At 45.8% G+C, this 57671-nt stretch carries 60 protein-coding genes (1 of these 60 running past the window's edge); 37 read left to right on the plus strand and 23 right to left on the minus strand.

The window, feature by feature from the left end; genetic code table 11:
• Positions 1-78: 78 nt before the first annotated feature.
• From EDC63_RS19000 to EDC63_RS15125, 14 genes are all read right to left on the minus strand, one after another.
• Entirely contained in the window at positions 79-306 is a 228-nt protein-coding gene (locus tag EDC63_RS19000) for an ABC transporter permease (protein ID WP_262982220.1), read from the minus strand.
• A gap of 171 nt (positions 307-477) precedes the next feature.
• Positions 478-684, minus strand: a complete 207-nt coding sequence (locus EDC63_RS18870) for a HepT-like ribonuclease domain-containing protein (protein ID WP_223248152.1) — start codon at positions 682-684, stop codon at positions 478-480.
• Between the two features lie 110 nt (positions 685-794).
• Positions 795-1085 carry a nucleotidyltransferase family protein gene (locus tag EDC63_RS15075; protein ID WP_124944992.1) on the minus strand — a complete coding sequence of 97 codons (291 nt, stop codon included), beginning with the start codon at positions 1083-1085 and terminating at the stop codon, positions 795-797.
• Between the two features lie 94 nt (positions 1086-1179).
• Positions 1180-2403 (minus strand): ABC transporter permease, encoded by a 1224-nt coding sequence (locus EDC63_RS15080; protein WP_124944993.1) that lies wholly within the window; start codon positions 2401-2403, stop codon positions 1180-1182.
• A 93-nt stretch (positions 2404-2496) separates the two neighbouring features.
• Complete coding sequence (locus EDC63_RS15085; RefSeq protein ID WP_124944994.1) at positions 2497-4095, minus strand: glycosyltransferase family 39 protein; 1599 nt, start codon at positions 4093-4095, stop codon at positions 2497-2499.
• Positions 4085-4216 carry a hypothetical protein gene (locus EDC63_RS19005; protein ID WP_262982221.1) on the minus strand — a complete coding sequence of 44 codons (132 nt, stop codon included), beginning with the start codon at positions 4214-4216 and terminating at the stop codon, positions 4085-4087. The genes EDC63_RS15085 and EDC63_RS19005 overlap by 11 nt, the downstream gene beginning before the upstream one ends.
• A complete protein-coding gene (locus EDC63_RS15090; protein WP_124944995.1) occupies positions 4213-4914 on the minus strand; it encodes an ABC transporter ATP-binding protein in 702 nt (233 codons plus the stop codon). Before EDC63_RS15090 ends, EDC63_RS19005 begins: the two co-directional genes overlap by 4 nt.
• On the minus strand, positions 4914-6062 hold the full coding sequence (locus EDC63_RS15095) for an efflux RND transporter periplasmic adaptor subunit (RefSeq protein ID WP_124944996.1): 1149 nt from the start codon (positions 6060-6062) through the stop codon (positions 4914-4916). The genes EDC63_RS15090 and EDC63_RS15095 overlap by 1 nt, the downstream gene beginning before the upstream one ends.
• Positions 6063-6228: 166 nt before the next feature.
• A complete protein-coding gene (gene soxB / locus EDC63_RS15100; protein WP_124944997.1) occupies positions 6229-7941 on the minus strand; it encodes a thiosulfohydrolase SoxB in 1713 nt (570 codons plus the stop codon).
• Positions 7942-8225: 284 nt separating this feature from the next.
• Positions 8226-9056 (minus strand): sulfur oxidation c-type cytochrome SoxA, encoded by an 831-nt coding sequence (soxA, locus tag EDC63_RS15105; protein WP_124944998.1) that lies wholly within the window; start codon positions 9054-9056, stop codon positions 8226-8228.
• Between the two features lie 66 nt (positions 9057-9122).
• Positions 9123-9437: a thiosulfate oxidation carrier complex protein SoxZ gene (gene soxZ / locus EDC63_RS15110; protein ID WP_124944999.1), complete on the minus strand. Its 315-nt coding sequence runs from the start codon at positions 9435-9437 to the stop codon at positions 9123-9125.
• Positions 9438-9471: 34 nt separating this feature from the next.
• Positions 9472-9942 (minus strand): thiosulfate oxidation carrier protein SoxY, encoded by a 471-nt coding sequence (soxY, locus tag EDC63_RS15115; RefSeq protein WP_124945000.1) that lies wholly within the window; start codon positions 9940-9942, stop codon positions 9472-9474.
• 21 nt (positions 9943-9963) lie between these two features.
• Positions 9964-10338 carry a sulfur oxidation c-type cytochrome SoxX gene (soxX, locus tag EDC63_RS15120; protein ID WP_124945001.1) on the minus strand — a complete coding sequence of 125 codons (375 nt, stop codon included), beginning with the start codon at positions 10336-10338 and terminating at the stop codon, positions 9964-9966.
• Positions 10339-10677: 339 nt separating this feature from the next.
• Positions 10678-12102, minus strand: a complete 1425-nt coding sequence (locus EDC63_RS15125) for a M48 family metalloprotease (protein ID WP_124945002.1) — start codon at positions 12100-12102, stop codon at positions 10678-10680.
• A gap of 54 nt (positions 12103-12156) precedes the next feature.
• Between EDC63_RS15125 and moaC the strand changes: the two genes are divergently transcribed.
• On the plus strand, positions 12157-12633 hold the full coding sequence (gene moaC, locus EDC63_RS15130; RefSeq protein WP_124945003.1) for a cyclic pyranopterin monophosphate synthase MoaC: 477 nt from the start codon (positions 12157-12159) through the stop codon (positions 12631-12633).
• A gap of 75 nt (positions 12634-12708) precedes the next feature.
• Here moaC and EDC63_RS15135 read toward each other — a convergent pair whose 3' ends face one another.
• The 4 genes from EDC63_RS15135 to EDC63_RS15150 are packed head-to-tail and all read right to left on the minus strand — an operon-like array spanning position 12709 to position 15877.
• A complete protein-coding gene (locus tag EDC63_RS15135) occupies positions 12709-13161 on the minus strand; it encodes a chromate resistance protein ChrB domain-containing protein (RefSeq protein WP_124945004.1) in 453 nt (150 codons plus the stop codon).
• 39 nt (positions 13162-13200) lie between these two features.
• A complete protein-coding gene (locus tag EDC63_RS15140) occupies positions 13201-13521 on the minus strand; it encodes a rhodanese-like domain-containing protein (protein ID WP_124945005.1) in 321 nt (106 codons plus the stop codon).
• Positions 13522-13533: 12 nt separating this feature from the next.
• Positions 13534-14919 (minus strand): chromate efflux transporter, encoded by a 1386-nt coding sequence (gene chrA, locus EDC63_RS15145; RefSeq protein WP_124945006.1) that lies wholly within the window; start codon positions 14917-14919, stop codon positions 13534-13536.
• Positions 14909-15877 carry a chromate resistance protein ChrB domain-containing protein gene (locus EDC63_RS15150; protein ID WP_124945007.1) on the minus strand — a complete coding sequence of 323 codons (969 nt, stop codon included), beginning with the start codon at positions 15875-15877 and terminating at the stop codon, positions 14909-14911. The genes chrA and EDC63_RS15150 overlap by 11 nt, the downstream gene beginning before the upstream one ends.
• Positions 15878-16014: 137 nt before the next feature.
• Between EDC63_RS15150 and EDC63_RS15155 the strand changes: the two genes are divergently transcribed.
• The 8 genes from EDC63_RS15155 (at position 16015) to EDC63_RS15190 (ending at position 24800) form a co-directional block, all read left to right on the plus strand.
• Positions 16015-16941, plus strand: coding sequence for an MBL fold metallo-hydrolase (locus tag EDC63_RS15155; protein WP_124945008.1), 927 nt, complete (start codon positions 16015-16017; stop codon positions 16939-16941).
• Positions 16942-17170: 229 nt separating this feature from the next.
• The gene (locus EDC63_RS15160; protein WP_124945009.1) at positions 17171-17770 is read left to right on the plus strand and encodes a histidine phosphatase family protein; all 600 of its coding nucleotides are present in this window, start codon (positions 17171-17173) and stop codon (positions 17768-17770) included.
• A gap of 277 nt (positions 17771-18047) precedes the next feature.
• Positions 18048-19010, plus strand: a complete 963-nt coding sequence (locus EDC63_RS15165; RefSeq protein WP_124945010.1) for an AAA family ATPase — start codon at positions 18048-18050, stop codon at positions 19008-19010.
• A gap of 26 nt (positions 19011-19036) precedes the next feature.
• A complete protein-coding gene (locus EDC63_RS15170; RefSeq protein ID WP_124945011.1) occupies positions 19037-20014 on the plus strand; it encodes a DUF58 domain-containing protein in 978 nt (325 codons plus the stop codon).
• Complete coding sequence (locus EDC63_RS15175; RefSeq protein ID WP_124945012.1) at positions 20007-20456, plus strand: DUF4381 domain-containing protein; 450 nt, start codon at positions 20007-20009, stop codon at positions 20454-20456. Before EDC63_RS15170 ends, EDC63_RS15175 begins: the two co-directional genes overlap by 8 nt.
• A complete protein-coding gene (locus EDC63_RS15180; RefSeq protein ID WP_124945013.1) occupies positions 20453-21442 on the plus strand; it encodes a vWA domain-containing protein in 990 nt (329 codons plus the stop codon). The genes EDC63_RS15175 and EDC63_RS15180 overlap by 4 nt, the downstream gene beginning before the upstream one ends.
• Positions 21439-23262 carry a vWA domain-containing protein gene (locus tag EDC63_RS15185; protein ID WP_165923015.1) on the plus strand — a complete coding sequence of 608 codons (1824 nt, stop codon included), beginning with the start codon at positions 21439-21441 and terminating at the stop codon, positions 23260-23262. Before EDC63_RS15180 ends, EDC63_RS15185 begins: the two co-directional genes overlap by 4 nt.
• The gene (locus EDC63_RS15190) at positions 23256-24800 is read left to right on the plus strand and encodes a BatD family protein (RefSeq protein WP_124945015.1); all 1545 of its coding nucleotides are present in this window, start codon (positions 23256-23258) and stop codon (positions 24798-24800) included. Before EDC63_RS15185 ends, EDC63_RS15190 begins: the two co-directional genes overlap by 7 nt.
• Before the next feature lie 51 nt (positions 24801-24851).
• On the opposite strand, the gene EDC63_RS15195 is transcribed toward EDC63_RS15190, so the two are convergent.
• Positions 24852-25157: a hypothetical protein gene (locus tag EDC63_RS15195; protein ID WP_124945016.1), complete on the minus strand. Its 306-nt coding sequence runs from the start codon at positions 25155-25157 to the stop codon at positions 24852-24854.
• 489 nt (positions 25158-25646) lie between these two features.
• Here EDC63_RS15195 and EDC63_RS15200 point away from each other — a divergent pair, with 489 nt between their 5' ends.
• From EDC63_RS15200 to EDC63_RS15330, 27 genes are all read left to right on the plus strand, one after another.
• Positions 25647-28514: a molybdopterin oxidoreductase family protein gene (locus EDC63_RS15200; RefSeq protein ID WP_124945017.1), complete on the plus strand. Its 2868-nt coding sequence runs from the start codon at positions 25647-25649 to the stop codon at positions 28512-28514.
• Between the two features lie 55 nt (positions 28515-28569).
• Positions 28570-29265, plus strand: coding sequence for a 4Fe-4S dicluster domain-containing protein (locus EDC63_RS15205; protein ID WP_124945018.1), 696 nt, complete (start codon positions 28570-28572; stop codon positions 29263-29265).
• 85 nt (positions 29266-29350) lie between these two features.
• The gene (locus tag EDC63_RS15210) at positions 29351-30292 is read left to right on the plus strand and encodes a dimethyl sulfoxide reductase anchor subunit family protein (protein WP_124945019.1); all 942 of its coding nucleotides are present in this window, start codon (positions 29351-29353) and stop codon (positions 30290-30292) included.
• Positions 30293-30372: 80 nt separating this feature from the next.
• Entirely contained in the window at positions 30373-30696 is a 324-nt protein-coding gene (locus tag EDC63_RS15215; RefSeq protein ID WP_124945020.1) for a rhodanese-like domain-containing protein, read from the plus strand.
• Positions 30697-30808: 112 nt separating this feature from the next.
• Entirely contained in the window at positions 30809-31036 is a 228-nt protein-coding gene (locus EDC63_RS15220; protein WP_124945021.1) for a sulfurtransferase TusA family protein, read from the plus strand.
• A gap of 63 nt (positions 31037-31099) precedes the next feature.
• The gene (dsrE2, locus tag EDC63_RS15225) at positions 31100-31609 is read left to right on the plus strand and encodes a sulfur carrier protein DsrE2 (RefSeq protein ID WP_124945022.1); all 510 of its coding nucleotides are present in this window, start codon (positions 31100-31102) and stop codon (positions 31607-31609) included.
• Between the two features lie 307 nt (positions 31610-31916).
• The gene (locus tag EDC63_RS15230) at positions 31917-32597 is read left to right on the plus strand and encodes a 4Fe-4S dicluster domain-containing protein (RefSeq protein WP_223248153.1); all 681 of its coding nucleotides are present in this window, start codon (positions 31917-31919) and stop codon (positions 32595-32597) included.
• Between the two features lie 69 nt (positions 32598-32666).
• The gene (locus EDC63_RS15235; protein WP_124945023.1) at positions 32667-34010 is read left to right on the plus strand and encodes a heterodisulfide reductase-related iron-sulfur binding cluster; all 1344 of its coding nucleotides are present in this window, start codon (positions 32667-32669) and stop codon (positions 34008-34010) included.
• Positions 34010-35059, plus strand: a complete 1050-nt coding sequence (locus EDC63_RS15240; RefSeq protein WP_223248154.1) for a CoB--CoM heterodisulfide reductase iron-sulfur subunit A family protein — start codon at positions 34010-34012, stop codon at positions 35057-35059. The genes EDC63_RS15235 and EDC63_RS15240 overlap by 1 nt, the downstream gene beginning before the upstream one ends.
• Entirely contained in the window at positions 35034-35915 is an 882-nt protein-coding gene (locus EDC63_RS15245; protein ID WP_124945024.1) for a hypothetical protein, read from the plus strand. Before EDC63_RS15240 ends, EDC63_RS15245 begins: the two co-directional genes overlap by 26 nt.
• Before the next feature lie 58 nt (positions 35916-35973).
• Positions 35974-36744, plus strand: coding sequence for a 4Fe-4S dicluster domain-containing protein (locus tag EDC63_RS15250; RefSeq protein ID WP_124945025.1), 771 nt, complete (start codon positions 35974-35976; stop codon positions 36742-36744).
• Positions 36737-37648, plus strand: coding sequence for a CoB--CoM heterodisulfide reductase iron-sulfur subunit B family protein (locus tag EDC63_RS15255; protein ID WP_124945026.1), 912 nt, complete (start codon positions 36737-36739; stop codon positions 37646-37648). The genes EDC63_RS15250 and EDC63_RS15255 overlap by 8 nt, the downstream gene beginning before the upstream one ends.
• A gap of 87 nt (positions 37649-37735) precedes the next feature.
• Positions 37736-38182 (plus strand): glycine cleavage system protein H, encoded by a 447-nt coding sequence (locus tag EDC63_RS15260; protein WP_124945027.1) that lies wholly within the window; start codon positions 37736-37738, stop codon positions 38180-38182.
• Positions 38182-38577 (plus strand): DsrE family protein, encoded by a 396-nt coding sequence (locus EDC63_RS15265; protein ID WP_124945028.1) that lies wholly within the window; start codon positions 38182-38184, stop codon positions 38575-38577. The genes EDC63_RS15260 and EDC63_RS15265 overlap by 1 nt, the downstream gene beginning before the upstream one ends.
• Before the next feature lie 68 nt (positions 38578-38645).
• Positions 38646-39083, plus strand: a complete 438-nt coding sequence (locus EDC63_RS15270; RefSeq protein ID WP_124945029.1) for a glycine cleavage system protein H — start codon at positions 38646-38648, stop codon at positions 39081-39083.
• Positions 39084-39215: 132 nt separating this feature from the next.
• Entirely contained in the window at positions 39216-40394 is a 1179-nt protein-coding gene (locus EDC63_RS15275) for a radical SAM protein (RefSeq protein WP_124945030.1), read from the plus strand.
• A gap of 130 nt (positions 40395-40524) precedes the next feature.
• Positions 40525-41619, plus strand: coding sequence for a lipoate--protein ligase family protein (locus tag EDC63_RS15280; RefSeq protein WP_124945031.1), 1095 nt, complete (start codon positions 40525-40527; stop codon positions 41617-41619).
• Positions 41620-41682: 63 nt separating this feature from the next.
• On the plus strand, positions 41683-42750 hold the full coding sequence (locus EDC63_RS15285) for an NAD(P)/FAD-dependent oxidoreductase (RefSeq protein ID WP_124945032.1): 1068 nt from the start codon (positions 41683-41685) through the stop codon (positions 42748-42750).
• Positions 42751-42915: 165 nt separating this feature from the next.
• Complete coding sequence (locus EDC63_RS15290) at positions 42916-44058, plus strand: radical SAM protein (RefSeq protein WP_124945033.1); 1143 nt, start codon at positions 42916-42918, stop codon at positions 44056-44058.
• A 157-nt stretch (positions 44059-44215) separates the two neighbouring features.
• Entirely contained in the window at positions 44216-45448 is a 1233-nt protein-coding gene (locus EDC63_RS15295) for an OmpP1/FadL family transporter (RefSeq protein WP_124945034.1), read from the plus strand.
• Between the two features lie 249 nt (positions 45449-45697).
• Complete coding sequence (locus EDC63_RS15300) at positions 45698-46894, plus strand: OmpP1/FadL family transporter (RefSeq protein WP_124945035.1); 1197 nt, start codon at positions 45698-45700, stop codon at positions 46892-46894.
• Between the two features lie 211 nt (positions 46895-47105).
• Entirely contained in the window at positions 47106-48020 is a 915-nt protein-coding gene (locus EDC63_RS15305; RefSeq protein WP_124945036.1) for a hypothetical protein, read from the plus strand.
• Between the two features lie 72 nt (positions 48021-48092).
• A complete protein-coding gene (locus EDC63_RS15310) occupies positions 48093-48986 on the plus strand; it encodes a hypothetical protein (RefSeq protein WP_124945037.1) in 894 nt (297 codons plus the stop codon).
• A 216-nt stretch (positions 48987-49202) separates the two neighbouring features.
• Positions 49203-49598 (plus strand): hypothetical protein, encoded by a 396-nt coding sequence (locus EDC63_RS15315; protein ID WP_124945038.1) that lies wholly within the window; start codon positions 49203-49205, stop codon positions 49596-49598.
• Between the two features lie 46 nt (positions 49599-49644).
• A complete protein-coding gene (locus EDC63_RS15320) occupies positions 49645-50646 on the plus strand; it encodes a lipoate--protein ligase family protein (protein ID WP_124945039.1) in 1002 nt (333 codons plus the stop codon).
• Between the two features lie 41 nt (positions 50647-50687).
• Positions 50688-51071: a hypothetical protein gene (locus EDC63_RS15325; protein ID WP_124945040.1), complete on the plus strand. Its 384-nt coding sequence runs from the start codon at positions 50688-50690 to the stop codon at positions 51069-51071.
• Positions 51072-51078: 7 nt separating this feature from the next.
• Positions 51079-51342, plus strand: a complete 264-nt coding sequence (locus tag EDC63_RS15330) for a hypothetical protein (protein WP_124945041.1) — start codon at positions 51079-51081, stop codon at positions 51340-51342.
• 80 nt (positions 51343-51422) lie between these two features.
• Here the strand turns inward: EDC63_RS15330 and EDC63_RS15335 are convergent, their stop codons facing one another.
• From EDC63_RS15335 to EDC63_RS15350, 4 genes are read right to left on the minus strand one after another with little or no spacing between them, the layout of a single operon-like run.
• On the minus strand, positions 51423-54164 hold the full coding sequence (locus EDC63_RS15335; RefSeq protein WP_124945042.1) for a valine--tRNA ligase: 2742 nt from the start codon (positions 54162-54164) through the stop codon (positions 51423-51425).
• Between the two features lie 30 nt (positions 54165-54194).
• Positions 54195-55085: a hypothetical protein gene (locus tag EDC63_RS15340; protein WP_124945043.1), complete on the minus strand. Its 891-nt coding sequence runs from the start codon at positions 55083-55085 to the stop codon at positions 54195-54197.
• A gap of 7 nt (positions 55086-55092) precedes the next feature.
• On the minus strand, positions 55093-55521 hold the full coding sequence (locus tag EDC63_RS15345) for a DNA polymerase III subunit chi (RefSeq protein WP_124945044.1): 429 nt from the start codon (positions 55519-55521) through the stop codon (positions 55093-55095).
• Positions 55522-55570: 49 nt separating this feature from the next.
• A complete protein-coding gene (locus tag EDC63_RS15350; protein WP_124945045.1) occupies positions 55571-57061 on the minus strand; it encodes a leucyl aminopeptidase in 1491 nt (496 codons plus the stop codon).
• A gap of 102 nt (positions 57062-57163) precedes the next feature.
• On the opposite strand from EDC63_RS15350, the gene lptF reads away from it, so the two are divergent.
• A protein-coding gene (gene lptF, locus EDC63_RS15355) for an LPS export ABC transporter permease LptF (RefSeq protein ID WP_124945046.1) crosses the window boundary here: on the plus strand, positions 57164-57671 show its 5' portion. The gene runs 569 nt beyond the window's last position; only the first 508 of its 1077 coding nucleotides appear in the window; it begins with the start codon at positions 57164-57166; the stop codon falls past the right edge of the window.

Here is a 57671-nt window from a genome sequence, read left to right on the forward strand (position 1 = left end):
AATTTCGACTGGCTGGTCAAAAAGGCTCGGATGCTACCGCATCTCGCCCTCTTAACCAACATTACTCAAAATTGCACTTCATCCTTGAATCCGCCTTTTTAAATAAGCAGCTTTACGTGCAGGATAAAATCCAAAGAAAATACCCGTTGCAGCAGCAAACAAAAATGAAATGCCTATTGAGTTCAATGTCACTACCACGGTTATTTCTGCAAACTGGCTCACCAACCAGGCACCCATCACACCCAGTAGAACACCTGCCAACCCCCCCATGACACAAATCATGACGGCTTCCAGCAGGAATTGCAACAGGATGTCTCTCTGGTGTGGCCGATAGCTATGCGTATGACGATTTCGTGTGGGAGTTTGGCGTAGAAGATGAGTATGATATTTGCAGGTATTAAGGTTTGAAAAAGTTGTCTTTGGAATTAATATCTGATTGGCCAACAAGTTTCTGTAGCACAACTTTAGTTTGTTGCTCTAAACTTGGTAGGTCGTACTGAATAGTCTTCCAGACAATTTCCATATCCACTTTAAATACCCATGGGCAACTGCATTGCGCATCTGGTATGCAAATGCCAGTGGCAATTCTGGGTGTTGTTCTGAAAATTCAGGAAAGCGTTCTTCGATGTTGTGGCTGGCTTCGCCAATAATTTCAATGTTACGTATTACCGCGTCCTGTACCATTCAGTTTTGAAGGAATACAACCTCGTCCATATCTTCTGTGTAGTGTTGAATTCTTATTATGGCCTCAATGATATGAGCAAGGTAGTCAGGCAGTCGTTGTGTGTCACGATTCATACCGGAATGGCCTCGGATAGTATTCTGCTGCGGAAATTATCTGGAAGTGCCTTTGGTGTCAGCACATCAACTGGCACCCCGAGCAGTTTGCGAAGTTCATGTCGAATCGCGCCGATGTCCATCAGGGTGGTTTTTTCTGTGGGATCAACAAGGAGATCGAGATCACTTGCCTCAGTGTCTTCGCCATGGATAACCGAACCAAATACGCGGGCATTTCGGGCGTTGTGCGATGCCACTACCTTGCGGATTGCATCACGGTGGAATCGAAGAGCTTCGGAGGGTTTCATAACGATATATTCTGTAAAAGTTAGTGAAAAAATTTAATACTTCCAATGGCAGTATCAATATTTGAGCGCATTCCACTTGTTTAAATTAAATGAATTATTCATACCTTAACGCCTCAACCGGTTTTAAATAAGCAGCTTTACGTGCGGGATAAAATCCAAAGAAAATACCCGTTGCAGCAGCAAACAAAAATGAAATGCCTATTGAGTTCAATGTTACAACCACGGTCATTTCTGCAAACTTGCTCACCAGCCAGGCACCCATCACACCTAGCAATACGCCTGCCAAACCACCCATAACACAAATCATGACGGCTTCCAGCAGGAATTGCAACAGGATATCCTTGCGGCGTGCGCCTATAGCCATGCGTATACCTATTTCACGGGTGCGTTCGGTGACGGAGACCAGCATGATGTTCATGATGCCAATACCGCCTACAAGAAGGGAAATGGATGCGATGGCGCCTAACATGAATGAAAGCACTTTGGTGGCGCTGGCGGCGGTTTCTGCCAGTGCGGCCAGGTTTCGGACGGTGAAGTCATCTTCTGCGTTTACTGAAATGCGATGGCGAAGGCGTAGTGCTTGTGCAATATCTTGCTCTGCTTCTTCCATCATATTGTCGGATATGGCTTGGGCCATGATGTAGCGCACCGTTCCTGGGAATGGGTTGCCAAATAATTTGGTTTGGGCTGTAGTAACAGGTACTAGCGCTGTGTCGTCCTGGTCGCGGCCATCCAGACTTTGGCCTTTATTGCTTAATAAGCCGATGACCAGAAATGGGCTGTTTTTGATGCGGATTGTTTTACCTACGGGGTCTTCTTCCCCGAACAGATTTTTGGCCACTGTCTGGCCGATCAAAACGACCTTGGAAGCGGCCCGAACATCACTGGCATTGAATGATTGTCCTGAATCCAGCGACCAATTACGTACTTCAAGGTACTGTTGTGTAGTGCCGCTGACGGATGTGCTCCAATTGTTTGCACCATAGGCGAGCTGGGCTGTACCTGAATAAATGGGGGCGACTGCTTTGATGGTGGTGAGCTTTGAGATGGCTTGACTGTCTTCCAGTGTGAGGGTGGGTGTCGTACCGCTACCAAAACGCAGGCCGCCGGAAGTGGTTGCACCTGACAGTATGATAAACAGGTTGGCACCCATACTGGCAATGGAATCGTTTACAGTGGATTGCGCCCCTTGGCCGATGGCCAGCATGAGTACCACTGATGCTACACCGATAATCATGCCCAGCATGGTGAGTCCCGCGCGCATGCGATTGAGGGCCATGGCACCCCATGCTTCAGCCATAAGTGCAAGTTTCTTCATGTTTAATTGATATCCCGTAGTGAGCTATTTATCATCAAAAAAACATACTTTCAGTTTGCAATTACAAGTATGTGATGAAGTTGTTTTTTACCATTACTCTTTAAGTCTTAATAAAACTCCGTAATTGTACCCGTTTGAAATTAATGAATTGATAGTTGTTTCGTCTGCTGTACTTACATCTATGATATTTGATTTTTGGCTTACCCTTGTTGTGTTTACAAGAAACTTTAATTGGTATTCTCTCTGATAAAGTTTTTTATACATACCTTGTCTCATATCAAGGTTAGGATCTATCCATGTGGCAATTAAATCTGGTTTTAATGAAAACACATATTGAGGATCATATTTATTGTGCCCAACGTGAAATGGGATTAATGAATTTTTGAGTTTTCCAATGTGTTTATCATTTAAACCAAGAATGTCAATGGTCCTTAATTCTGAATAATAAGGAATTTTACCCGCAGCACCAGTTGCAAGAGTAGTGTTGGGAAAATACTGTTTTAAAAACAATCCAAGTTCTATCCAGGCATCATATTTTTTGCTTTGGTAATTAAATCTGTGATCTTTAATTACGGGGATGCTTTGGATAAATAATATGCAAGCAAAAATAATATATATATATGGTTTTTTAAAATTGGAGGGTATATGGAGTAGAAGTAAATATATTCCAAAAGGAAAAAAGCTAATGAGGAATCTTTCGTAATATATATCCCCGCCTATATAAACTAGGTAAAGTAAAAATAACGAACTGTAAAGTAATGGGAAATTTATATTCTGGAGGCGTATTAATGGTGATTTAATGATATTGGATATGGAAAAAACGACAGCAAGAAAATATAACCATAAGCCGCCCCTGAAAGCATTTTCTTTTAGGAAATAAAATCCTGAAGAGACTCTATCTAAGATATCTCCGGAAACTTTTGCGTAATATGTGTTTCCAATAATGTCTTGATAGTAGTATAGCCGCCAAATGGTATAAATCACCATCAGTGTAGAAACAAATATTAAACTAACAATTGCTGATTTATGTTTTTCTTTTATGAAAAGGTAAATGATCCCAATTAGTGGTAATAAAAAACCATCAATCCTTACAAGAATAGAGATTGCTACAAAAAATAGCCAGTAGAAGAAATCTAGCCGTTTACCTGTTTTTATATAAGTATCAACTGATACCCAGATAAGAAGGGTAGTGACTAGAACTAGCATTGTTTCCAACCCTGTAGCAGCATTTGCCCATATGAAAGGATTGGCAGCTAACAACGTCGATCCGACAATGCTTTGTTGCTCAGAAAACTGCTTTTTCAGCTTATGATGAAATATAGCAATTGCTAGGGCGAGCAAGATAGCGTTTAAGGTAAGGCTGTATATATAAATAGGTAACTGGGGCAACCAAAATGCAGGTGTAAGTAGCAATGTATAAAGAAAATTCGAGTATCCTTCAACATACTCATTTGGATTGAAAACTAAACCATAGCCATCGAAAAGATTTTTTGCATAGCGATACGAAATATAAGCATCGTCACTTCCAAAAGCATGCACACTTACGAGATCTACGCCTGAGTAACCATAAAGACCATGAATAAAAACACCACATATTGCCAATATAATTACGGCCAAGAGTAGTCTTGGGGTTCTTGGGTTGAGGGCGGTACTCATATTAGCTTGCATGAGGTGTTGGTTTTTATTGAACATGGATACCCTTACGGTATTTGGTTGCCAAACCACTAATCATGCAACGTATAATTAGTCCTGCGCGCATGAGATTAAAAGCCATAGCACCCCATGCTTCAGCAATTAAGGCAAACTTATTCATGCTGCCTGCACTCCACCATCATGGACGATTTTACCATCCACAAATTTGACCAGTCGGTGGGCGTAGTGGGCGATATCTGCCTCGTGAGTGACGAGAATGATGGTGATGCCCTGTTCTTTGTTCAGTCGGGTAAATATGTCCATGACTTCACTGCCAGTTTGCGTGTCCAGATTTCCGGTGGGTTCGTCAGCCAAAATAAGTTTGGGTTGATTGGCAAGCGCGCGAGCAATGGCTACACGCTGCTGCTGACCGCCAGAAAGTTGATTTGGCAGAGATTGGGTAAAACGACCTAATCCTGTTTGTTCAAGTAATTCTGTGGCACGCTGATTGCGTTCGGCTTTGCCGATACCGGCATAAAGCAACGGCAAGGCAACATTATCTACTGCAGCCACCCGTTTGAGCAGATTGAATCCCTGGAATACAAAGCCAATGGTCTGGTTGCGTAACTGGGCGAGTTCATCAACGTTCATTTGGGATACATCCCGGTTGTTTAAGGTGTATTTACCATCGGTGGGCGTATCCAGACATCCCAGGATATTCATAAAGGTGGATTTGCCAGACCCTGAAGGCCCCATAATGGCAACAAATTCACCTGAATTGATGGTCAGGCTGATGTCTTTCAATACGGGCGTGGCATCAGCCGATGTTTCATAACGTTTAGTGAGATGGTCTACCTGAATGAGCGGAGTTGAGCCCATTAGAACGCCCGCATTTTAAAGCCACCATCTTTCTTTTTGTCAGATGATAATTCGCGGATAATCAGTTTATCGTCTGCTTTGATTTCGCCACCAGTAATTTCAGTATAAGTATTGTCGGTAATGCCCGTTTTTACAGCAACAGGGAGCGCTTTTCCTTCCGGGCTTAATTGGTATACAGTTGAACCGGATTCTTTTTTGCTGCGTTTAGGCTCATCCTCATCTTTTGGTTTGTAACGCAGTGCAGCATTGGGGGCGCGCAGTACATTTTCCTGTTTGGCCACGGTTATAAATACGTGGGCAGTCATGCCGGGCATAAGTCGGCCTTCAGCATTGTTGACAGCAACAATCACATTATACGTCACCACATTTTGCTGGATAGTGGGGTTGAGGCGAACCTGTTTAACGGTGCCGGCAAAATTAACATCAGGAAAAGAATCTACGGTGAAGCGGACTGACTGACCAATATGCACTGCCCCCACATCCGCCTCAGCAATGCTGGTATCAATCTGCATTTGACTTAAATCCTGAGCTATCTGGAATAAGGTAGGAGTCTGAAAACTGGCTGCAACGGTTTGGCCAAGATCGACATTGCGCGCGACGACAACGCCAGAAATGGGTGAACGGATAATGGTGTAGCGTAAATTGGTACGGTTACGTTCCAATTGGGCTTTTGCCACTGCAACTTGCGCCTGAGCGGATTCCCTTACTTGTTTGGCTGAATCCAGATCGGCGGCAGAGATGAAGTTTTTCTGTGTTAATAACTGGGTGCGCTGTTCTTTTATGCGCGCATATTTAAGTGAAGATTCGGCATTCAACAGATTGGCCTGATCCTGAGCAATTTGAGCCTGAAAAAGGGATGGATCGAGCTCTGCCAGTATCTGTCCATTGTTCACGTGGTCATTGAAATCCGCATGCAGTTTTTGCACTGTACCAGAAACCTGTGTGCCAACGTTTACAATGACGACCGGGTTGAGTGTGCCATTGGCCGAGATAGCTTGGATGATGTCGCCCCGGCTTACCGTTTTGGTTTTGTATTTATCTTTACCAGTCTCTTGTTTGTCTTTTAAGGCATAACCAATACCAGATGCAATGATGATGAACAGTAGTACGACTAGAAACTTGTTACGGCTAAAAATGGATTTTGACATGGTTTTAAATAAAAAGCGGTGAAGACCCTTATTGGAGTTGTCTGACTGTAAAAGAGTTCAGACTTTTGATGGTGAAAATAGTAGCACGAACGGGCGGTGAAGGTGAATATTCATCTGGCTTTAACAAAAAAGGGGCCAATGGCCCCTTTTTTGAGTTGTTGCGGGTTTAAGCAATACCAGGATTTTTATCCATGCCGACCAGCTTAGGCAGGTTCAGTTTGCGGGGCTTAATCACTTTCTTGTCACGCAGATAGGTTGCGACTACGTCCCAGATTGGTTCGCCCTTGACTTCACCAACAGGTGCCCAACCTGCTACTAAGTAAGTTTTGGTAGGGCTAAGCGGTTTGCCATTAAGCATCATGTTGCTGATACGGCTGCCAATTTTTTGGTTAGGATTGCAGGTATATTGCAGACCGCCCACCCTGACCATGTCACCACCTTGCTGGTAGTAAGGATCTGGATTGAACAGATTGTCACATACGTCTTCCATGATGGCTTTGACGTTTTCACCTGTCATTTCGTTCAAGGTGCTGGTCGGGTAAGTAATTGCTGTCTGATCCATCAGGCGTTCCATTGTGATGGTGTCACCTGCCAGTAATGATGTGCCCCAACGGAAGCCAGGAGAGAATGCGAGATCAGCACCTTTGACTTCCATCATGGCATCCAGAATTAACTGATCAAACGTGCCGTTGAAATTACCTCGACGATAGAGCGTGTCTTCAGTGATGGCCAGCTTTTCATTAAGCTTGGCTTCATACGGTGCGCGTACTTTCTTGATCAGGCTTTCCATTGCCTTATCTGGTTCAATCAGGTTCGAGAACACTGGCAGCAGCTTGTATTTATAACCCTGAACCTTACCACCTCGAACGTCAAAATCCAGCACGCCCAGGAACTTGCCGTTGGAACCGGCATTGGTTACGAGAGTTTGACCTTTTGCATTTTTGATAATTGAAGGGGCTGGAATACCGTCGTGGGTATGCCCGCCCATGATAGCGTCAATACCGGTTACGCGGCTTGCCATTTTCAGATCAACGTCCATGCCATTGTGGGATAGCACAATGACGACTTGCGCGCCTTTGGAGCGTGCTTCATCAACGACTTTTTGCATGTTGTCGTCCTGAATACCGAAGCTCCAGTCAGGCACCAGGTAGCGCGGATTGGCGATTGGTGTATAGGGGAAAGCCTGGCCGATAATGGCAACAGGTACACCATTCATGTGCTTCATGACATAAGGCTTGAATACCTGGTCACCAAAATCATTGGTTTTAATATTCTGTGCAACAAAATCCAGGTTGCCTTTGAAATCATTGTCGACAATGTGTTTTACACGGTCTGCACCAAAAGTGAATTCCCAGTGGCCTGTCATGACGTTAACGCCAAGCAGTTTACAGGCATCAACCATATCCTGACCATTGGTCCAGAGTGATGTGGCAGAACCTTGCCATGTATCTCCACCGTCAAGCAGCAGCGCGCCTGGGCGTTGAGCGCGAATATTTTTAACCAGGCTCGCCAGGTGGGCAAATCCACCTACTTTACCGTAGGTTTTTGAGGCCTGTTCGAAGTTGAGGTAGGTAAATGCATGTGACTCAGGTGTGTTGGGTTTGAAACCATAATGCTTGAGCAGGTTTTCGCCTACTAAATGAGGCGGTTTGCCAACGCTGGCGCCTACGCCAATGTTTACATTGGGTTCGCGAAAATAAATAGGCAGCAGTTGCGCGTGGCAGTCAGTAAAATGCATGACTGATACGTTACCGAATTTTGGCAGTTCGTAAAAATTACTTGGTATGTTGCCAGCAAGGGCTTGCTTGCTATCCAATGCAAAGCCCGACGCGGAAGCCACGGCAAGTAGTTGCATAAATTCGCGACGGTTCATGGACATATAGTCGAAACTCCTGAAGAAAATGTTGGATGCTTAAATCTTATGGATAGCATGCGCAACTAAATAGTTTTATCTGGTTTTGTTTTCATCGTTCACTCGATTAATGCGAGTGAACTTTAAATCTATGCCAAGTGTTATTTTATTTGTTATGGGCGCCAAGTAAATGGTCTATACCTACTAACCTTGTGATTATTTTGAAGATGGTTAATAAGAAATGGAATATTGTTTTATATAAAAACAAAGCTTGGATGAAATTCATCCAAGCTTTGTGATTTAACGGCTAATTACTTGCGGAAAACAGATGCTTTCATTGGTAAACCGTTGCTGACAAAGGAGTGGAAATACTCCAGATTATTATATTCTTCACTACCTTCCTTGAACGGGACTGCACGAACTTGTTTGTTGCAACCCTGATAACGATCGTGCAACGTGACAAGTTTGTCGCCACCGCGGAATACCGGCCAGTGTGTTGCTTGCCCAAGAACCGGGGATAGCATTTCTGAACGGATGCGATTTCCTGCGTTATCAACGTGGCAAGTAGCACATGAGAAGTTCAGTTGACCACGGCGTGCATAGAAGTGGTGTTTACCAGCTTCATAAGCTGCGGTAGCTGCTGGACCTTCAACTTTGACATTCATGAGCATACCATCTGACAAAGTACGCATGTATGAGGTCAATGTACCAATACCTTTCATGTCGCCTAAATCAAATGCTGCTTCGCCATTGTCGGTACGGCATTTGTTGATGGCACCTTCCAGTGTTACAACTTTACCTGTTTTGTCATCAAACATGGGGTAATTGCCAGCAATGTTTTTGCCACCATTGGGCAAGCAACTTGCATAGGTTTTGCCATTTTTGAATGGTGTTTCCCACATTTTCTGACCTTTTTCTATGTCAGTCAGGAAGGGAGGGAACTCCATGATGCTATCGTATTGCGCTTTCGAGTCCGCATCAAAAGCCAGCGCGCCATAGACATAATCGTCATAAACAACTTTTGGAAAGGCTTTTTTGAAATGATCTAGAAGTTGCTGACGATCTTGTTCTGGTGTTGCATGTGCAGCAAGTGAACCGGCTAAGAGGCCAGCACTTGCGAGAGTGAGCAGTAGTTTTTTCATACTATCCTCCTAATTATAAGTATTCGTGGCATGCGGGCTTTGCAAGCAAATCCGCATGCTGAGGGTTTAGCTGACAGTAGCTTCAACGGTGTTTTTTTCACCCTTGTTGTCTTCCCAATTGACGACTACTTTATCGCCTGCCTTAGCACCTTTAACTTTGAAGCCCAGGTAGGGGTTCTTTGAAATGGCGCCGCCCCATTGTGCATCCAGTACTTCTTTACCGTTAACGCTTGCTGACACGTTCTGGATGAAGTGCGCCGGAATAAGCTGTCCGGTTTTAGCATCTTTACGCAGTCCGGTTTCCATTACGTGATTCATCAATACTTTAATATCTGCTGAGTCACCTTGTGCTGTTGCACGGATTTTCATTGCATCTGCCATTTTTATATTCCTTTCAGTAATGAGTTTTTAACGTTTAACCGCCACATCCACCGATGGTCACTTTCACTTCTTTAGCAGCAGTGTAAGTCTTGCCGCCAGCCTTAACTACAGCGCGAACCAGTGAGGTCTGACCCATCTTGATACGGGTGGAAACGTAGCCTTCAGCTCCGTTGGAAAGATTAAAGTTGGCTACAAGCGGATTGGCATTTTTCTCTGCCATGATAGCGATGGATGTTGTGCCGGCAATTTTGCTGGTTATTTCCACTGGCACTACAGCACCGTTTTCAGCAATGTCTGGTGCTTTAATTGAAATGTCTTTGCTATCTACAGGTGCACTGGCACCCATGCTTTTTAATGCATCACTGACGCTTTTAGCGCCAAATGCGTCTTTGTTCCATTCAGCTGCAAGCACTTGTGTTGGCTTCAGCAGACCGGCAGCAATAGCGATTGCAACCGTGCCAGCAGCACCTGTGCCTTTTAGAAATGTTCTGCGAAATGAATTCATGGATTTCCTCTCCTATATCAATCAAAGACTGTGAATAAAGTCGGTGACTTTATCGATTTCTTGTTCAGTTAAAATTTTGTGTTTGCCGAATGGAGGCATGGATGTTTTTGGATTGTTATCCATTGCGTTCCAAATTTGGGCACGAAGCTTTGCACGATCAGGGAAGCGTGCTTTCATTGCAATCAGGGGTGGCGCAATATTGCCGGGTGCTTCTGCATCTGGAATATTTGGCATTGCGTGGCATGCCAGGCAATTGCCTTTAGATTTGTCAAAAGAAATGTCTTTACCTGTTACTTCCTTAGCAGGTGCATCAGCAGCATATGCGGTTGTTATCCCTGTGGCAGCAAGTATGGTGGCGATGCTTGCCGCCAGAATTAAAGATTTGCGCTTTTGCATTTTAATCCTCCTTTAATATTATGATTTTCTCTACAACGTTTGACTTACCTTTTCCAGAGAGTAGGCCAAGAGAATTGCTTCATTTGTTGCATGGATAAAAGCATACTGAATTTTTATGAGGTTGTCCAAAATTTATTTAAAAAATTAATCATATTAATCAATAGGTAGTATTATGCTACTAGAAAAATAATAATATTAATTTATGCTAATATGTATGTTCTGCATATCATTTAATGTAGATTTCAGTATGGCCTTCTTTTTAGAAGTCAAAGGGTTGTGATCTTTTTTTTAATTGTGCCTGGCGTTTTGTGAAAAAGCTGCATGGTACTTGCAGGCTTCTTATTGTTTTTTTGATTCTGCATCGAGTGCTCTTAATTCTTTCATTCTGGCCTCGATAATTGATGCCTGGTAAAAATCGCCATCTTTCGTTTTTTGTGCAATTTGAAGCTGCTCAATTGCGGCGGTTAAATTGCCTCTTCTGAAATAGGCTTCAGCCAATGACTGGTGTTGCAATAAATTTTTCCCCTGAGCAGCGTAGCCTTGTGCTTGCAGGTCATACAGTTTTGCGTCGCTTGGGTATGAGCGCAGTTGATCTTGAATTAACTGCAGCGCCTCTCTGCTGTGTTTACCTTGTAGCAAAGATTCTGCATAGCCATAGGCTATTGCACGATTACCCGGGTAATGTTTAAAGGCGGCTCTGTATAACTCTGTAGCGGATTCGGGTTGACCTACGGCTATTTTGAGCTGGGCTTCAAAATTGGCAACCATCGCGTTATTCACATTTGATTTTTTCAGGATGTTCAGTTCATTGTTTGCGCCTGCAAAATTTCTCGCGCGCATGTAAGCGTTAGCTAAACCGAAATGTGCGGAGGCTTCGTAGGTATATTTTTTGTCATTCAGGATTTCTTTAAAGGAGGCAATAGCCTGTTCGGGGTGCCCTTGAAAAGCGCGAAGTTTTGCGCGAATCAACTGGAAATCCATACTGTCAGGCACTTGCCGATAGGGTATGTTGGCGGCTCTGTTTTGCATGTCAGCTATGCGGTCATTGGTGAGTGGGTGAGTTCGCAAATATTCTGGAGCATTGTTTTCGTAGACACGATTATATTTTTGCAGGCGTTCAAAAAAATTCGACATGCCATTTGTGTCAAAACCTGATTGTTTCATTATCTGAAATCCAATGCGATCAGCTTCTTTTTCATGGTCACGGGTAAAATCCAGCTGGTTCTGGATGCTTTTTGCCTGCACTGTTGTGATAGCTGCACTGGCTAATTGGGGGTTGGATCGGGAAGCAAGAATTGCCAGAGCAAGAGCAGCCAGTGAGGGCAGCGTGCTTTGTTGCTGGCCGGCAATTAAGCGTGCAAGATGGCGCTGCGTTACGTGAGCAATTTCGTGGGCAAGTACCCCGGCGAGTTCAGATTCGTTTTGAGCAGCCAGTATCAGGCCGGTATGCACGCCAATGTAGCCGCCAGGTAAAGCAAAAGCGTTGAGTGTGCCATCTTTGATGGCGAAAAATTCAAAATCGCGCTGGTTGTCCGGGCTGTGAGAAACAAGGCGATAACCCAGATTGTTCAAGTATTCAGACACTTCAGCATCGTCCAGATAATGTGAATCTCGATAGATATCGCGCATGATGGCATCGCCAATGCGGCGTTCCTGTTGCGGTGAAAATGCGGATTGAGAGGCTTCTCCAAGGTCAGGAAGCCCGTCTGCCATTGAGGAAGGGATAAAACTGGCTAGCAGAGCCAATAGATAGAGTATTCGCATGGTGCTATGATAGCCATAGTAAGTAATAGTTCCTATAGAGGTGCAATAAAAAATATGAGTCAATTTACGCATTTTGATGCCCAGGGCCAGGCGCATATGGTGGGCATTGGCGAGAAAAATGAAACGCACCGAGTCGCCCGTGCTGTGGGTTCAATTGTGATGCAACCTGAAACCTTGCAAATGATTCTGGCTGGTGACAGCAAAAAAGGGGATGTGCTGGGTGTGGCGCGTATCGCTGCTATTCAAGGATCTAAACGTACCTCAGAGTTAATTCCCCTTTGTCATCCTATTTTTTTAACCAAGGTGGCTGTTGAATTCAATATTTCTGAGCCGACTTCTTCTATTGAGTGTGTTGTGACTGCTGAAACCGTGGGTCGCACCGGCGTGGAAATGGAAGCGCTGACTGCTGTGAGCGTTGCATTGTTAACTGTTTATGATATGTGTAAAGCAGTGGACAGGGGTATGCGCATGGAGGGGATTTGTTTAATGGAAAAGCTGGGTGGCAAGTCGGGACACTGGGTGCGGGATTAATGTTGTATTCTGTGAAGTGGTGAAAGGCGAGCTGAGAGCAGTTATGAATCCCAGCTTGTCTTTATGTTCACTGAATTAAGCTTTGGGTACCCAGTTATGCGTTTCTCCCTGAAGTGACTGGCACCACGCGTAAAGCGCATCGTACATGATCATTCCCTGTTGCAACATTTCGTGGTCATTCTGGAAATTGCGTGATAGCCCTAATGAGATGGCAAGCAAGCCTGCTGCCTGGGGAGCCAGGTCCAGACGGTCGGTATCTGCAGCGCGGACGATCATAGCCAGTTGTTGCAAGGCCAGTGTTTTCAGTTCGTATTTTTTCAGAAATGCATCAAAACTGCATAACTCACCTTCGTGCCCCATTTCTACACCGGGTATGTCATAGGGTACCGCACCGGTTTCAGAGGCTACTTTGAGTACATCTGGTGCAGGGACATACAAAAACTCGGCATTTTTGTCGATGAATCGATTAATTAACCATGGGCAAGCGATGCGATCAATTTTTGGACGTTCTCTGGTGACCCATTTCATTTTATATCTCCTTTCAATACCAGCAGTAGATTCAGGCTGTTATTTTTGAGTGACATCACCACCTGCATCTTTCCAGGCGGCAATGCCGCCCTCAATGTAGCGTGCTTTCAGACCTTTTGCCTGCAGTGTGTCAACAACCGCATTGCTGACAGATCCACCGCGAACGCAATATAAAACGATTTCCTGATCTCGGGGCAAGGTATCGCTCCAGGTGCTGATTTGTTCAGGGTCATGCCAAGTGGCGCCCTGAATGGCAGTGTCGACAGTTGATAAATCTGCTTTGCGACGAACATCGATGATTGTCAGGGATTTGTCGCCAAAAATAGATTTAAACTCCGGAATGCTGATGGTTCTGCTCATTTAATTCGCTCCTTAAACAAAGAGGGGTTTAATGTATGAAAAGATGAGACCAATGGCGGCACAAGCGCCAATTACCTGCATGATTCCGATTTTGTATCGGAACAGAGCAATAAATGCGGCTACTCCGATCAGCGCACTGAACCATTCAAAACCGGATAGCAAGGTTGAAAAGGTGAGGGGTTGTGACAATCCGTGTGGCCAAAGAACATGGTAAGCAAAAAATACAGCAAGATTTAGAATGACACCGACGACCGCTGCCGTAATGCCGGTGAGAGGTGCTGTGAATTTCAGATCGCCGTGAGTGGACTCCACTAATGGTCCACCAATAAGAATAAACAGGAAGGATGGCAAAAAGGTGAAAATGGTCGCGACTGTAGCACCCGCGGCGCCGCCTAAAAAAAGATTGTCTACGCCAAACAGCGCTTTGGTCCAGCCCCCGACAAATCCGACAAAGGCAACGACCATGATCAGCGGGCCGGGAGTGGTTTCACCCAAAGCCAAACCGTCTATCATTTGTGTGCCGGTCAGCCATTGGTAATGTTCTACGCCTCCTTGGTACACATAAGGCAGCACTGCGTACGCACCGCCAAAAGTTACCAGCGCAGCTTTGGTAAAGAACCAGCCCATCTGGGTGAGCGCACCTTGCCAGCCATAAGTTGCAGCAAGCGCGCTCATGATGGCGGTCCATATAGCCAAGCCAACTACAGCTAACACCATCAGACGTGACCATTTGAATGTGGTATGCTCGGGGGTAGGGGTGTGGTCATCTATAATGGCAGGCCCAAAACTTTTATCAGAAGCGCCATGACCGCCCCCAGCCTTGAATTTATTTGGCGCAATCCTGCTGCCGATGTAACCAATGATGCCCGCAGCAAGAACGATGACAGGGAACGGGATGTTCAGCGCAAATATTGCAACAAAAGCTGCAGCAGCGATAGCCCATAGAATCCCGTTTTTGAGAGCGCGTGAGCCAATGCGATAAGCGGCGAATACAACAATGGCAGTTACTGCGGGTTTAATCCCATATAAAATCCCGGCAACTTCAGGGACGTTACCGTAAGCCAGATAGATCCATGTGAGCGCAATCAGGATGAAAAGGGAGGGCAGGACAAATAGCACCCCAGCCATTATTCCCCCTTTAACTCCATGCATCAGCCAGCCGATGTAAGTGGCAAGTTGCTGAGCTTCTGGCCCTGGCAATACCATGCAATAGTTGAGTGCATGGAGAAAACGGTGCTCGGAAATCCAACGTCGGCGTTCTACCAGTTCCTGATGCATCATGGAGATCTGCCCTGCCGGTCCGCCGAAACTGATGAAACCCAGTTTGAGCCAGTAGAGGAACGCCTCGGTAAATGAAACGGGTGGTGGCGCGGTGGTGGGGGTGGTTTCATTGGCCATGGGGTTTCTCCTCGTTGGTATAAGCTGCATACAGATCATCGAATAGTGTTGATGCGTCATTCAGTAGCATGTCGTCGTCTAAGCAACGTTCTTTTGTGCCTTTTAAAATCATTTCCAAGCCTGCAGCTTCAGCTACAGGAATGCCGCCAACATCAAGGAAATGCACTGTCGCAGCTAAACGCGCCAAGGCCGGGTCAGTTTCCAGGCTGAAAGAATGCATGAGTACCTCAAAAGTGACCATCGAACCCACGTGGGTAAAGGTTGCGCCGTCAAAATCAAAACCCGAGGCATTTTTTGGGCAATTCCCGGGTTTATCCAGCCATAAAAATTTTGCATTCTGGTCTATAAATCGTTTGATTAACCATGCACTGGCCATGCGATCTACCCAGAGTCGCTTTCTGGTTGCCCAAATGCGGTTTTGGTGTTTTTCTTTGTTAAGTCGTTTGATCTTACCGGTAGCAGGTGTGGGTTCGTCCGGGTTGGAGAGGGCGGAGAATTCTGCTGTGGCTTGAGCAAGTGCTGTGCTGGTTTGATCTTGAGCGGGGCCTGGGAAAAAATCGATGCCAGAAAGTGCTGCGAAATCTCTGCTCAATCGTTGTAAAGATCGTCTGGAGGTTGGAATACTTTGAGATTCAAATGTTGCCCGAAGTTCGTCAATTTCCTGTTTTAATGCGGCATATTCATTGGTTCGGTCGAATAATGTACGGAAAGTGATATCTTGTTCCGGACTGGTTGAACTGAGTTTAAGCACATAGGCGCTTCCGCCAGCCTGCATTACTTCCTGTGCCTGTTTGTGCAGGATGGATCCAGCGGATTCAATTTCCGGCAACAAATAAACACCATCGCGGAGTACACCACATCCGCTGCTTTTTAGTGCGCGCCAGATGCGCATGCGGGCAGTGGCATTTTGAGTCGGGAGGCTGATAATAAGTGAAAGCCAATGCAGTGAAGTGGTCATGTAGGATATGCTACAGTACTGTTGTACTATTGACAATACTATTGTCGGGTGCGAGAGTGCTTTATCAAAACCGGTTTGAATGCTGTTGGTGGCTAATTTTTGTTGGCCCATCAGCCGGTTCGTCAATTGAGGAAGCCATGATTAAACGCATTATCTTTACTTTTCTCATTTTCTGGTCTGCGCAGATTGTTGCAGATGACCTGCTGCTTAAGCCTGTGCAAGTCTCTCCCAATATATACGCAGTGATTGGGGATATCGGTGGGCAATCGTATGAGAACGATGGCTTAAACAGTAATTTAGGTTTTGTGGTTACGCCTGAAGGTGTGGTTATCATCAATAGCGGTCCGAGTACACGCGTGGCGAAGGCGCTGCATGCTGCGATCCGGAAAATTACCCCCCAACCAGTTAAGTGGGTGATTAATGTTAATTCACAAAGTCATTACTGGCTTGGGAATGCCTATTTCCAATCTTTGAATATTCCCATTATTGCGCACAAGGAAGCAGGACGCCTCATGCATGAGATGGGCGAGATGCAACTTGCATCGCTGAAAGGTGTGCTCAAAGACAAAGCGGCGGGTACACAAATTACCTATCCTTCTGAATTGTTTCAGGACAAGCGTGAGATCAAATTGGGGAGCGTGGTTTTTCAGCTGATTTCGTTTGGTTCTGCCCATACGGCTGGCGATATGGTTGTATGGTTGCCCCAGCAAAAAGTGTTGTTCTCTGGCGATCTGGTTTTCACTGAACGGCTCTTGGCTGTAATACCTATTGGTAATAGTGGTGGTTGGGTTAAAGCGTTTGATAGTGCCATGGCACTTGGGCCAAAGCGCATTGTGCCCGGTCATGGAAAGCAGACTAACGTTCAGCAGGCAACGCGAGATACCCGGGATTATCTGGTTTTCAATCGCACGGCAATTAAAAAAATGCAGGATAAAGGTGCATCGTTGCAAGAAGCTGTTGAGAAAATTGACCAGTCAAAATTCAGATACTTGGTGAATTTTGATTTGTTGTCGCGGCGAAATGTGAATCAGATTTTCACCGAGATGGAACAAGAATCGTTTTAGCCGACTTGGTGCTCATTTATATATTAATGGGCAGTTCTGTTTATTGTGGTGGCGAATTTGGGAGTGGTAGCGGCTTCAGTGGAGGTATGGATGGATTTGCGGGATGCTTCTGATAGTGGTTTCAGGTGGCAATGGATGTGGGGGTATGCGGTGGAGGTGACTGAGTTAAATAAATTCAGTTATGTTAAATAAATAGCAGTTATAAGTACGCTTTTTTAGGGGAATAAAAATGATATCAAAACTGAATTTTCGCGTCTTATGTGTGAGTATTCTTAGCGTTACGGCATTGTTTTGCGCAAATAACACATACGCAAATAATGATGATGCGTGGCAAAAGCTTGCTGAAGGCGGGAAGGTCGTACTCATGCGTCACGCGGCTGTTGTTGCAGGGCAGGAAAACGGCAGCCTAATGCTGCGGGATTCATCCTGCAAAAAAGAGCGAAATCTTTCAGCTGAGGGCGAGAATGTAGCTAGAGCATTAGGAAAGATGTTTCGAGACCGAAATATTCAGATAGCTGAAGTTCGGCATAGCCCGTTTTGCCGCACCACCGATACGGCAAAAATCGCTTTTGGTGGCGGAACTCCGGTAGAGTATCTCTATGTACTTGAACTGCGTGCACCTGAAGATGCCGCTGCGCAGACAAAAAAATTGAATCAAATCATCGGCTCTTACTCAGGGAAGGGAAACCTTGTTTTGATTACGCATGAACCTAACATAAACGCAGTTTCATTTGAATTACTCAAGCAATCAGATTTTCTGGTTTTGCAACCTGCGGGCGGTGATAAATTTGAGGAAATCGGTGTGGTGCGATGGGAAGCATCCATTTGATTGGCTTAGTCAGTTGTGTTAAAGCTTTTCCCTAACAGGGAATCTGATTCGCACCAAGGTATTTAAGTGTGACCGGCTTGATGTATCAAGTAGCAGATAGCGGTATGAACCCGGGGAAGTAGTCAAGAAAAGGTTTGCATCTGATATCCAAATTGAGTGAATATCGTGAAAAGCGGGGCCCAAATTGGGAAAGCACAATGTGAACGCTAGTAGACGAGCTATGGCGTTTGAAACGGTACTTATAGATTCGACCTAAATTTAAATTGCAGGAAAGTTTATGCTAAATCAGCCCAGAATTCTCGAGTTGCGCAACTATCTGGAAAGTGTCATCGTCGGTCAGAAGGATTTGCTTGATAAGCTGGTGATCAGCTTGTTGACGGGGGGGCATATTCTGGTAGAAGGGTTGCCTGGCTTGGCCAAGACGACTGCAGTAAAGGCGCTGGCATCTGGTGTGCATGGCAGTTTTCGGCGCATCCAGTTCACACCTGATCTGCTTCCTGGGGATCTGACCGGTACGGATATTTATAACCCGCAAGAAGGCAGTTTCTGTTTTTCTGAAGGCCCGTTATTTCACGAAATTATTCTGGCAGATGAAATTAACCGTGCGCCTGCAAAGGTGCAATCGGCATTGCTGGAAGCCATGCAGGAACGCCAGATTACAGTGGGCGGAGTGACTCGCCCTTTACCCCCTTTATTCATGGTGATGGCAACGCAAAATCCACTGGAGCAGGCTGGCACTTATCCTTTGCCAGAAGCGCAACTGGACCGCTTTTTGTTGCATGTCGTACTTGATTACCCCAGTGCAGAGGAAGAACTGCTGATATTGCAACGCGACCGCGAACGATTGTCAGGCACGGGGGGGCAGGATGGATCTTCTGGGGTAGATGTACAGACAATATTGGCGGCCCGTGAAGAAGTGAAGCAAATCCATATAGACCCCATTCTGGAAGGATATATTGTGGCGCTGGTTGGCGCCACGCGGGATATTGGCAAGTGGTTGCCGGAATATGCAGGGTTTATTGAAGTCGGTGCCAGTCCTAGGGGTTCGCTGGCTATTGCACATGCGGCTGCAGCGGTAGCCTATCTGAATGGCAGAGGGTTTGTGACGCCTGACGATATATTTGATGTTGTGCCAGATTGTCTGCGTCACCGCATTATTCCCAGCTTCACAGCACGCATGGAAAAAATTGCCTGCGACGACATAATCCGGAAACTGCTTGCAGTGGTGCCAGTACCCTGAACGGGATAAATGAATTGCTGAAAAGGATGAAAATTCCGGGCAGTCTTTTTAAACGCCTGATTTCACCTGTTTCGCCGGCTGAGAATGATGGCATCCACTCTCCGCTATTGGGTGATGATGAACTGGCTGAAATTATCCGGCGTGTACAAGCCATGAATCTCGCTCAGGGCCAGTCGAGAGAGGTGCATTACCGGCATGCCGGTAATTATCGCTCGGCTTATCTCGGTCGTGGTCTGGATTTCGAAGAGGTGCGCCCCTACCAGCACGGTGATGAAGTTCGGGATATGGACTGGCGGACGACTGCACGTACAGGTAAACCCTATCTCAAAATTTATCGTGAAGAGCATCAACCTGCATTGCACATTGTAGTAGATCGTGGCGCCAGCATGCGCTTTGGTACGCGTGTTCAGTTGAAAGCTACCTTGGCGGCCAGAATTGCCGCTATTTTTGCATTTAGCGCCATGAGTAGCAACGCATGTATTGGCGGCACAGTCTGGCAGCCAGGCGGGTTCACTTTGCCATGCAGAAATGGTGAAGAAGGGGCAACTTGGCTAGTACGTGCTGCAATTTCACCTTGCCCGCCATTGCTTGAAGAATCTCAGGAAGAGGCTCGCACCTTCACAGCGATGTTGCGTCATCTGGATACCCTGTTAACCCGTGGTACGAGATTGTTTCTTATCAGTGATTTCAGTCAATTGCATGAACAGGATCTGCCTGTATTGCTGAGGCTGGCATCTCACCACGACCTGATAGTGGTGCAGGTGCTGGATGCAGCGGAAGAAAAGTTACCTGATGTAGGGTTAATGCGCTTCCATGATGTGGCTTCAGGAAAATTGCGATGGCTGGACACAGCAAATCATGGTGTAAGGGAAATTTTTCAGCGAGAAGCCGCAGCGTTGCACGATAAACAGCGCATGCTGTTTGAACGGATTGGTGTGCGGCTTCATCAGTGCACGACGGATAGTGATCCATTCAGTTTGATTACCAGAATCAGTTATGAATGAATCCGTTGCGAGCCTGATTGATATTATTGATCCAGTGGCCCCTTTGCAAGAATCGGCGAACAGCGTGGTCTGGCTTGCAGCAGGGATTGTCTGCTCCGTTTTGCTGGTAGCAGGAATAATATTCTGGTGGCGAAAGAAAAAGCCAGCCAGGTTGGCAGTTAAGCGGTTGAAGGCATTGCGACTGCATGTTTCTGCGGGTGAATTGAGCAGTCATGAAATGGTTTTTATGGTCGCAATGGAATTGCGGCGCGGATTATCCCTTGCACGCCTGCTTCCTGAAACCCCTCCCCTTGGTTTTCAGAGAGAGGATGTTGCACTATGGTCATCGTTTGTCCAACTACTGGACACATTGCGGTATGCGCCAGATGTTGCTTTAGATAATCAGCAACTGGAAGCAATATTTGCGCAAACGGAAATTTGGCTGAGGCGATACAGTCTGTGATTATCCTGGCACATCCTGAATGGTTGTTATTGATTCCATTACTGCTTGTGCTGGTGTGGCATGCCGGGCTGAAAGCGCAACTGGAAAAAGAGCTCGATCACGCTCAATTGGTGCTGGAACATCCTGACTTAAGCATGATCGCTGAGGGTAAAAATGTTTCAGCAGCCACTGCACGCCGACATGTCATGTTTAATGGGTTGGCGCTTGGATTGCTGGTGCTGGCATTGGCACAGCCACAGCGAATCGGCGACTGGATCCCTGAAAATCCGGAAGGGCGTGAAATCGTCATGTTGATTGATACTTCAAAAACGATGAGCATTAATGATTTTGAGATGAATGGTCAGTCTGTTGAACGTTTGAATGTATTGAAAGGGGTGGTCAGCGAATTTATTGCAGCAAGGCAGGGCGACCATTTTGGGGTGATTGCATTTGGTACGCTGGCTGCGACGTTGGTTCCGCCTACTTTTGATCGAGCGCTAGTGACTGCCATGATCAGGCAAGTGCAAGTAGGCGTGGCCGGAGACGACACTGCAATCGGTGATGCGGTGGGCCTGGCGTTAAAGCAGTTGCAAGTGCGCCCGAAATTGCGACCCGCATTGATTCTGTTTACAGATGGGGATAATACCGCAGGGGATATCAGCCCACGAGAGGCCGTTGAACTGGCCCGGCGCATGGGAGTGCCTATTTATGCCGTGCAAATCGGGGATGAACCTTTTACAATCAGCGAGAGTGCATCCGCACCTGCTAAAGCTTCAGCTGAACTCAGCCTGAAAGATATGGCTAACTTGACGGGTGGACGTTATTACAGGGTAGGCAATACCGGTGCGTTACAAAAGGTAGTGAGGGATATCGGTAATCTTGAAAAAACCGTCACCCATCCCTCAACGCGTCGCAATATACAGGAATGGTATTTGTTCCCGTTACTGCTTGCCGTTGGATTGATCAGCATTGCGCGTTTGCTCCAGATTCGCAGGTTGGCAATATGATCAGCATGGGGGAGTTATCTCAACTGGAATGGCGTAATGCCTGGTGGGGATGGCTCATGCTGCAGCCCTTGGCCATGTTAGTGCTACTGAAATTGAAACGCGCAAAAGTGCTGCATTACGCAGATAACCATTTGCACCCTTGGGTGATGCGCGGTAATTTTGGTTTAAAGCAGGGTGTGGGGCGTTCACTCATTTTTCTGTTCGCGTGGTTTTTGTTAGCCTGTGCAGCAGCTGGGCCGCGCTTACCCATTATCAATACAAGTGGGCAAAAAACGCCTTCGTACCACCAACATACAATAGACATGATGGTGGTGCTGGACGTCTCGCCTTCCATGCAGGCAAATGATATTTCGCCCAACCGGTTGCAACGCGCCAAGCTGGAATTACAGGATTTAATCCCTCAGTTGCATGGCGAGCGCATTGGTTTGATTGCCTTTTCCGGTAGTGCCGGACTTGTTATGCCACTAACGGGTGACTATTCAGCATTCCAGTATTATCTTCATTTGGCTGAACCTGGGTTATTTGAAGTGCCTGGTTCGGCGATTGCTGCATCTCTTGAATTGGCGCGTAAAAAATTGCTACAGGAAAAAGCAGGTGGTCGTGCAATATTGTTAATCACAGACGCAGAAGCTAGCGCATTTTCCGGTGCGCAGGGAGTGGCGCTTCTGGAATCTGCCAAACAATTGAAGAAAAATCGGATTCCCCTCTATATATTAGGAGTGGGAACGAAATCCGGCGCATCCATTCCGTTGGCTGACGGTGGCGTAGTGGAGCAAGATGGGGTGCCAGTAATCAGTCGGTTGGATCAGCCCGGTTTTACATCGATAGCGGAACTGACAAATGGAAAGTTCGCGCAAGTAGAAGACGGGGATGCGGATTGGCAGAAGATATACGAAAAGGGGATACTGACTATTCCGGGCAGTAAACTGCCCGCAGAAAATGTGCATGCATGGCAAGAACTTTATCCCTGGTTTTTGATTCTTTCGCTTGTATTGTTTACTTGGTACTTTTTCCCCTTCAGGCTGAATCGCCCCAAACCAGTTGCGGCAGCCGTAATGCTTGTTTTGGTGCTGTCAGTTTCGAATTACGGTACCTCCAAAGCCTATGCGGCAGAATCAGATTGGCAGGAGGCCTATAGTGCCTATCGCCAGAAAAACTATACGCTCGCACAAACGCTTTATACCCAACTCCATGGCTTTGAAGCACGTATGGGAGAAGGCGCGGCTGCGTACAGGCGCAAAGACTACCATTATGCAGTCAAGCAGTTCAGTAGCGCTTTGCTTCAAGCTAAAGACATTAAACAAAGAGAAAAAGCGTTATTTAATCTGGGGAACAGTTATTTTCAGGCGGGAAACTATCGCGCATCATCCGATGCTTATTTAGGTGTGCTGAGTTATGCGCTTGGCAATCCATCCGCCCGAGCAAATCTGGCGCTGTCAGCCGGGATGTTAGCTAAACAGGTTAAACTGGATAAATACAGCGAAGGCATTTTGGGGCGTCGCGGATCACAAACAGGGGGCGATGTGGGGCGAGATATAGGAGATGTTCCTGTATCTATGGAACCTGCAGCAGTTGAGAAAAGCCCAATAGTCCGGTCGGATAATGAGCAATTAGCCAGTTCAGAAGCCAAGCTACGGCAGGGAGGTAAGTCGGATAATCAAAGAAGTCCCAGCAATGCAGTAGAAGCCGACCGACTGTATCGTTCTGCGTTAAAAAAGCTGGAACTGGTCGCAGATAAACCGATGGACTTGCAAAAAGAACTCATGAAGCTCGAAGGGATGAAAGACGCTGCTCCGCCTGGAGAAATGTTGCCATGGTAAGGTATGTTCTGTTGAGTGCTTTGATCTTCACAATGACATGGCCGGCTATGCTCTTGGCGCAAATGGTTTTGTCAGTGCAATCTAACAAAAGTGCATTGGCGCTTGGTGAGGCATTGAACTTTGAAGTTCGTGTGCAAGCAGCGACTTCACCGATTACTGCAATCAATCTGGAGCCGCTTAAACAGGATTTTGAGATTTATGCAGTTTCAAGCCGCACACAAACAGAAATGATAAAAATGCACGAAGTGGTGACCGAAGTCATGTCGCTCACGCTCTATCCTTTACGGGCAGGCCACCTTCAATTGCCGTCACTAGTGTTTTTGGGTGAAAAAAGTAAATCGTTATCCGTGCAGGTGGCTGATTCAGGTCCGCAAACACCGCACGTAGGGATTAATGCCTTTTTTGATACAGCACACCAACGTGTAAGGCAAGCAAATACGCTATACCTTGAAATCACTGATGATGGCAGCCTGCAATGGTTGCCACCAAAAAATATTTTGGCATCAGGGATGCATGTGCGACAGTTGGGTGAAACGCAACGAGATGAGATGATTGACGGAAATAGCGTGACAGTTCACCGATACGCATGGTCAGTGATGCCGCTACGTGAAGGAATCGCTGCTGTGCGATTCCCCATGCTCGCTGCGGTAAAGTTTGGTGCAAATTTGCGTTATGCAGTTCCACCAATCAGGATAGACGTAGCTCCCGTCCCCTCTTATTTGCCAACTTTTGTGCCCATTGGAAAAATGCTTGTTTCAATAAAAGCCTTGCCTGAGAAAATGTTACTGAACCGGCCAGCAAATTTGGAAATGACTATTCAGGGAGCAGGATTAAGCGAAGAGGGAATAGCGCAATTACTATCAACCCTGCGTGGAAGCGACGCGCTTCAGCTTTATCCGCTTTCAATTCGCATTGATAAGCAAGAGAGGGCCATTTCTCCCCTGCAGACTTGGCTGATTGACATCCCGTTTAAGCCATTGCATGCAGGCAAAATACGCATGCCTGATATCGACATACCTTATTATGATCCCGCTAGTGGTCAGTTGACATCTTTTCATCATGAAGGGCAGGCGCTTGAAGTAATGAATCCCATGAGATCGTTGGTAATAAAATCAGTCGCAGTGCTATTGTTGCTTTTTATGGTTGCTATCATAGGCGCTATGTTGTGGAAGAAACTGCGCCGAAATGGCAAAAGAAATGCATCCTTGTTGCGCATCAAAGCTGCAGCAACTTTTCAGGACTTAACTCAGGCACTTCAGGTATTTGATAGTGGGGATGGCGCTATGGAAAGTGCAACCTTGCAGAATTGGCTTAAGTTGACGGAGGAACGGTTTGCCGTGACTACACGGTTGCATGACTTGGTGCAAATGCTGGAAACAGCATGCTATGGAAGCGACAAAACTGAAAAATCCTTGGCGGAACTGGCAAATGAATTGTGGGTGGAAATGAGCGCGCTACGCTCTAACCGAGGCAAAGCAAAGGTTAGTCAGCCACAACAACTGACAATCAGTTTGTTTAATCCAAAAATAAAGATATAGCTGAAACAAAAACGGGGCTCTCAGGCCCCGTTTTCATAAAGTTTTTCAGACTTACTTACCCATATGTGGGGAAGAAGAGTAACGATCCATGACAGTACGATCTTTCCAAACTTTTTCATCCAGAATAGCGGCGGGAATCATGAACTGATGTTCGTTATCAACCGCAGTTTCTTTAACGATCTTGATAATATCGGTATAAGCAATTTTGTATAACAAACCATCTTTTTCGGTCATTCGTGCAATCATGAATGTTTCATACAAACGATACACATAAATATTTGCAGGACGTAATTTACCTTCAGGCGAACGCCAGGTAATAGTGTAACGGGTGTCCTGCTTAAATGCGTTTTTGTCCACCGTAACAACTCCTTAATAACGGGTTAATTGGTTAAGTAAAGATAACCAGGCAAACTGAATAGTCGGTTGGGTAATACCCGGAGCTTTTTGTTAGCCAAAGTATAGCCCCAAGAGAATGGTTTGCATTCAAAGTACATTATAATACTCTAACATTAAAGTTTTTAACTGGCAAATAAACTAAATTAATTGCATGATTAAAAAATCGGGGTTGCTCAAATTAATAGTTTCCAGCAGAATATTAGTAGAAAGTAATACGATTGGTCGTTAGATAGCATGCCTAACATGCTGTAAAGCTTGGTTAATGCACTTACTAAGTTGCTCCGGTCAGCACAAATAATCGTATATAAACTAATACTGAGCCAGGCAAAATTTTGCCAGGAGCAGATTTTTTTGCTTTCAATTTTGCAAAAAGTTGTCTATTGAGTAATTCTGCCCTGCTTTTTTTGGCCGGATATGTAAATGATTTTTATTTAGGTAGATTGGGACGCGATGAACGCCATTGTTAAGACAGAAAATCACGACAAGCAGGAAATTAAATTTTCTACTTGTTACATGTGCGCCTGCCGCTGTGGCATTAAGGTGACCATGGAGGATAACAAGGTTCGCTTTATACAAGGCAACCGTAATCATCCAACTAACCAGGGCGTTTTGTGTGCCAAGGGTTCCGCCGGGATCATGAAACAATACTCGGCTGCCAAGCTCAGCAAACCGCTGTTGCGAAAGCCGGGTTCAGAGCGTGGTGATGGTGAGTTTGAAGAGATTGAGTGGGATCAGGCGCTGGATATGCTGACCGAGAGGTTGGAGGAAATTCGCTCCACAAATCCTTCCAAATTAGGTTTCTTCACTGGCCGTGATCAAATGCAGGCTCTCACCGGTCTTTGGGCGCAGCAGTTTGGTACGCCAAATTGGTCAGCACACGGCGGTTTCTGTTCGGTCAACATGGCGGCAGCTGGTTTGTACTCCATTGGCTTCTCGTTCTGGGAATTTGGCGCGCCTGACTGGGATTTTGCCAAATATTTCATTATGTGGGGTGTGGCTGAAGATCACTCCTCCAACCCAATCAAGATCGGACTGGAAAAGCTTAAGCGTCACGGTGGTAAATTTGTGACAGTGAATCCGGTCCGAACTGGCTATTCAGCTATTGCAGATGAATGGGTGCCAATCAAGCCAGGTATGGATGGACTGCTCGCACTGTCGATGGTACATGTGTTGCTTTCTCGCGAACTGTTTGACTATGATTTCCTGGTGCGCTATACCAATTCACCTTGGCTGGTTGTGCAAACGCCTGGACAAGTCGGTGATGGTTTGTTCCTGCGTGATGAAAACGATGTGCCGCTGGTATGGGATCTTGAGAAAGAAGTCTTTGTCAGTGGCATGGAAGTTGGTACTTCTCCTGCGCTATTCGGCGAATTCGTAGCACCTGATGGCCGTAAGGTTAAAACCGTATTGAGCATGACAGCTGAACGCTATCTGGATGATCGTTATGCACCAGAAAATGTTGCGAATGAAGTAGGTGTTCCAGCAGAAACAATTGAGAAGATTGCCCTTGAAATGGCGCACGTCGCATTCAAGGAAGAAGTGGTACTGGATATTGAATGGACAGATATCTATGGCCGCAAACACGATAAAGTCATTGGTCGCCCAGTGGCAATGTACGCGATGCGTGGTATTGCTGCTCACTCAAACGGCTTCCATGCCTGTCGCGCACTGCACCTGATTCAGATGCTGCTTGGTGCCCTGGATGGCCCGGGTAATTTCCGCGCACGTGCGCCCTATCCAAAACCCATTCCTCCACATCAGCTACCAGAAAATAACATTGATATTATCAATGCGCCAAATACCCCGTTGTCCCGTCCGCCGTTAGGCTTCCCGACACGTCCGGAAGATCTGGTGATAGATCACAACGGTAATCCGTTGCGTATCGATAAAGCTTACTCATGGGAAATCCCCATTGCGTCTCACGGTCTGATGCATATGGTCATCACCAATGCTACCAACCATGACCCCTATGCGCTGGATACGTTGATTCTGTTTATGGCAAACATGGCCTGGAATTCCACCATGAATACCAAAAACGTGCAGGAAATGTTGCGTGAGAAAGATCCGGAAGAACCGGATCAATACAAAATACCGTTCCTGGTAGTTGCAGATGCATTTCACTCTGAGATGGTTAATTTCGCTGATCTGGTGTTGCCGGATACGACTTATCTGGAGCGTTACGACACCATTTCTTTATTGGACAGACCCATTTCCGAGCCGGATTCTGCGGCTGATGCGATTCGTCACCCACTTGTAGCGCTAGATCGCGATGTCAGGCCGTGGCAAGACGTATTGGTAGAGTTGGCCTCGCGTCTGAAGTTCCCTGCTTTTACTACAAAAGAGGGTGATCGCAAGTTCAAGGACTATAAAGACTTTATTGTCAATTATGAGCGTTCACCAGGCGTAGGTTTCCTGGCGGGTTGGCGTGGCAAGAATGGAGAAAAATCACTGAAAGGTGAGCCAAATCCAAATCAGTGGGAAAAGTACATTGAGAACGAGTCGTTCTTCGCACACCACTGGCCGGATAACATGAAGTATATGCGTTACGCCAACAAGGATTATCTGGAAGTGGCGGCAGATGTCGGGTTTGTCGGTAAGGCCGAACCTATCATTATGCAGATCTATTCAGAGCCGTTACAAAAATTCCGGCTAGCTGGCCAAGGTTTGTACGATGGGCCTCAACCCAACAATCCGGTAGATCGCGAGCGTCTGGCAAAATACTTTGACCCGCTGCCTATGTGGTACGAACCGCTTGAGTCTACACGCGTAGATCATGTGGAGTATCCTTTCTATGCGCTGACCCAGCGTCCTATGCTGATGTACCATTCATGGGATTCCCAGAATGTATGGCTGCGTCAGTTGCTGGCCCAGAACTATATGTACATGAACGCAGGTCAGGCAGCACGCATGGGTCTGAAAGATTACGACTGGATTTGGGTTGAATCCCATAACGGCAAGATTCGCTGCCAAATGAAAACCATGGAAGGCTGTCAGGAAAATACGATCTGGACCTGGAACGCCATTGGTAAGCAGAAGGGCGCATGGGGTCTGAAGCCAGATGCTTCTGAAGCAACCAAAGGATTCTTGCTGAATCATCTGATATCTGAACTGCTGCCAGCTAAACAGGGTGAGCGCCGGATAACCAATTCCGATCCGGTAACCGGACAAGCTGCGTGGTTTGATCTGCGGGTCAAAATTTACAAAGCCGCGGAAGGTGAGACAGGTAGTTGGCCAGAGTTCGCAGAAATCAAGCGAATTCCGGGTGATGATGCAGAGCGACCAAACGTATTGCGCTATAACGCGCGTAGCGATGAATAAATCCAGGTTGAGTAATGTTTGTATTACTCATTGCCTTTTGAAAGGAATAGTTTAAATGCGTTTAGGCTTAGTTATTGACCTTGATGTCTGTGTTGGCTGCCATGCATGTGCAGTAGCATGTAAAGAATGGAATGCATCGGGTACTACAGCACCGATGACTGATTATCAGCCCTATGGTGCTGAACCGTCAGGCGTATGGTTTAATCGAATTCGCCACTATGAAGTAGGCGAGTATCCGAATAGCAAAACCATCAATTTCCCGATGTCATGCATGCATTGTGAAGATGCGGATTGTGTGACAGTCTGTCCAACGGGCGCGTCTTATAAGCGGGCAGAAGATGGGATTGTGCTGGTGGATCAAACCAAATGTATGGGCTGCAATTACTGCTCATGGGCGTGTCCATACGGTGCGCGTGAATTGGATCGCGAAAGCGGTACCATGAAGAAGTGCACGTTATGTGTAGATCGTATCTATGATCTGAAAATTCCGGTTGAAGAACGCCAGCCAGCTTGTGTAAATACCTGTCCGGCCCACGCACGCATGTTTGGTGATTTCGATGATCCAAACTCTGCAGTCAGTATTGAAGTACGCGAGCGCGGTGGCTATGCGTTGTTGCCTGAATTAGGCTATAACCCAACAAACCAGTATCTTCCTGTGAGAAAAGCGAAACCCATTCCTACTGAAAATCTCGGAAAACCCGGATTTAAAGAGAAATTAAAGGGCTTTGCAAACAGGATCGTTAAGCGATAATTTTGGGGTGAGTTGGGTGCAGATTCTTGTTTTGAATTTGCACTTCAACCTGATTCTCCGCAAACAGGATTTTGGAGTTTAAGTAATGCATCCAGCTTTTAGTGTCATATTTTTTACAGTAAGTTCAGGCGCAGGGTTTGGCTTGTTTGCCTTGTTATATCTCGCGGATGCCCTGAAGCTAGGTGGTGGGCTATCAACTAATCAGTTGTTAATAGCGGGTATCATAGGATTGGTGCTGATTTCGGCTGGTCTGATGTCATCCATGTTTCACCTTGCAAATCCGAAGAATGCATGGCGTGCCTTTAGCCGTTGGCGTACCTCATGGCTGTCGCGCGAAGGCGTGTTTGCCATGGTGTTTTTCCCTTTTGCTGTGGTTTATCTTGGATTGACCTGGCTTGGAATGAAGGAGTTCGAAACTTTACGCATGCTAGCAGGCGGAATGTCCATGCTGCTCGCCTGGATTACTATATTCAGCACGGGCATGATTTATGGTTGTTTGAAAACTATCCGTCAATGGAACACGCCGTTAGTTCCCGCTAACTACCTGTTGCTGGGGCATTTTTCAGGTGCGTTGCTGTTGCTGATCGTGGCACAAACGGGAACTGTAGAAGTAAGCAGTTATCTCAATATAGTTTTAGCGTTATTGGTTTTTGCAGCAGCGCTAAAGGCTATATATTATTTCTGGATTGCGAATCCTGGTGTTGTGTCAACGATTAACACGGCAACTGGTTTTACACGCGCACGGGTAAAGCTGCTGGATGCTGGGCATACTCACGGTACATTCCTGACACAGGAGTTTGGATTCCAGGTGGCGCGTCAATACGCATTATTTTTGAAAGCATTTGTCTTTAGTGCGGGCTTTTTGATTCCGCTGCTAGCGCTTTTTGGGATGTTTGGAACGCTGACTAGCGGGTTGACTATTATTGTTGCAATCATGGCTTTACTAGGGTTGATTGCAGAGCGCTGGCTGTTTTTCGCTGAGGCGCGACATGTAGTAAATCTGTTTCATGGCGCACAACGTTGCTAAATGAGAGTGTAACCTATTTGCAATAAATGAGAAATTTGGTATATTAGTATTTGTTGATGGTTACTCTGAGGTAGTGAAACATGTTCGGCTTTAAAGAAATTGATATTGAAGGGCTAAAGTCCGCTAAATCTCAAGAAGGCGTTTTGCTGATCGATGTAAGAACCGATGCTGAAGTAGCGCGTGGTATGATTGAGGGTGCAAAACACATACCCTTGCACCTGTTGCCGCTGAAAGCGAATGAACTGAATGCAGGTGTGCCCACTATTTTTTATTGCCAGTCAGGTGCTCGTTCTGCGCAGGCTTGTGCATTTATGTCTTCCAAGGGGCATGATGACGTGTACAATTTGCAAGGTGGTATTCTGGCATGGATGCGGGATGGCATGCCGCTGGCTGCAATGTGCTAAATTTAAAACCGAAAGATAAGGCCAACCAAAAAATGGGTTGCATTATCTTTATGGCTGCTTTATAAAGAGTATTTTTTAATTACTAACTACAGGTTTGTTTAAGGAGAGTCACATGAATTTTGATAAAGAACTGGATGCTCGCGGTCTGAATTGCCCACTACCTATCTTGCGCAGCAAGAAAGCACTGGGTGAATTGACTACTGGCCAAGTTTTGAAAATTGTAGCAACTGATCCAGGCGCTATTAAAGATTTCCAGGCTTTTGCCAAGCAAACCGGTAATGAATTGCTTTCCTCAGCTGAAGCGGGTGGTGAGTACACTTTCTTCATGAAGAAAAAATAAATACTCAGAATCCAATAGAACAGAAACAGGCGCACAGCAGATAATTTCAAAAGGAGACTGAGTATGGACGAGAAAAAATTAGCGATTATCGCAACAAAAGGTACGCTCGACTGGGCATATCCACCATTTATATTGGCCTCCACAGCTGCTGCTCTGGGCTATGAAGTGCAGATATTCTTTACTTTCTATGGCCTGCAGTTAGTGCGCAAAGACCTGTCTGGATTGAAAGTGAGTCCACTAGGCAACCCAGGTATGCCTATGAAGATGCCTTTTGGTCCTAAGTGGTTTAAAGGGATTAACTGGAATATTCCTAATGCAGTTCAGGCAATTATTCCGGGATATGAAACATTGGCAACCGGCCTGATGAAGCAAACCATCAAGAATTGTGGTGTTGCCTCAGTTAGCGAATTGCGTGAGTTGTGTCAGGAAGCAGAAGTAAAGTTCATTGCTTGCCAAATGACCGTTGAATTGTTTGGTTTCGAGCATAGCGATTTCCTGGACGATCTGGAATACGCTGGTGCAGCAATGTTCTTTGAATTTGCAGGCGAAACAGATATCTGTCTCTACATCTAGTAGTGGTGGATAAATACCGTCAGCAAGATTCTTGCTGACGGTATTGTTTTGTAAATTTTTTTGAGATTAAAGTTTCCTTTATTTCTCGTGGTATCTTTTTTTTATGTAAAGCAATCAGCGAATTTTCAATTCGTTTTTTTGTCGAATCAAATATTAGTTTAGAGTTATATTCGGACATAAACGTCCTTTATGTCAAGTGCTATTTGAGCTTATGTGCAGCTTTATAGCCTACTAAAATTGTCAAGTATTTGTGTTATACTAATACATAGACTATTAAGATATTGTTTATATTGAAGGGGTGGTGACGATGGCAACCTACGCTGAAATGCGCGAAATCTTCGACGACATACGGAATGATTTTCGTTATGATCACGAGCTGAACGGCTGTTTGAACTGCGGTATCTGTACTGCAACCTGCCCATCTGCCCAATTCTATGATTACAGTCCACGTGAAATTGTTCAGTTGCTTTGGACAGAAAACATCGAGCAGATTTACGATGCCATGCAGGAAAAAATATGGGCCTGTGCACAATGTATGACTTGTGCGGCGCGTTGCCCATTCAAGAACTCTCCTGGTGGTCTGGTAATGATTATGCGGGAAGTTTCCATTAAGCATGGTATGCAGTCAGCCAAAGATGTGTTGCGCCCATTCGGCCGGGTTATGCTTAAGCTTATTACCACAGGAAACCAGCTCTCACCCGATATGATTCAACCGGATCACTTCCCTGACTGGGGTCCAAATATTCAAAAAGTGGAAGGTGATCTCAAAACCTTGCGTAAAGCAATTCCAGTACGCACTTTGCAGACCACAGATACTGCTTGGGAAGTCTCTCTGAAAACTTCTGTTGAGATGTACACCATTTGGGAAATGACCGGTGTATTAAGTTCCCTTGAAACCATGGATGAAAATCTCTTTGACGTTATCGAAGACTTTATCGATGAAAAGCGTGAAGAATATGAAGACTGGCTGGAAGAGCAGGAAGATTGATTCTGGAAGTGATGCGGGGCGTATGCCTTGCTAGTGGCCCCGAAAACTCAACATCAGGAGGTTAGCACAATGAGTACAACCAACCAAACAGAAGGACAAGGAATTGCCGGACACGGCTCTTTTTTCCAGGAATCCAACCTGTCCAACGAAGATGCAGCTAAAGCGACAGAATGGGTACGCAAGCATGTAGATAAGCGTACCGTCGATTTGGGTGAGCGCATGGATGATATCCGTGTGCATATGTGGGAGCTGGAAAAAGAAGGTGAAATCATTGTTCATCGTATCACCGACGATCACAAGCCCGTCGATGTGCAAACCTTGTTCGGCTGGAACAAGCGTATTCCAACCAGTCAATTGTGGCATCACAAATCCTGCGGCCAGTGCGGCAATATCCCTGGTTATCCAACATCATTGCTATGGACCATGAACAAGTTTGGTTTTGTACCTGGTAAGGATTATCTGGATGAGACTGATCAGACTTCCTGTACAGCATGGAATTATCATGGCTCCGGTATTGGTAACGTTGAGTCACTGGCTGCAGTGTTCTTGCGAAACTTCCATCAGGCTTATGTGTCCGGTAAACAGCATGGTTTTGAACTGGGGCATTTTTTCCCGCTGGTTCACTGTGGTACCTCTTTTGGTAACTACAAGGAAATCCGCAAGTACTTGGTAGAGTCTGCTGAGTTGCGTGAGAAAGTAACAAAAATTCTGGGTAAACTTGGTCGCCTGGTTGATGGCAAGTTGGTTATTCCAGAAGAAGTCATTCATTATTCTGAATGGGTGCACGTAATGCGTAACCGCATTGCTTCTGAGCTACAAACCATCGATGTATCAAATATTCGCGTCACTATGCACGCCGCTTGTCACTATTACAAGATGGTGCATGAAGATGCCATTTACGACCCAACTGTGCTGGGTGGTAACCGTACGGCGGTTGGAACGTCAGTAGCGCAGGCGTTGGGAGCGCAGGTGATTGATTACTCAACCTGGTATGACTGCTGTGGATTTGGTTTCCGTCACATTATTTCAGAGCGTGAATTCACCCGTTCTTTCACCATGGATCGTAAGATTCGTGTTGTACGTGAAGAAGCTAACGCTGACGTGATGCTGGGTATTGATACCGGTTGTATTACCACCATGGACAAAAATCAATGGATTGGTAAGGCGCATGAGCAAAACTTCTCTGTGCCTATCATTGCTGATATTCAGTTTGCGGCTCTGGCATGCGGTGCGGATCCGTTTAAAATTGTGCAACTTCAATGGCATGCATCACCATGTGAAGAACTGGTTGAAAAGATGGGGCTATCCTGGACTGAAGCCAAAAAGACCTTCGAAAATTACCTCAAGGAAGTTGAAGCAGGCAATATCGAATATTTATATAACCCTGAATTGGCACTAGGAGGCCGTCAATAATGCAAAATACCGTTTTAGTGGTGGGCGCTGGCCCAACAGGCTTATCTGCTGCCGCGGGCGTTGCGTCCATAGGTAAAAAGGTTGTGCTGGTTGAGAAAGAAACTGTATTAGGCGGTGCGCCAATATTATCTGGTTACGCCAAACTGGTACCTTCCGGTGAGTGGGCAAAAGATGCGATCGGTCGTATGGTTAAGCGCGTTGAAGACGATGCAAATATCACGATTCATAAAGGCGTGAAAGTTGCCAAGCTGGAAGGTGAGGCGGGTAACTTTACCGCGACTCTTTCTAATGGCGAGATTGTTCAGGCTGGCGCAGTTATTCTTGGTACAGGATTCACTCACTTTGATTCAATCAACAAGCCAGAGTGGGGTTTTGGTACTTATGAAGACGTTGTGACCACAACCCAGATGGAGCAGATGGTTTCAGCTGGAAAGATTGCTTGCCCGTCAGATGGTCGTGTGCCAGAACGTGTAGCGATTTTATTGTGTGTTGGTTCGCGTGATCGTCAAATCGGTCGTGAATGGTGCTCCAAGATTTGCTGTACTGTTTCTACCAATCTGGCCATGGAAATCAAGGAACTTTCACCAACAACCGATGTGTTTATCTACTACATGGATATTCGTACTTTTGGTTTGTATGAAGACAAGTTCTACTGGAAATCCCAGGAAGAATTCAAGACTAAATTTGTCAAGGCGCGTATCGCTGAAGTGACAAAGTCAGCTGATGGTCGTTTGCTGGTGAAAGGCGAAGATACTTTGGTTAAGCGTCCTATTGTGATTCCAATGGATATCGTGGTGCACGCAATTGGTATGGATCCAAACGAAGAAAATCCAGAAATCTCAAAAGTATTTGGTGTTGGTTTGGAAAAACACGGGTTTATCGATAAGGGTGAACAGTACACCAGCAGCTTCAGCAGCACCCGCGCAGGTGTCTATGTGGGTGGTTCTGCATTAGGCCCTGAAGATATCGACACCAGCATTTCCCACGGCTTGGCAATGGCCATGCGTGCAGTTGGTGATTTGAATGCTTTGGTTCAAAAAGCAGCCTAAAGACGTTCAGGTAATAGAGCGGGACTTAATTGTTCCGGCAGAACTGACTCTGCCGTTTGATGCAAACTTGTTTCAGCAGCATTTTTCTAATTTAAAGCATGTTGCGGAACAAGACGCTGGATTGGATGCATATATTTCAAGCATGCAATCCAAACAGAAACTGTATGCGGAAAGCTTGAATGAAGCTGCGATTGATAGTTTGAGTCTGGAAAAAATCGAAGTTTTGCTAGAGTTAGTATTTACAGCAAGGCGACGGGTATATCCCGTATTGCAAAAAATGGGTGAGCAGCAATCTGTTTTATTGATTAAAACGCTGTTGTATGGAAATGGAATGCTGCTGGAACGTATGCAGTCATTTACCGAAGCGCTGCCAGTTGATGAAGGAGCTGATAAAGCTGGACAGAAATTGGCCGCCAAAATCAAGCGAGCTGCCTTTGATTTTGCAGCAGAAATGCTGCATTACACTGATCCAGTCAAGTATCCCTTGATGTCGCGATGGGTGTGGGATCAATCGACGGTGAGTGGTGCCTTGCGCGAATTCATTCGGGGTAATGACCATATGGCAGAAGTGCCGCTAGGTAATAGTCCTGAAATGTTTGAAGGCGCACGCAAGTGGCTGGCAGAGCAAGTAGCGGAGCAAGGTATTTATAAAGATGTGCCGTTCTGGGTGGATATGGTGCTTGCAGATGCTTATTCCACTTACTTCCGCTCAATGGCAGAAGGGATGCTGAGTGCGGATTTCGGACGCAGTGGTGGGCCGGAAGAATACGTGAAGAAATTTCTCGGAATTGATACGATGCGTCGCAGTGGACGAACACGCGTCAAAAAAGATTCAGAAGTGCAAGTAACAAACTGACAATGAATGACTACAGGACTGTGCTGGCAACAGGACTGAAATTAATTGGAGAGAATAGATGGCTATTCATGAAAAAACACTCATCGACGCGGATCGTTTAATCACTAGCGACAAGCTGGTAGTAGATGGTGTGGATGTTTCAGGTCACTGGAACACGATGATCCTTCCGCGTACGCTGACGGATTACGATGATGATTTTGAAGCTAAAATTCAGACCTACGATGGTGCTGAAAATGTACATCGCTGCTGGCAGTGTGGATCTTGCACAAACTCTTGCACCATGTATGCGCAAAATACAGACTTTAATCCACGTTACTGGATCTATCTCACTCGTTTGGGACTAAAAGATGAAATTCTGAAAGACAAAGATATTATCTGGCAGTGCGTTTCTTGCAACAAATGTACAAATATTTGTCCCAAAGATGTCCGACCTGAAGGTGTGATGAAAGCTTTGGCGCACTGGATAGAAGAGGAAGGCTTTGGGCCCAAATCAAATTCAACCATTTTTGATGAAGAATTTGCGCGTCAGTGTCTGGATCGTGGTCGCATAGAAGATTCTGAAGTGATGTCCAATTTCTTTAAGAACACCAAGCAGGATATCGTGCAAATGGCTTTGCATGGCTGGTTAGGTATCTTTGTAGCACGTATGAACAAATGGACTGAGCTGAAAAAAGGGAATATTGGTAAATTCCTGGCACGTGTGCCAATCATGCACCCTATCCATATGGGATTGTCGATGGTGATCAAGCCTAAAACCAAATCGTGGGGTCGTACCGGTGAAGTGTTAAGGCAGTATGTGAAAGAGCAAAAGGAGATGGCGCATGGCTAAAGTTGCATACTATCCAGGTTGCGCCCTGGAAGGTTCAGGCGGTCCGTATGATCGATCCACACGTGTTTTGGTAAAGAGTTTGGGCCTGGAGATGGAAACACTTCAGGACTGGAATTGCTGTGGAGCGATGGAAGTCAAGAACGTTCATCCTATGCTGCAAACCTATATGTCTGCTCGGAATATGGCGATTGCCAGTGAGCAGATGGGTTATGATACGGTGATGGCGCCTTGCAATGGTTGCTACCACAATCTTAAGAAAGCAGAGTATGAGCTGGCTACTTCTGAAGATTCCCTCAAGACTGTGCAGGATTTAGCTAAAAAAGCCGATGATCCAGTTTACAAAGGTGATGTCAGGACGGTTCACTTGCTAGAGTGGCTCATGGAAGAATTGGGAACGGAAGGTATCAAACAGAAGATTTCCAAGTCCTTGAATGGTATCAAGGTCGCAAATTATTACGGTTGCATGTATACCCGACCACGCCAGATATTCCCGGAGAAAGATCAGGGGCCTGGCTCTGAATCCAGCTATAAGCCGCACTTCATGGATGATTTGCTGGCAGCAGCAGGTGCCGTGAATGTAGACTATCCACTGAAAACTGCATGTTGTGGCGGTGCACACACGTTGTCAGATTCTGATACTTCTACACAACTGGTGCTGAATTTATTGCAGGCAGCAGAAGATGCAGGTGCGGAAGTGATTGCTACAGAATGCCCAACCTGCCACTCCGGTCTGGAAATGCATCAGGTTCGTGCAGAAACAGAATTTGGCATCAAGACAGATGTAAAGATTGTATACTTCACTCAATTGCTGGGTCTCGCGATGGGTTTGTCAGCTCGTAAATTGGGTATCCATGAAAATGTCAGTGATTCTCTGGATTTTCTAAGCGACAAAGGCGTATTGTAATTGAATCGCAGAAAACACGAAGTATGCCTAGTTGCTTCTTCGTGTTTTCCGATGTTTTATCCTGTAATAAAACAAAGTGCATAATCAATGGAATGTAACGGCTGCGAGTTTCGACCAGAGTTGTACTATGATGATCAATATCAGATCTGGGTCAGACGTGAAGAAGACGGTACCTTTACAATAGGTATGACAGATATCTCGCAAAGTATTGCAGGCAAAATTCTCCATGTGAGAGTGCGCAAGCCCGGTACGCTGCGTCCGAATGGCAAGCCGGTTGCGACGATTGAAAGTGGAAAATGGGCAGGCCCTGTACCAAATGTGTTTGATTGTGTCATAGTAGAGGCCAACCATACTGTACTGGAAGATCCTAATTTGCTGAATATCGAACCTTACGAAGCGTGGATTGCACGGGTTAAACCATCTGGGTCTATTGAAGATTCATTGTCGGTTTTAGTGTCAGGGGACGTTGCGCAAGCTGGATATTGCGAGCGCACTCAACGTGACGATATTCATTGCGAAAGAGGAGCAAGGTAATGGGAGAAGAACATTACCTGGATAACGATGAAAAATCAGTTGTTATCGTTATGACCAGTGGCCCATCAACCGCTCACCGTTGTGCTACCCCGTTTTACATTGGCTCGATCCTGGCTTCCATGGATTCGGATGTCAGCGTTTTCTTCACAATGGAAGGCGCGCTTTTGGCTAAAAAAGGCGTCGCTGATAATTTGACTGCCATGAAAGGTGGCAAGACAATTTTAGAATTTATTCGCGACGCGAAGATTGCTGGTGTAAAATTTCACTTATGCAAACCGGCCATGCCAGGTTACGAAATAGAAGTTGACGATGTCATTCCAGAAATAAATGAAATCTCCAATGCAAGTAAATTGGCAGATTTGATTTTAAGTTGTGATAAGGCATTGTTTTTCTAAATATGTTGGGCATTTGCTTTTTACGGGCGTTGGCCTACACTTAATTTTTGATCGAGGAGAAATAAAAAATGGCAACAGTACGTGGGTGTAACCTTCCTGATGACCTGTTCTATAACGTTGACAATAATGTCTGGGCACGCCGCGAAGGTGATGGCACGCTGACCATTGGTATGACTGCCTATGCATGCTCACTGGCTGGCGAAATTGTTTCTTACACCCCTAAAAAAGTGGGTAAATCAATTGATCAAAACAAATCCGTAACCACGGTTGAGTCTGGCAAGTGGGTAGGCCCGGTTAAGGCACCTGTAGCGGGTGAAATTCTGGCTATCAACGATGCCGTTGCTGCAAAGCCTGGCAGCATCAATGCTGATCCTTATGCTAGTGGCTGGCTGGTGAAGCTGAAGCCTTCAAACTGGGAGGGCGAGTCTGCCGGTCTGGTTACTGGTGGTGCTGTTGCTACAGCATTTGAAGCGAAAATGAATGCTGACGGTTTTGGCGGTTGTTAATATCGTTTTAATTAGTGGTGACGCAGTCTGACAGGTTGTACGAGTAGGGGCGATTCATATCGCCCCTATTACATTCACCAAATGAAAACACCACTGCAAGCAGGGTGAATAGTAGGAAATAGCGGAAACTCTATGCATAGTTGGCAATCAGTTGTAGAACAAGTTGAACCATTGGAAGGCATTGTCCTCGATGCGGGCTTGGTAACCGATATGCAAGAGCGTTATATAGGCTTGCATGGTGAAAGGGTGGGGCGAGTTAATTTTTATACGCCGACATTCAAAGCTTACTCGTCTTCTGAAATAGCCGGTTGTGGCAAAAGTGCCTGGCCTGCAGTTTCAATTACCGGCGGGGATTGCAAGTTGCAGTGCGATCACTGTAAAGCGAAGATTCTTGAGCCGATGATCCCGGCACGCACGCCTGAAGAATTATGGCGTGTCGTAAATGATCAGATTTCAAGTGGTGCCCAAGGGATGTTGTTGACAGGCGGTTCTAACCACCGCAACGAAGTTGAGTATAACGACTATTACGCGACGATTCGTCGTATCAAAGATACTTTCCCTACCTTTAAGATTGCCATGCACACAGCATTGGTCGACATGGATATTGCTCGTCGCATGGAAGATTGCGGCATTGATGCAGCCATGATGGACGTGATTGGTTCTCAGGACACGATTACGCAAGTTTATCATTTGAAGCGGAATGTGGATGATTTTGAGCGAACGCTGGAGTATCTGGTTTCTACCAACATGAAGGTAGTGCCACATATAGTGCTTGGCCTGCATTACGGCAAGCTGCTGGGCGAGTGGAATGCGCTGGAAATTATTCAGCGCCACAAGCCTACTGCAGTGGTGCTGGTGGTAGTGATGCCATTCTACGCACCAGAAAACCGCCCTTTTGTCACGCCAGATAGTGCAGAAGTAGGACGTTTTTTCATGGATGCGCGTGTTGCATTGCCTGACATCCCGATTTTATTGGGTTGTGCACGCCCGACAGGTCGCGCCAAAATGGAAATTGACAGCTATGCCGTGATGGCAGGATTGAATGGGATTGCCCATCCTGCCGATGGCATGGTTGAGTTGGCAGCCCGGCTTGAACGTGATGTTCGGGTGACGCCAGCTTGCTGTTCAATTGCGATTGGTGATGAAGTGATGGCGATAGAAACGGAAGATGCCGGTTTGCAAATTGACATACAACGCATCATTGAAATGGAACGTACACGTAAAGCAACGCCCTCAGTCAGTTCGGGGGGGTTGTCAGGCATTAAGGTTGTGACTTCTGGTATTTCTGCAGGCGGAGGTTGCTGTAGTTAATTCGCAGCACTTATTTCAACGGATATACATATTGTTGAAATGTTGAATTTTGATTCAGGTGTGATTCATCCTGTGGATAGTTCGAAATTTATAATCGTTGTTGCCCAAGCGGCGTACGTGCTTTATTTATATGAATAAAATTTGGCGAACGATTGATACTGGCCTGCTCCCTGCAGCAGAGAATATGGCGCTTAATCGCGCTTTGCTGGAAGCACGTCAGGCGAATGAAATTCCCAATACGTTGCGGTTTTTGCGGTTTAAACCTTGCGCGTTATTGGGTTTTCATCAAAGTGCAGAACAGGAATTAAACCTGGATTACTGTGCAGATAATGATATAGATATTCAACGCCGCATTACTGGCGGCGGTGCGATTTACTTTGATGAAACACAAATAGGCTGGGAGCTGTATCTTAACAAGCATGATTTAGGTACGGCGGATATGACCCAGATTTCCCGCCGAATTTGTGAAGCCGCAGCTAAGGGTATTAGTGCATTAGGTGTTGATGCGCAGTATCGCCCACGAAATGACATCGAAGTGAATGGCAAAAAAATATCAGGGACCGGCGGCGCATTTGATGGTGATGCCTTGATGTACCAAGGCACGTTGCTGATCCAGTTTGATGTAGAAAAAATGTTACGCGTACTGCGTATTCCGGCAGAAAAGTTATCCGATAAAGCTATCGCATCTGCTAGGGATCGGGTTGCAAACTTGGCGGATTTACTGGGAAAAACGCCAGAAATGGCAGAAGTAAAGGTGAAATTGGCAGACGCATTTGCACAGGAATTTAATGTCACGTTTGAATCAGGTGAATTGTCGGAAATTGAGCAAGCACGTTATGAAGTAGCGTTGGCTGAAATTGACCACCCTGACTGGGTAAATATGTTGTCTAAACCAGTTTCGGACATGCCATTAGTTGAAGCGGTACAGAAATTTTCGGGTGGACTGCTTAGAGTGCGTGTTGCGTTTGACCGGAAAATGCAGCGAATTAAGCAGGTGTGGTTCACGGGGGATGTGTTTGTCAGTCCCAAGCGTATCATTGCCGATCTGGAATCAGCCTTGCGTGATACGCATGCTGAACAGCTGGAACAGAAAGTGAATGATTTTTTTGCTCAGAGAAAAGTGGATATGTTGACGCTAATGCCAGCCGATTTTATTGCCGTAATAACATTGGCGCTTGATTCAGCAGAAACAACTGAACCAATAGGGCAAACAGACGCAACGTAATTAGTTTTCTCCAATTTTGGAATGATGTAGTTTGCAATAGCGAAATAAGCTGGGAATACTGGATTGGTTAAGAAGGTTGATGTTCTGATTATTGGGCTGGGCCCCGCGGGTGGCGCAGCAGCTGTTGCCGCAGCGCGAGAAGGTTTGTCCGTGCTGGTAATCGATCGTCGCAAGGAAGTCGGTTTGCCGGTGCAATGCGCTGAGTTCATCCCTTTACCTATGGGTAAATATGCCCAGTCTGAAGGGGTGATATTTCAGCGTATCACCGGAATGAAAAGCTTGCTTCCTTCAGGTGCAGTGGAAGAAACAGAATTTCCTGGGTTGATGATAGACAGGGCTGCCTTTGATCAGGCGCTGGCGAATGAAGCTGCACGAAATGGTGCCGTGTTGCAATTAGAGAGTCGATTGGTTAGGCTGGATGCAGCAGAATCCCGAGCATGGATCAAAACTGCACTTGCAGAAGAAGAAATTGAATATCGCGTATTGATTGCTGCCGATGGGCCTCATTCTACTGTTGCAGAATCGCTGGGTTTGCCTGAACTGGATATAGTGCATACACGTCAGTACACAGTGCCACTGAAACAGGCATATGAGGATACGGATATTTGGCTGTCTGATGCATTCCCGGGTGGATATGGCTGGCTATTTCCCAAAGGGAAGTTTGCAAATTTGGGATTGGGTGCTGACAAGCATTTTACTGCTGATCTTAAAACGCCACTGGATGCACTGCACAGTCAGCTAGTTGCGGAAGGTCGTGTAGGCGAAGAGATATCTTACCGCACGGGTGGCGCTATACCTGTGGGCGGGCTACGTGAACAACTGGTAGTGGGAAATATCATGCTGACGGGTGACGCAGCAGGGCTGACGCACCCAATTACAGGCGCAGGTATTTCAGCTGGGGTAGTATCAGGAGAACGTGCTGGACAAGCGGCTGCAGCTTGGTTGAATGGTCAGGACAAAAAAGCGTTTGCCGATTTCGAAGAAGATATTCGTGACCAGTTTGAAACGACATTGAAACGAGCAGTTGAAAGAAGACAATGGTTGAATCAGCACTGGAAAAGTGAAGAAGCGCAAAAAGATGCAATGCACCGAAAAGGGTGGATCGCATTTCCGGAATATTTTAGTGTTTAATGAAGTGAAATACTCACAGGGTTTTAAAAAGCTGAATGCAAAATAGCAAGTTATAAGGGCATTTTTTTGCACAATATAGCGGGCAAATTAAAAAGTTATATCAGCGATGCTTTGGTAACACTGTGGTAAATTCTGTAGAACTTGGCCTTGAATTAGGAGAGAAAAATGAGTGCAGTACTTGAGAATAATGATGTTCAAACGGTCAACTTTTATCGACCTAATTACCACATCAAAACCCCGGAAATGCGTTCGCCTGAATATATACAGATGAGCACCGCTGCTGCCATTACGCTGGGTCTTATTCCTGGTAATATGCATCGGACAGCATGCACCAACTGCCTGAATCTGTTGGTCACCTATCCTGAAGGTTGTCGTGCTAACTGTACCTATTGTGGCTTGGCACGGCATCGTGAAGAAACACGTGATTACGCTGACCGTAACTTTATTCGTGTAGATTGGCCAACTGCCAAATACGATGAAGTCATCGAACGGGTAAAAGCGTCTACCGATAAAGGGCAGTTTCAGCGTATGTGCATTTCCATGATTACGCACCCTAATTCAGATGCGGACACATTTGTTTTGCTAAAGCGCTGGACTGACGAATTGCCGCATATCCCGGTATCTATCCTTTCCAATCCAACTACGATGGAAAGGGAAGATCTGGTCAAGTTGAAAGAGCTTGGCGCAGATATCTTCACCGTTGCGCTGGATGCGGTCACACCGGAAATTTTTGAACGTACTCGCGGTAAAACCGTTGATAGCCCACATCGTTATTCCAAATACTGGCAAGCCATTGAATGGGCAGCAGAGATTTATGGTCCGGAAAAATTTGGTGCGCACTTGATCTGCGGCATGGGTGAAACCGAACAAGAAATACTGGAAGTGTGTCAAAAAATTAAGGACTTGGGCGGCCATAATCACATGTTCGCTTTCTTCCCGGAACAGGGGTCCATGATGGAAGATTGGCCAGCCTGTGACCGTGCGCAATGGCGTCGCGTGCAGTTGGCACGTTTTATTATTGATTATGCAGGCGGTCATTTCAGCAACATGCAGTTTAACGACAAAGGCCAGGTTATCGAATTTGGCATGCCGGAAGACGAGCTTGCAGAGCTGATTAACTCAGGGAAGCCATTCCAGACGTCGGGTTGTCCAGGTAAGGATGATGAAGAAGTGTCTGCCTGTAACCGACCTTACGGCGATTCCAGTCCGTCTGATATTTTATCATTTCCGTTTGCGCTGAAAAAAATCGACGTGGATAACGTAAAGCGCCAGATGGCGGGTGAAGATATTGGTGCTGGACTGTTATAAGGTAAAGGATTAACAAAGAGTGCCGATATAAAAACCGGTGCTTTAAAATTTGGCTTTAAAGCTAATTCAAAAAACGATACATAAATCCCAACTATTTTAAAATTACTTAGCAATTTAACAATATACAAATGCAGCACTTAATTAGTTGGAGAAATACATGAAATTTAAGAAATTGATTGGCATGATGGCAATTGCAGGTATGGCTGCCCCTGGTATTGCTTCGGCCACAAATGGCTACTTTGCTGAAGGTTATGGTATTAAGACGCGTGGTATGGGTGGTGCAGGAATTGCGCTTCCTCAAGATGCTATGGCGGCTGCTACCAACCCTGCAGGTATGGTGATGGTGGGTGGCCGGTTGGATATTGGGTTAACCTACTTTCAACCTGATCGTTCAGTTATTCTGGGTCCGAATGGAGTGGGAGCAAATCCAACTATTGGCACAGGTGAATATACAAGTGATAACAAGTATTTTCTGATTCCGGAAGTGGGCTACAACCATATGCTTAATAAAGACATGGCGCTTGGTGTCGTGGTTTACGGTAATGGTGGTCTTAACACAAAATACAATAAACCCTTGTTTTCTCAAGGTGGCAGTGCATCAAACGCTTCCAGTGACATGTTGCAATTGTTTGTTGCACCAACATGGTCAATGAAAATAAATGAAAACAACGCAATTGGTGTAAGTCTGAATTTGGTATACCAACAATTTTCAATCAGTGGATTGGAAGGCTTTGCTGGTAAGTCGAGCGATAGTGTGAATCTGACCGGTAACGGGCATGACAAGTCCACAGGTTATGGATTGAAATTGGGTTGGACTGGAAAGGTGGCGCAAAACGTTACTTTAGGGGCTACTTATCAAACCTTAACCAAGATGTCCAAGTTTGATAAATACAAGGGCATGCTAGCTGAAGGAGGTTCGCTGGATATACCATCGACTTATGGATTGGGCATTGCTGTTGATGTAACGCCGAGCATGATCATCGCTGCAGACGTGGTGCGAATCAATTACGGTGATGTAAAGGCGCTCAATAATCCGGGCAGTAATCAAGCTTTGCTGGGCACGGATAATGGACCCGGTTTTGGCTGGAATGATCAGACCGTCTACAAATTAGGTTTGTCATATAAATATTCACCAGGCCTGACTTTGCGGGCTGGCTACAACTATGCCAAAGCACCATTTAATAGTGACCAAAACTATTTCAACTTTGTTGCGTTGGCAACCACAGAATCCCATCTAAGTTTGGGTGCAACCTGGGTTCTAGCCGATAAATCTGAATTATCGTTAATGTACATGCATGCATTTGATAAGGGTATGTATAGTTCTGCGACAGATAGCACCATCCGGATGAAGCAGGATGCTATTGGTATTGCTTACGGACTGAAAATGTAAAACGCTCAGTAAGCTTGATAATTTAAAAATGGGCTGAACAAAGTGTTCAGCCCATTTTTTGTCATAAGTGGTAAAAACGCGAGTGTTGCATTTGTGCAACATGCTACCGGTATAAATAGACTAATGGCTGCAAATGAGTTGTCAAAGAAGTGAGATTTTGTAATATTAGTACCCATTCACGGCTGTTCTATGAATGATAAAAAAATTTAAAAAACGAGTCGGTACTCAACCCAATTTGTCGGAGGAAACATGAAACTTAAAAAACTGATCGGAATTATGGCTATAGCGGGCTTGGCAGTTCCTGGAATTGCTTCTGCAACCAATGGTTACTTTTCACATGGTTATGGTATTAAAGCGAAAGGTATGGGCGGTGTAGGGATTGCGCTTCCACAAGATGCGCTGGCTGCTGCCACTAATCCTGCCGGTATGGCTATGGTAGGTGATCGTGTTGATTTTGGCGTGGATTATTTTAGCCCTAAGCGCACAGCTACTTTTGGAGCGGGTCTGCCAGTTGCCGCCGGTAACTATGAAAGTGGCTCTACAAGCTTCTTTGTACCAGAATTTGGTTATAATAAAATGATCAGTTCTGACATGTCTGTAGGTGTTTCGGTTTTTGGTAACGGCGGAATGAACACAGATTACAACACTGGCTTACTATCACAAGGTGGTGCAGTTTCTAAGACCAACAGTAATCTTGAACAACTTTTCATTGCTCCTACATGGGCGATGAAGATAAATCCAAATCATGCTATTGGTGTGTCATTGAATTTAGCCTATTCAACCTTCAAGGCTGAAGGGCTTGAAGGATTTGGAATTCCAAACCATGGTAAGGATACATCTACAGGTTATGGTTTGAAGTTGGGCTGGACTGGAAAAATTGCGTCGAACGTGACTATGGGTGCTACCTATCAAAGCAAGACCAAGATGAAAGATTTCTATAAATATAGTGATTTGTTCGCAGGTCGTGGCAGTTTTGATATTCCTGAAACCTACGGTATAGGTATTGCGTTTGACGTCAATCCTCAGACAGTGATTGCTGCTGATGTTGTTCAGATTAATTATGGCGGTATCAGAGCTCTGGCAAACGTTCAAACCAACACATGTGCTTTAGGTTCGGATTGTGGTTCTGGTTTCGGCTGGAAAGATACAACCGTGTATAAGTTGGGCGTATCTCATGCACTCAGCAAAGACCTGACTTTGCGTGCTGGTTACAACTATGCTAAAGCACCATTTGATGGAACTCAAACCTATTTCAACATTTTAGCTCCAGCAACTGTTGAACAGCATTTGACACTGGGCGCAACTTGGACTTTGGCTAACAAAGCAGAGTTAAGCGTTTCTTATATGCATGCGTTTAACAAAGAAATTAAGAGTACAACAGCTACGCCAGTTAATTTGAAAATGTCTCAAGATGCACTTGGCATTGCTTACGGTTGGAAGATGTAATTTGATAGAAAGCGTTTGAATCTATAAATGCTAAAAAAGGCCGAAAGCTTTGCTTTCGGCCTTTTTTTTACCAAATTCCCTCTGGTATAGAGGGCTAGGATAGGTTAGTATCAAAATACTGATCCTTGCTTATCGGGCAAGGAATAGATACAAGCCAAGTATGCTGGAAAAGCATGTCGGTTTCACAAAATAAATCTGTACTGGAGGCACAATGAACTCATTAATTAAATCATTCTTTCTCATGGCTTTAATGTTGCTGGGTATAGCAACAGCAATGGCCGATGATGTATTAAAACCATTTATCCTCGGCTCCAAAGGACCAGGAACGGTTGCGGAAAAAGTGGATCTTGCCAAGAAAGCGTTAACTGAACAGGGTTTTGCGATTGCGGGCACCTATTCTCCATACCCAGGCGCCACTATTCTGATTGTGACCAATGACGAGTTGAAGCGTAATGCAGCGCAATCTGAGCACGGCGGTTTCGGTGCAATGCAGCGTGTTTCTGTCACGAAAGTGAGTGATGAAGTACAGGTGTCTTACACAAATCCGGTTTACCAGGCGAACGCTTACCGTATGAAAGGTGATTTAAAGAGCGTGGCAGATAAGCTGGGCACGGCTTTAGGCAAGATCGAAGAGTTTGGTGCGCGCGGTTTAACAGCTCGCCAACTTCGTAAATACCATTATATGGTGGGTATGGAGTATTTTGATGAGCCTAGCTTGCTGGCTGAATACGATAGTTATGAAGAAGCTATCAAAGGTGTTGAGGCAGGGCTTGCCGCCGGTAAAGGCGGCGTAAGCAAGGTTTATCGCATTGATATTCCTGGTAAGAAAGAAGCTGTGTTTGGAGTCGCTCTCAAGGGTGGTGAAAACAAATACATGGATGATAAATTCATTATGAGCGAAATTGATTTCAAGGATGTGAAATCAACAGCGCATTTACCTTATGAGATGCTTGTTGCTGGAAATAAAGTGTATGCGCTTTATGCACGTTTCCGTATTGCTACCAGCTTTCCGGATTTGGCAATGATGGGTAAAAATAGTTTCATGAATATCATGAAGTCACCTGAGGAAATTCGTAAAGCGCTTGTTACGGCTGCAGGTGGAAAAGAAGAAAAATCCATGTGGTAATAGAATGTGGCGTTTTATGAAAGTCACATAACGAAAATACTGTTTATCAAAATTGTATATTGGAGACAAAAAATGAAAAAATATCTGATTTTGCTTGCGATGCTGATTTGGGCGCCAATAGCACTTGCTGTCACCCCCTATATTTATGGGGATAAAGTAAATGGTGGTGATATAAAGTCAACCATGGCGCAAGTTGAAAAGAAAGTCGCAGCGGAAGGATTTTCCGTCATTGGGCACCATTATCCAGCCGGTATGTCTCAGTATTATGGCGTGTTGATTGTGACTGATAAAGGGATTCTTGATGCCATTCGTTCAATGGGTGGTGCTGCAATTGTAGGCGCAGCAATTCGTATTGGTGTGCGTTCTGATGGAACGGTTTCTTATATGAATCCTGATTACTGGTACAGAGCGTACTTCCGTAAGCAGTTTAGTTCTGCTGAAGGCGCCGTGAAAGCGGTTAAGGAGAAGTTAAGTAGTGCTTTGGGTGCTGGTAAGGGTTTTGGTGGAGATGAAAAGCCTGACTCATTAGCCAACTATCGTTACATGGTAGGGATGGAAAAGTTTGATTCAGATAAAAATGAGTTGAAGTCCTATCCTAGTTTTGAGTCTGCCGTGAAAGCTGTGCAGGACAATTTGGCTAAAGGCAAAAATACAACTTCAAAATCCTATGAAGTGATCATGGCAGATAAAAAAATTGCTGTGTTTGGCGTGGCGATGAATGACCCTAAAACGGGTGAAAGCTGGTTTGTGAAGAAAATCGGTTCGGACAATATTGCTGCTTTGCCTTACGAGATATATGTAGTGAACGGTAAAGTCAATGCGTTATATGGACGTTATCGCCTTGCATTGGCCTGGCCTAATCTGGGTATGGGGACCTTCATGGGCATCAGCGATGCGCCAGATGAGATTCTTGAAACGTTGACAGGTGTGGCTGGTGGTATTTACGAGAAATCCAGCGCGTTTTAATTTGATCAGGTGATACATGTTGTATGGAACAACACCCGCTTCGGCGGGTTTTGTTTTTAAGGGTTTCAACGATGTGATGATGGAAGGATAGAAGGCATAATTATATTTGGTTTGCATTTATTTTAGCCAGATGTCGAATAATTCCCCTAATTTTAGCGTGGTTGCACTCAGATGAAATATTCGCCACACTGATTGTTTTGAAGCAGGAAGTCCAGTATGAAGCAAATTAAAGTAACCGATGTTGGCCAAATCAAGAACGAACTTAATAAGTATAAAAAAGGCAAAAAGCTGGATATTCGCCAGTTTAATCAGGTGGCGAGGTTGGCTTGGCTCGGTAAAATAACTATGTCACCTTTAGACGCGGAGGACCCACAATGCGAGTCCTGGTTATTACATTTGCAACATCCTGAAGGATTGGCGGAGCATTTTTTGACGCTGGATGAAGATCTGATGTCGCAAATCCATATTCTGGATAGAGAACAAGGTCGATACCTTGCCGAAATTTTGCAACAAGGCATAGAAGAGCGCGTCGGACAGTTGAAGACATTGAACCAGCGCGATTTTTACTTTGGTAAGTTTTTTAAATCGGATGAGCAAAAAGAGTCACTGTAATCCACGTGCATAGGTTGCTCTCTACCCTCGATTCCTTCAATAACTAATGCGTTCGGCTGCCCGTTGGATTGATATCGGTCTGGTTGCACCTGCAACATTTCATGCGACTTATGCGGGGTTGGCAGATCATCAGGTGGCTAATGCTGCCCCGATTTTACTCTGGGGCAGAACCACTGAACATATATGTCTGGGGCAACATCAGAATTTGATGGCGGAACTTGCGCAACCTCTTGAGGTGCCGGTATTGCAACGTCCGTTAGGGGGTGGCACGGTATGGGTAGATGAATTTCAATATTGTTTTGTATTGATTGTGCCGCTTGAATTGCTGCCGGGTCGGCCTCAGGAATGGTTCGAATGGGGATTGGCCCCTATGTTAGCCACTTACAGGCGGTTTGGCATGGAAGTGGAGCTTCATGCGCAAGACGTCTGGCTGGATGGCCGTAAAATTGGGGGAAGCGGTGCTGCGACAATCGGAAATTGTGCTGTACTGGCAAGTAGCTTTCTGATGCATTTTCCAATAGCACATTTTGTGCAGTGTATTGCTTGCCCTACTGAAGGTTTTCGTAATTGGATGGCCGAAGCGTTAAGTGTAGCGATGACAGATTGGCAAAGTCATCAGTCTGTGCCGGATGAATCGGTACTCGTGAAAGTGTTTTGGGATAGTCTTCAAGCAGGCCTGAAGTGGGATTTTATTCAGTCAGCGTTATCCGCAGATGAGGTTCTTGCTCGAGATGCAGTACTTCCTGAATTAGCTGAGCTGGACGCATCAAATGGCAAACGGCTGGTACCTGATGGTATTAAGCTCAATGCTCGTACTTTTCTCACTGAAAAGCATGATGGCACAAACTGGGTAAGAGTGCTGACTGTAGATGGAAAATTCTCTCGCATCATGTTGTCTCGCGTTTTATCTGCGGAACAATTGGAAAAACTGGTTTTATCCAGCCCAACAATTGAAGCTTTGCAAGCTGAACTGATACTGATGATGCCGTTGGGTGAAGCGGAATATTGGGCAGCATTGATAATGAACACCGCGTTTATCAGTGCTTAGTGCTCGTTGTGAACGAACGTAATAAATAACAGGTAATTGAAATGGCTATACCAACTATAGACTCCCGTCTGCAGAAAAAAATGATTGTAATGACGCGAGATGAAGATTTGCTGGCTTCCCTGCAAGCAGGGCTGCCTGCAGGGTGGGAAATGGTTGTTACGCTGGATCTGGAAGATTTAGGCGGTTTTCAGGATATTCTGCAACATCGATTTATTTTGCTCGATCTTGATGAGTATGATGCATTTGATCCGTTGGATGTCATACGTATGGTTCGGATGGAGTTAATGCTCAATGTGCCGATTTTTTGTTTTGGGGGCGAGCCGGATGTGCGAGATGAGGCGAGATTATCCCGGGCAGACCGTTTCTTTGAGCGTGATGAAATCGTCGGCAAGATGAAGTTGTTTTGCCAGCAATATGAGTGGTAGATAGTTCATGGCTATAAAGCTGGATATTCGATTGGGCGGTAGTTATAGCAACGGTGAGTTTGGTAACCGCTGGGTTGTTCGGCAGATCATCTCAATTACAACTGCAAGAGATGAAATCGAGTCTGAGAGTGTCACTTTTAAGGTACTGGTTGGTCCGGGCAGGCGCAGTAAAGGAAGCTGTACTTTGGTCGAATTTGAAAAATGGGCCAGGCACGAAGTGGTGCGAAATGAAAATAGCTGGGGGCGTGTTGAGGTAGAAAGTGACGTCTGAGCACAAGACTTTAACCCAGAGATATAGCAAGCGTTTTAATTAGCTATGTCCCTGGGGTGATTGATTACGGTTTGAGTGTGTTAACTCAGTTTGCTTAACTGGATTTTCAGCTTATCAAGCGTATCACTGAAATTAGCCAGTCGTTCCCTTTCCAGTTCCACTACTTTTGCGGGCGCTTTATCTACAAAACTGGGGGTTGAAAGTTTGCTTTGCGCTTTGGTAATTTCAACTTCCAGTTTGTTGATTTCTTTTTCCAGGCGCGCCATTTCTGCAGCCCGGTCTATTTCTACTTTCAACATTAATTTATAGTCGCCAATAATCGCAACTGGGGCATCGGCTTCCGGTAGTTCATTGTCGGCAATGCTGATCTCGGATAATTTGGTCAATGCTACAAGGTAGGGTGCGTAACTGGCCAAAGCAGCTTTATCACCCAGCGCAATCAATGGCACTTTTTGGGCAGGTGAAAGACTCATTTCCGAACGCAGGCCTCGGCACGCATTAACCAATTCTTTTAATATGGCAATGTGTTGAATTGAGGATGCGTTTATGCGCGAAGTATCAGGCTCAGGAAAGGGTTGTAGCATGATACTTTCGCCAGATTTTCCGGCGAGTGGTCCAATTTTCTGCCACAGTTCTTCAGTGATAAACGGAATGATTGGGTGAGCCAGACGCAGCGTGGTTTCAAGCACACGCACCAGCGTACGGCGAGTAGCGCGCTGCTCCGCTTCATTGCCCTGACTGATTTGTACCTTGGCCAGTTCGACATACCAGTCACAATATTCATCCCAGACAAACTCATAAATACTGCGTGCAGCCATATCAAAGCGATAGGTGTTAAGCGCATCACTCACTTCCGATTCTGCCTGCTGCAAGCGGCTGATAATCCACTTGTCGGCATCTGAATAGTGCAGAGGTGCGCTATCGTCGAGTCCGACATCATGACCTTCTGTGTTCATGAGAACGAATCGGGTGGCATTCCAGAGCTTGTTGCAGAAATTGCGGTAGCCATCACAGCGTTGCAAGTCAAATTTGATGTCGCGTCCATGTGTGGCTAGGCTGGCGAAAGTGAAACGTAACGCATCCGTTCCAACGGATGTGATGCCATCCGGAAAATGCTTGCGGGTTGTTTTGGTGATGGACTCCGCTTGCTTGGGGTTCATCAAATTGCTGGTGCGTTTGGTGATCAGTTCCTGTAGCGTGATGCCGTCAATCAGATCCAGAGGGTCAAGTACATTACCCTTGGATTTGCTCATTTTCTGGCCTTCTGCATCACGTACCAGTCCGTGTACATAGACTTCATTGAATGGCACTTTGTCAGTGAAGTGCAGTGACATCATGACCATGCGCGCGACCCAGAAAAAGATGATGTCAAAACCAGTCACTAGCACACTGGTAGGCAAGAATGTTTTTAGTTCTTCGGTGTTACTTGGCCAGCCCAGAGTCGAAAAAGGCCAAAGGGCAGAACTGAACCAGGTGTCCAGCACATCTTCATCCTGGGTAAGTTTTTTGTCACCGGCTTGTTTTTGAGCCTCTTCCAGGGTCTTGGCAACATAGTAATTACCTTCTTCGTCGTACCAGGCGGGAATGCGATGCCCCCACCAAAGTTGACGGGAAATGCACCAGTCCTGAATGTTGGTGAGCCACTGGTTGTAGGTGTTTGTCCAGTTTTCCGGAACAAAGCGCAATTCGCCCTTTGCAACCACTTCCAGACCGCGTTGAGCAAGTCCTTCCATGGCTACGAACCATTGGTCGGTTAACATGGGCTCAATGACGGCGTGAGAACGGTCACCGCGTGGTACCATCATTTTATGAGGTTTGGCGGCTACCAGCAGATCTTTTGCTTCAAGATCTGCCAGGATTTTAGTACGTGCTACATAACGATCCAACCCTTGATACTCTTCCGGCGCCATTTCATTTATTTTAGCATCCAGCGTGAAAATATTGATTGAAACCAAATGATGTCGCTGGCCAACTTGATAGTCGTTAAAGTCGTGTGCTGGTGTGATTTTTACGCAACCGGTGCCGAATGCAGGATCGACATAGTCATCGGCAATGATTGGAATGGTGCGTTCGCTCAATGGCAAACGGACGTGTTTGCCGACCAAATGTTTATAGCGCTCATCTTCTGGATTGACTGCCACTGCAACGTCGCCCAGCATGGTTTCCGGGCGGGTAGTTGCAACTTCCAGGTAGCCATCGCCTTCTTCTAGCGGGTAACGGATATGCCAGATGTGGCCATCTTCTTCCTGAGGAACAACTTCCAGGTCAGATACCGCCGTGCCCAGTACCGGATCCCAGTTGACCAGGCGTTTGCCACGATAAATGAGTCCTTGATTGTAGAGGGTCACAAACACTTCGCTGACAGCACGGGACAGGCCTTCGTCCATGGTGAAGCGTTCGCGGGACCAGTCGCAGGAGGCGCCCAGTCTGCGCATTTGGCGAGTTATGGTGGAGCCGGACTCTTCTTTCCATTGCCAGACACGTTTGATAAATTCATCACGCCCCAGATCGTGACGGGATAGGCCTTGCTGTTCAAGCTGGCGTTCTACTACGATTTGTGTGGCAATACCCGCATGATCCGTTCCCGGTTGCCATAAGGTATTGAAACCGCGCATGCGATGGTAGCGTGTGAGGCAATCCATCAAGGTGTCCTGAAAAGCATGGCCCATATGCAGTGTGCCAGTCACATTGGGGGGTGGCAGCATAATGCAATAGGCAGGTTTGCCTGATTCTAGACCAGCTTTAAAAAAATTCCTAGATTCCCAGAGTTGATACCAGCGTTGTTCAATATTTGTGGGTTCGTAGCTTTTAGCAAGTTCCATTGTGATGCAGTGCTTGTATAAAAAATAGGATTATACCGAATCGTTGGCATGTCCGCTGTTGTTTGGCGTGGTTGGGGCTGGATCTGCGTCAATGGAAACGTCGAGCATGGCAGTGAGTTGCTTCTGCAGTTCATTCGCTATGGTTTCTTTGACCATTTCCTCGATGTGCATACTGAACTGGTCAAGCATGCTGGACAGTGCTTTATCAAGTGAATTCGCCAGTTGGGGAGCAACGGATTTTTCCATTGCTTTCTGCAAATGCCGGTCGATGGAGCGCAAAATTTCTTCGGTCAAAGAGTCTGAGATTTGTGCCTGGGATTTTTGTGCAGTTACTTCTGGTATCTGTTGGAGGATTTCTGGTTCGACTTCGGCTTCAGCATCTTTATTAAGGTGTTCAAGGGGGGGGCTATCTTCTTCGCTATGGGGCTCGAATTTTTCCTGTAACTCGAAAAGCCTAGAAAGTTCTGTAGGTAACGTATCCAGATCAGGGGTTTCTGATTCAATTTCAGGGAAATCCGTGAACGAAATTTCTTCGGTAATCAACGATGGGTGATCCATAGCTTCAAAAGCCAGAGATGCAGAATTATCTTCCTGAAGGTCGGTTGGTTCTGTATCAAAAGTTGCTGTGTAGTAAGGGTCTAGATCGAGTTCCAATTCTTGTATTTGCGCAGCCTCCATTGACTGCATTTCGTCAGTTTCGAGGGTGTCGGTTAATACAGGGATGGGTTCATCTTCAATAAATACTTCGGTCAGTACAGGAATGTCCAAAGCGCTTAACGTCTTTGTCGATTCCGAAAAAGAGGGTTCGTCTTCTTGGGATGCCAATCCAGGTTGTTGAGGCATGGAAGGTGGGGGCGCGCTATTTTGATGTTTGCGTAATAGCGCATTCATTTTTCCAAAGATGTCGTTTTCGGTGGCCATAATAAGATCAGGACTTTCCTTTGCTCAAATCATGGGAACGGATTTCATAGCCGCGGTCACGATAAAATTTGAAACGGTCTCGTGCGGCCAGACGATCTGCCTCATCCGTGCTGACGATTTCGATAAGCCGTTGAAAGCGGCTGAAAAATGGTGGGTGCTCTGATCTCAGATTTAATAGTACTTCATCGTGCAGCAAACCATCTGCTTCATGCTGAATAATAATGGGGGTTAAAGCTGCAAGTTCATTTTGAGGGCTGCAGTGAGGTAGAAATGCCGTTGCCGATGCGCTCCATAGCAATTGGTTCATTACCTCACTGACTGCTTTGTCAGGTGTGTAAATCAAAACCCGCATGTCGCGCTCTAGCGCCTTGGCGCTTAACATGCAGGCAACCTGATGTTTATTCTCAACGTGCGTGTAAAAATCTATTTGTGTCATTGGACAGTGTTCGTTATCGTTCTTGGCGGATAGCTACGGTTTTCAAAAGTTAGTCTTTTGCACGGTTGATCAGGAAATGCGTTAATAGTGGTACTGGTCTGCCTGTGCCACCTTTATCTTTGCCCGATTTCCATGCCGTGCCTGCAATATCCAGGTGTGCCCAGTCGTATTTTTTTGTAAATCGTGATAGGAAGCAGGCAGCTGTAATGCTGCCACCAGCGCGGCCACCAATATTCGCCATATCTGCAAAATTGCTTTTTAACTGTTCCTGATACTCGTCCCACATAGGCATGTGCCAGGCGCGGTCATGGGCGTATTCACCTGCATGTAAAACTTCGCGGGCAAGGCTGTCATCATTACTGAATAGTCCGCTGGCGTGAGCCCCAAGTGCAATAACGCAGGCGCCTGTAAGTGTGGCGATATCGATTACCACTTCTGGTTCAAAGCGTTCGGCATAGGTCAGAGCGTCGCACAATATCAGGCGCCCTTCTGCGTCGGTATTCAGCACTTCAATGGTCTGGCCTGACATACTGGTGATGACATCACCAGGTTTGTTGGCATTGCCGTCCGGCAGGTTTTCACATGCTGGAATAATAGCGATCACATTCAGCGGAATCCGCATTTGCGCAATGGCTTTCATGGTGCCAAGTACGCTGGCAGCGCCACCCATGTCGTATTTCATTTCGTCCATTTCGGCAGCAGGTTTAAGTGAAATGCCACCAGCATCAAAAGTGACGCCTTTGCCGACGAGCACGACTGGCTTGCGTTTTTTGTCGCCCCCCTGATAATGGAGGACAATCAATTTAGGCGGCTGTCGACTGCCTTTCGCCACAGAAAGAAAAGCACCCATACCCAGCTTTTCCATATCTTTCTGTTCAAGAATTTCGGCTTTCATGTTTAAGGTTTTGGCCAAGCCTTGTGCTTGTTCTGCAAGGTAGCTTGGCGTGCAGTAGTTGCCAGGAAGATTTCCCAAATCCTTCGCCATATTCATGCCTTGAGCAATTGCCAGACCGCGACTGACGGCGGCTTCGCCATCCGCCAGTTCATTGCGACGAGATACACCCAAAGTAAGTTTTCGCAGTGGTCTGCGCACGTCGCTCAGTTTGCTTTTCAACCGGTCGAAACGGTAGGTACTCTCCATTGCCATCAAAACCGTTTGCTCAATTTTCCAGGCGGTATCGCGTTTCCTTACCTGTAATTCAGTGAGAAAGATAACGGCTTCCATTGAACCTGTTTCGTTCAAATTACGGATAGAAGAGCTGACTGCAGTCCGATATTCCTTGTCTTTAAAATCCCGTTCTTTTCCTAATCCAACGAGCAGCACCCTGTCGCAGAGTGTATTGGGAACGTTGTGCAATAATAGCGTTGTACCTAGCTTGCCTTCCATGTCCCCACGGCGAATAATATCGCTAATATAGCCATCGGAAACGCGGTCGATCAGATCGCCGGCAAGTGTGAGTTTACGGGGTTCAAATACCCCGACGACGACACAAGCCGTACGCTGTTTTTCCGGACTGCCGCTTTTTATGCTAAATTCCACGTTTTACTCCTTGAGGTACGGGATGTATTGTTATATTGAAAACTTGTTTTTATGCCAATTATCCATAGAATTTTCATAAAAAGTCAAAAATATTCATAATATATGATTTTTCGAAGCGCTTTATATAAAGAATTAACCAGCACTGCATTAGCGGTTTTTCTGGTATTGCTGGCGATTACTTTCACGACCTTGTTGATCCGATTGCTAGGGCAGGCAGCAAGCGGCTCTTTTGCAGCGGAAGCGGTGCTGGCTTTTTTAGGGTTTAGCGTACTCAATAACTTGTCTGTATTGTTATCATTAACACTATTTATTGCTGTTTTGATGACGCTTATAAGATGTTATCGTGATAGCGAGATGATTATCTGGTTTAGCTCGGGATTAAGTCTGACAGCATGGGTAAGGCCAGTCGTGTATTTTTCAGTTCCTTTAATCCTGTCTATTGCTGCCTTAAGTCTTTTTTTGGCACCCTGGTCATTGTTAAAGAGTGAAGAGCTGCGGCAGCAAATTGAAACCCGTGATGATGTGGCAACTATAGCACCGGGTGTTTTCAAGGAGTCCAAACACGCAGATCGAGTGTATTTTGTAGAGAATTTTGCTGGATCACAAAATA

The sequence above is a fragment of the Sulfurirhabdus autotrophica genome (genome assembly GCF_004346685.1).
In the GTDB taxonomy this organism is placed as follows: Bacteria; Pseudomonadota; Gammaproteobacteria; order Burkholderiales; family SMCO01; genus Sulfurirhabdus; species Sulfurirhabdus autotrophica.

Coding starts and splice junctions, on each gene's coding strand:
- EDC63_RS18870 (WP_223248152.1), bottom strand. CDS start 684: ATGGTACAGGACGCGGTAATACGTAACATTGAAATTATTGGCGAAGCC.
- EDC63_RS15075 (WP_124944992.1), bottom strand. CDS start 1,085: ATGAAACCCTCCGAAGCTCTTCGATTCCACCGTGATGCAATCCGCAAG.
- EDC63_RS15080 (WP_124944993.1), bottom strand. CDS start 2,403: ATGAAGAAACTTGCACTTATGGCTGAAGCATGGGGTGCCATGGCCCTC.
- EDC63_RS15085 (WP_124944994.1), bottom strand. CDS start 4,095: ATGTTCAATAAAAACCAACACCTCATGCAAGCTAATATGAGTACCGCC.
- EDC63_RS19005 (WP_262982221.1), bottom strand. CDS start 4,216: ATGAATAAGTTTGCCTTAATTGCTGAAGCATGGGGTGCTATGGCTTTT.
- EDC63_RS15090 (WP_124944995.1), bottom strand. CDS start 4,914: ATGGGCTCAACTCCGCTCATTCAGGTAGACCATCTCACTAAACGTTAT.
- EDC63_RS15095 (WP_124944996.1), bottom strand. CDS start 6,062: ATGTCAAAATCCATTTTTAGCCGTAACAAGTTTCTAGTCGTACTACTG.
- soxB (WP_124944997.1), bottom strand. CDS start 7,941: ATGTCCATGAACCGTCGCGAATTTATGCAACTACTTGCCGTGGCTTCC.
- soxA (WP_124944998.1), bottom strand. CDS start 9,056: ATGAAAAAACTACTGCTCACTCTCGCAAGTGCTGGCCTCTTAGCCGGT.
- soxZ (WP_124944999.1), bottom strand. CDS start 9,437: ATGGCAGATGCAATGAAAATCCGTGCAACAGCACAAGGTGACTCAGCA.
- soxY (WP_124945000.1), bottom strand. CDS start 9,942: ATGAATTCATTTCGCAGAACATTTCTAAAAGGCACAGGTGCTGCTGGC.
- soxX (WP_124945001.1), bottom strand. CDS start 10,338: ATGCAAAAGCGCAAATCTTTAATTCTGGCGGCAAGCATCGCCACCATA.
- EDC63_RS15125 (WP_124945002.1), bottom strand. CDS start 12,102: ATGCGAATACTCTATCTATTGGCTCTGCTAGCCAGTTTTATCCCTTCC.
- moaC (WP_124945003.1), top strand. CDS start 12,157: ATGAGTCAATTTACGCATTTTGATGCCCAGGGCCAGGCGCATATGGTG.
- EDC63_RS15135 (WP_124945004.1), bottom strand. CDS start 13,161: ATGAAATGGGTCACCAGAGAACGTCCAAAAATTGATCGCATCGCTTGC.
- EDC63_RS15140 (WP_124945005.1), bottom strand. CDS start 13,521: ATGAGCAGAACCATCAGCATTCCGGAGTTTAAATCTATTTTTGGCGAC.
- chrA (WP_124945006.1), bottom strand. CDS start 14,919: ATGGCCAATGAAACCACCCCCACCACCGCGCCACCACCCGTTTCATTT.
- EDC63_RS15150 (WP_124945007.1), bottom strand. CDS start 15,877: ATGACCACTTCACTGCATTGGCTTTCACTTATTATCAGCCTCCCGACT.
- EDC63_RS15155 (WP_124945008.1), top strand. CDS start 16,015: ATGATTAAACGCATTATCTTTACTTTTCTCATTTTCTGGTCTGCGCAG.
- EDC63_RS15160 (WP_124945009.1), top strand. CDS start 17,171: ATGATATCAAAACTGAATTTTCGCGTCTTATGTGTGAGTATTCTTAGC.
- EDC63_RS15165 (WP_124945010.1), top strand. CDS start 18,048: ATGCTAAATCAGCCCAGAATTCTCGAGTTGCGCAACTATCTGGAAAGT.
- EDC63_RS15170 (WP_124945011.1), top strand. CDS start 19,037: ATGAAAATTCCGGGCAGTCTTTTTAAACGCCTGATTTCACCTGTTTCG.
- EDC63_RS15175 (WP_124945012.1), top strand. CDS start 20,007: ATGAATGAATCCGTTGCGAGCCTGATTGATATTATTGATCCAGTGGCC.
- EDC63_RS15185 (WP_165923015.1), top strand. CDS start 21,439: ATGATCAGCATGGGGGAGTTATCTCAACTGGAATGGCGTAATGCCTGG.
- EDC63_RS15190 (WP_124945015.1), top strand. CDS start 23,256: ATGGTAAGGTATGTTCTGTTGAGTGCTTTGATCTTCACAATGACATGG.
- EDC63_RS15200 (WP_124945017.1), top strand. CDS start 25,647: ATGAACGCCATTGTTAAGACAGAAAATCACGACAAGCAGGAAATTAAA.
- EDC63_RS15205 (WP_124945018.1), top strand. CDS start 28,570: ATGCGTTTAGGCTTAGTTATTGACCTTGATGTCTGTGTTGGCTGCCAT.
- EDC63_RS15210 (WP_124945019.1), top strand. CDS start 29,351: ATGCATCCAGCTTTTAGTGTCATATTTTTTACAGTAAGTTCAGGCGCA.
- EDC63_RS15215 (WP_124945020.1), top strand. CDS start 30,373: ATGTTCGGCTTTAAAGAAATTGATATTGAAGGGCTAAAGTCCGCTAAA.
- EDC63_RS15220 (WP_124945021.1), top strand. CDS start 30,809: ATGAATTTTGATAAAGAACTGGATGCTCGCGGTCTGAATTGCCCACTA.
- dsrE2 (WP_124945022.1), top strand. CDS start 31,100: ATGGACGAGAAAAAATTAGCGATTATCGCAACAAAAGGTACGCTCGAC.
- EDC63_RS15230 (WP_223248153.1), top strand. CDS start 31,917: ATGGCAACCTACGCTGAAATGCGCGAAATCTTCGACGACATACGGAAT.
- EDC63_RS15235 (WP_124945023.1), top strand. CDS start 32,667: ATGAGTACAACCAACCAAACAGAAGGACAAGGAATTGCCGGACACGGC.
- EDC63_RS15240 (WP_223248154.1), top strand. CDS start 34,010: ATGCAAAATACCGTTTTAGTGGTGGGCGCTGGCCCAACAGGCTTATCT.
- EDC63_RS15245 (WP_124945024.1), top strand. CDS start 35,034: ATGCTTTGGTTCAAAAAGCAGCCTAAAGACGTTCAGGTAATAGAGCGG.
- EDC63_RS15250 (WP_124945025.1), top strand. CDS start 35,974: ATGGCTATTCATGAAAAAACACTCATCGACGCGGATCGTTTAATCACT.
- EDC63_RS15255 (WP_124945026.1), top strand. CDS start 36,737: ATGGCTAAAGTTGCATACTATCCAGGTTGCGCCCTGGAAGGTTCAGGC.
- EDC63_RS15260 (WP_124945027.1), top strand. CDS start 37,736: ATGGAATGTAACGGCTGCGAGTTTCGACCAGAGTTGTACTATGATGAT.
- EDC63_RS15265 (WP_124945028.1), top strand. CDS start 38,182: ATGGGAGAAGAACATTACCTGGATAACGATGAAAAATCAGTTGTTATC.
- EDC63_RS15270 (WP_124945029.1), top strand. CDS start 38,646: ATGGCAACAGTACGTGGGTGTAACCTTCCTGATGACCTGTTCTATAAC.
- EDC63_RS15275 (WP_124945030.1), top strand. CDS start 39,216: ATGCATAGTTGGCAATCAGTTGTAGAACAAGTTGAACCATTGGAAGGC.
- EDC63_RS15280 (WP_124945031.1), top strand. CDS start 40,525: ATGAATAAAATTTGGCGAACGATTGATACTGGCCTGCTCCCTGCAGCA.
- EDC63_RS15290 (WP_124945033.1), top strand. CDS start 42,916: ATGAGTGCAGTACTTGAGAATAATGATGTTCAAACGGTCAACTTTTAT.
- EDC63_RS15295 (WP_124945034.1), top strand. CDS start 44,216: ATGAAATTTAAGAAATTGATTGGCATGATGGCAATTGCAGGTATGGCT.
- EDC63_RS15300 (WP_124945035.1), top strand. CDS start 45,698: ATGAAACTTAAAAAACTGATCGGAATTATGGCTATAGCGGGCTTGGCA.
- EDC63_RS15305 (WP_124945036.1), top strand. CDS start 47,106: ATGAACTCATTAATTAAATCATTCTTTCTCATGGCTTTAATGTTGCTG.
- EDC63_RS15310 (WP_124945037.1), top strand. CDS start 48,093: ATGAAAAAATATCTGATTTTGCTTGCGATGCTGATTTGGGCGCCAATA.
- EDC63_RS15315 (WP_124945038.1), top strand. CDS start 49,203: ATGAAGCAAATTAAAGTAACCGATGTTGGCCAAATCAAGAACGAACTT.
- EDC63_RS15320 (WP_124945039.1), top strand. CDS start 49,645: ATGCGTTCGGCTGCCCGTTGGATTGATATCGGTCTGGTTGCACCTGCA.
- EDC63_RS15325 (WP_124945040.1), top strand. CDS start 50,688: ATGGCTATACCAACTATAGACTCCCGTCTGCAGAAAAAAATGATTGTA.
- EDC63_RS15330 (WP_124945041.1), top strand. CDS start 51,079: ATGGCTATAAAGCTGGATATTCGATTGGGCGGTAGTTATAGCAACGGT.
- EDC63_RS15335 (WP_124945042.1), bottom strand. CDS start 54,164: ATGGAACTTGCTAAAAGCTACGAACCCACAAATATTGAACAACGCTGG.
- EDC63_RS15340 (WP_124945043.1), bottom strand. CDS start 55,085: ATGGCCACCGAAAACGACATCTTTGGAAAAATGAATGCGCTATTACGC.
- EDC63_RS15345 (WP_124945044.1), bottom strand. CDS start 55,521: ATGACACAAATAGATTTTTACACGCACGTTGAGAATAAACATCAGGTT.